This window comes from Streptomyces cinnamoneus (assembly GCF_014650495.1).
GTDB lineage: Bacteria > Actinomycetota > Actinomycetes > Streptomycetales > Streptomycetaceae > Streptomyces > Streptomyces cinnamoneus.
In genome coordinates, this window is record NZ_BMVB01000018.1 from 1 (window position 1) to 56,380 (window position 56,380).

54 protein-coding genes and 2 riboswitches (1 of these 56 cut by a window edge) are annotated in these 56,380 nt (G+C 72.7%); of the genes, 18 read left to right on the plus strand and 36 right to left on the minus strand.

Features of this window, described 5'->3' with window-relative positions:
• The first annotated feature begins 439 nt into the window (after nt 1-439).
• Complete coding sequence (locus IE182_RS22625) at nt 440-1,948, plus strand: phytoene desaturase family protein (protein WP_190111728.1); 1,509 nt, start codon at nt 440-442, stop codon at nt 1,946-1,948.
• 49 nt (nt 1,949-1,997) lie between these two features.
• On the opposite strand, the gene IE182_RS22630 is transcribed toward IE182_RS22625, so the two are convergent.
• The 5 genes from IE182_RS22630 to IE182_RS22650 all read right to left on the minus strand — a co-directional run bounded on the left by IE182_RS22630 (nt 1,998) and on the right by IE182_RS22650 (nt 6,528).
• A complete protein-coding gene (locus IE182_RS22630; protein ID WP_190111729.1) occupies nt 1,998-2,981 on the minus strand; it encodes a hypothetical protein in 984 nt (327 codons plus the stop codon).
• 39 nt (nt 2,982-3,020) lie between these two features.
• Entirely contained in the window at nt 3,021-3,938 is a 918-nt protein-coding gene (metF, locus tag IE182_RS22635) for a methylenetetrahydrofolate reductase [NAD(P)H] (RefSeq protein WP_190111730.1), read from the minus strand.
• Between the two features lie 142 nt (nt 3,939-4,080).
• Nucleotides 4,081-4,743, minus strand: coding sequence for a thiamine phosphate synthase (gene thiE / locus IE182_RS22640; RefSeq protein WP_190111731.1), 663 nt, complete (start codon nt 4,741-4,743; stop codon nt 4,081-4,083).
• Between the two features lie 90 nt (nt 4,744-4,833).
• Entirely contained in the window at nt 4,834-5,199 is a 366-nt protein-coding gene (locus tag IE182_RS22645) for an Rv2175c family DNA-binding protein (protein ID WP_190111732.1), read from the minus strand.
• Between the two features lie 102 nt (nt 5,200-5,301).
• Complete coding sequence (locus tag IE182_RS22650; RefSeq protein WP_190111733.1) at nt 5,302-6,528, minus strand: NAD(P)/FAD-dependent oxidoreductase; 1,227 nt, start codon at nt 6,526-6,528, stop codon at nt 5,302-5,304.
• Nucleotides 6,529-6,702: 174 nt separating this feature from the next.
• A riboswitch (TPP riboswitch) is annotated at nt 6,703-6,815 on the plus strand.
• On the opposite strand from IE182_RS22650, the gene thiO reads away from it, so the two are divergent.
• From thiO to IE182_RS22675, 5 genes are all read left to right on the plus strand, one after another.
• Complete coding sequence (gene thiO / locus IE182_RS22655) at nt 6,813-7,991, plus strand: glycine oxidase ThiO (protein ID WP_190111734.1); 1,179 nt, start codon at nt 6,813-6,815, stop codon at nt 7,989-7,991. (Overlaps the previous riboswitch by 3 nt.)
• Nucleotides 7,988-8,212: a sulfur carrier protein ThiS gene (thiS, locus tag IE182_RS22660; protein WP_190111735.1), complete on the plus strand. Its 225-nt coding sequence runs from the start codon at nt 7,988-7,990 to the stop codon at nt 8,210-8,212. The genes thiO and thiS overlap by 4 nt, the downstream gene beginning before the upstream one ends.
• Nucleotides 8,213-8,218: 6 nt before the next feature.
• Nucleotides 8,219-9,013 carry a thiazole synthase gene (locus IE182_RS22665; RefSeq protein WP_190111736.1) on the plus strand — a complete coding sequence of 265 codons (795 nt, stop codon included), beginning with the start codon at nt 8,219-8,221 and terminating at the stop codon, nt 9,011-9,013.
• Nucleotides 9,014-9,134: 121 nt separating this feature from the next.
• The gene (pknB, locus tag IE182_RS22670; protein ID WP_190111737.1) at nt 9,135-11,099 is read left to right on the plus strand and encodes a Stk1 family PASTA domain-containing Ser/Thr kinase; all 1,965 of its coding nucleotides are present in this window, start codon (nt 9,135-9,137) and stop codon (nt 11,097-11,099) included.
• Between the two features lie 5 nt (nt 11,100-11,104).
• On the plus strand, nt 11,105-11,989 hold the full coding sequence (locus IE182_RS22675) for a deoxyribonuclease IV (RefSeq protein WP_190111738.1): 885 nt from the start codon (nt 11,105-11,107) through the stop codon (nt 11,987-11,989).
• A 28-nt stretch (nt 11,990-12,017) separates the two neighbouring features.
• Here the strand turns inward: IE182_RS22675 and IE182_RS22680 are convergent, their stop codons facing one another.
• Complete coding sequence (locus tag IE182_RS22680; protein WP_190111739.1) at nt 12,018-12,650, minus strand: sulfite oxidase-like oxidoreductase; 633 nt, start codon at nt 12,648-12,650, stop codon at nt 12,018-12,020.
• A gap of 180 nt (nt 12,651-12,830) precedes the next feature.
• Between IE182_RS22680 and bfr the strand changes: the two genes are divergently transcribed.
• Entirely contained in the window at nt 12,831-13,319 is a 489-nt protein-coding gene (gene bfr / locus IE182_RS22685) for a bacterioferritin (protein WP_190111740.1), read from the plus strand.
• 19 nt (nt 13,320-13,338) lie between these two features.
• On the opposite strand, the gene IE182_RS22690 is transcribed toward bfr, so the two are convergent.
• Complete coding sequence (locus IE182_RS22690) at nt 13,339-13,596, minus strand: (2Fe-2S)-binding protein (protein ID WP_190111741.1); 258 nt, start codon at nt 13,594-13,596, stop codon at nt 13,339-13,341.
• Between the two features lie 138 nt (nt 13,597-13,734).
• Nucleotides 13,735-15,084 carry a class II 3-deoxy-7-phosphoheptulonate synthase gene (locus IE182_RS22695; RefSeq protein WP_190111742.1) on the minus strand — a complete coding sequence of 450 codons (1,350 nt, stop codon included), beginning with the start codon at nt 15,082-15,084 and terminating at the stop codon, nt 13,735-13,737.
• 295 nt (nt 15,085-15,379) lie between these two features.
• On the opposite strand from IE182_RS22695, the gene IE182_RS22700 reads away from it, so the two are divergent.
• Nucleotides 15,380-17,272 carry an anthranilate synthase family protein gene (locus IE182_RS22700; protein WP_190111743.1) on the plus strand — a complete coding sequence of 631 codons (1,893 nt, stop codon included), beginning with the start codon at nt 15,380-15,382 and terminating at the stop codon, nt 17,270-17,272.
• 68 nt (nt 17,273-17,340) lie between these two features.
• On the opposite strand, the gene IE182_RS22705 is transcribed toward IE182_RS22700, so the two are convergent.
• From IE182_RS22705 to IE182_RS22720, 4 genes are read right to left on the minus strand one after another with little or no spacing between them, the layout of a single operon-like run.
• The gene (locus IE182_RS22705) at nt 17,341-18,372 is read right to left on the minus strand and encodes a 6-phosphofructokinase (protein ID WP_190111744.1); all 1,032 of its coding nucleotides are present in this window, start codon (nt 18,370-18,372) and stop codon (nt 17,341-17,343) included.
• A gap of 44 nt (nt 18,373-18,416) precedes the next feature.
• Entirely contained in the window at nt 18,417-19,085 is a 669-nt protein-coding gene (locus IE182_RS22710; RefSeq protein ID WP_190111745.1) for a response regulator, read from the minus strand.
• A gap of 3 nt (nt 19,086-19,088) precedes the next feature.
• Entirely contained in the window at nt 19,089-20,312 is a 1,224-nt protein-coding gene (macS, locus tag IE182_RS22715; RefSeq protein ID WP_229845030.1) for a MacS family sensor histidine kinase, read from the minus strand.
• Between the two features lie 28 nt (nt 20,313-20,340).
• Nucleotides 20,341-21,141, minus strand: coding sequence for a lysophospholipid acyltransferase family protein (locus IE182_RS22720; protein ID WP_190111746.1), 801 nt, complete (start codon nt 21,139-21,141; stop codon nt 20,341-20,343).
• Between the two features lie 122 nt (nt 21,142-21,263).
• Between IE182_RS22720 and IE182_RS22725 the strand changes: the two genes are divergently transcribed.
• Both IE182_RS22725 and IE182_RS22730 read left to right on the plus strand, forming a co-directional pair.
• Nucleotides 21,264-22,037, plus strand: coding sequence for an alpha/beta hydrolase (locus tag IE182_RS22725; protein WP_190111747.1), 774 nt, complete (start codon nt 21,264-21,266; stop codon nt 22,035-22,037).
• Nucleotides 22,030-22,623, plus strand: coding sequence for a hypothetical protein (locus IE182_RS22730; protein ID WP_190111748.1), 594 nt, complete (start codon nt 22,030-22,032; stop codon nt 22,621-22,623). Before IE182_RS22725 ends, IE182_RS22730 begins: the two co-directional genes overlap by 8 nt.
• Nucleotides 22,624-22,701: 78 nt before the next feature.
• Here the strand turns inward: IE182_RS22730 and IE182_RS22735 are convergent, their stop codons facing one another.
• From IE182_RS22735 to IE182_RS22760, 6 genes are all read right to left on the minus strand, one after another.
• Nucleotides 22,702-23,454, minus strand: a complete 753-nt coding sequence (locus IE182_RS22735; protein ID WP_190111749.1) for an endonuclease/exonuclease/phosphatase family protein — start codon at nt 23,452-23,454, stop codon at nt 22,702-22,704.
• A 68-nt stretch (nt 23,455-23,522) separates the two neighbouring features.
• On the minus strand, nt 23,523-24,464 hold the full coding sequence (locus IE182_RS22740; protein ID WP_190111750.1) for an ROK family glucokinase: 942 nt from the start codon (nt 24,462-24,464) through the stop codon (nt 23,523-23,525).
• 89 nt (nt 24,465-24,553) lie between these two features.
• Entirely contained in the window at nt 24,554-25,045 is a 492-nt protein-coding gene (locus tag IE182_RS22745; RefSeq protein WP_190111751.1) for a DUF5304 domain-containing protein, read from the minus strand.
• Nucleotides 25,046-25,102: 57 nt separating this feature from the next.
• Nucleotides 25,103-26,326 carry an ArsA family ATPase gene (locus tag IE182_RS22750; RefSeq protein WP_190111752.1) on the minus strand — a complete coding sequence of 408 codons (1,224 nt, stop codon included), beginning with the start codon at nt 26,324-26,326 and terminating at the stop codon, nt 25,103-25,105.
• Between the two features lie 34 nt (nt 26,327-26,360).
• Nucleotides 26,361-26,810 (minus strand): SRPBCC family protein, encoded by a 450-nt coding sequence (locus tag IE182_RS22755; RefSeq protein WP_190111753.1) that lies wholly within the window; start codon nt 26,808-26,810, stop codon nt 26,361-26,363.
• A 72-nt stretch (nt 26,811-26,882) separates the two neighbouring features.
• Nucleotides 26,883-27,644, minus strand: a complete 762-nt coding sequence (locus IE182_RS22760; protein WP_190111754.1) for a metallophosphoesterase family protein — start codon at nt 27,642-27,644, stop codon at nt 26,883-26,885.
• A 266-nt stretch (nt 27,645-27,910) separates the two neighbouring features.
• On the opposite strand from IE182_RS22760, the gene IE182_RS22765 reads away from it, so the two are divergent.
• Nucleotides 27,911-29,707 (plus strand): AMP-dependent synthetase/ligase, encoded by a 1,797-nt coding sequence (locus tag IE182_RS22765; protein WP_190111755.1) that lies wholly within the window; start codon nt 27,911-27,913, stop codon nt 29,705-29,707.
• 68 nt (nt 29,708-29,775) lie between these two features.
• Here IE182_RS22765 and IE182_RS22770 read toward each other — a convergent pair whose 3' ends face one another.
• The gene (locus IE182_RS22770; protein ID WP_190111756.1) at nt 29,776-30,918 is read right to left on the minus strand and encodes a glycosyltransferase family 4 protein; all 1,143 of its coding nucleotides are present in this window, start codon (nt 30,916-30,918) and stop codon (nt 29,776-29,778) included.
• A 185-nt stretch (nt 30,919-31,103) separates the two neighbouring features.
• On the opposite strand from IE182_RS22770, the gene IE182_RS22775 reads away from it, so the two are divergent.
• Nucleotides 31,104-32,345, plus strand: a complete 1,242-nt coding sequence (locus tag IE182_RS22775) for a glycosyltransferase 87 family protein (RefSeq protein WP_190111757.1) — start codon at nt 31,104-31,106, stop codon at nt 32,343-32,345.
• On the opposite strand, the gene IE182_RS22780 is transcribed toward IE182_RS22775, so the two are convergent.
• The 5 genes from IE182_RS22780 to IE182_RS22800 form a co-directional block, all read right to left on the minus strand.
• Nucleotides 32,335-33,639, minus strand: coding sequence for a gluzincin family metallopeptidase (locus tag IE182_RS22780; RefSeq protein ID WP_373303599.1), 1,305 nt, complete (start codon nt 33,637-33,639; stop codon nt 32,335-32,337). The genes IE182_RS22775 and IE182_RS22780 overlap by 11 nt on opposite strands.
• A 48-nt stretch (nt 33,640-33,687) precedes the next feature.
• Nucleotides 33,688-34,746: a C40 family peptidase gene (locus IE182_RS22785; protein WP_190111758.1), complete on the minus strand. Its 1,059-nt coding sequence runs from the start codon at nt 34,744-34,746 to the stop codon at nt 33,688-33,690.
• A 298-nt stretch (nt 34,747-35,044) separates the two neighbouring features.
• On the minus strand, nt 35,045-36,115 hold the full coding sequence (locus IE182_RS22790) for a C40 family peptidase (RefSeq protein WP_190111759.1): 1,071 nt from the start codon (nt 36,113-36,115) through the stop codon (nt 35,045-35,047).
• A 172-nt stretch (nt 36,116-36,287) separates the two neighbouring features.
• Nucleotides 36,288-37,661: an NYN domain-containing protein gene (locus tag IE182_RS22795; protein WP_373303600.1), complete on the minus strand. Its 1,374-nt coding sequence runs from the start codon at nt 37,659-37,661 to the stop codon at nt 36,288-36,290.
• Between the two features lie 19 nt (nt 37,662-37,680).
• A complete protein-coding gene (locus IE182_RS22800) occupies nt 37,681-37,920 on the minus strand; it encodes a hypothetical protein (protein ID WP_190111760.1) in 240 nt (79 codons plus the stop codon).
• A gap of 182 nt (nt 37,921-38,102) precedes the next feature.
• On the opposite strand from IE182_RS22800, the gene IE182_RS22805 reads away from it, so the two are divergent.
• Entirely contained in the window at nt 38,103-38,822 is a 720-nt protein-coding gene (locus IE182_RS22805; protein WP_190111761.1) for a rhomboid family intramembrane serine protease, read from the plus strand.
• Complete coding sequence (locus IE182_RS22810; RefSeq protein WP_190111762.1) at nt 38,819-39,100, plus strand: Lrp/AsnC ligand binding domain-containing protein; 282 nt, start codon at nt 38,819-38,821, stop codon at nt 39,098-39,100. Before IE182_RS22805 ends, IE182_RS22810 begins: the two co-directional genes overlap by 4 nt.
• 4 nt (nt 39,101-39,104) lie before the next feature.
• On the opposite strand, the gene IE182_RS22815 is transcribed toward IE182_RS22810, so the two are convergent.
• The 6 genes from IE182_RS22815 to ctaE all read right to left on the minus strand — a co-directional run bounded on the left by IE182_RS22815 (nt 39,105) and on the right by ctaE (nt 46,221).
• Nucleotides 39,105-40,472, minus strand: coding sequence for an aminotransferase class V-fold PLP-dependent enzyme (locus IE182_RS22815; RefSeq protein ID WP_190111763.1), 1,368 nt, complete (start codon nt 40,470-40,472; stop codon nt 39,105-39,107).
• A 161-nt stretch (nt 40,473-40,633) separates the two neighbouring features.
• Nucleotides 40,634-40,750, minus strand: a riboswitch (SAM riboswitch).
• Nucleotides 40,751-40,827: 77 nt separating this feature from the next.
• On the minus strand, nt 40,828-41,892 hold the full coding sequence (trpD, locus tag IE182_RS22820; RefSeq protein WP_190111764.1) for an anthranilate phosphoribosyltransferase: 1,065 nt from the start codon (nt 41,890-41,892) through the stop codon (nt 40,828-40,830).
• 159 nt (nt 41,893-42,051) lie between these two features.
• Nucleotides 42,052-43,674, minus strand: a complete 1,623-nt coding sequence (gene qcrB / locus IE182_RS22825; protein WP_190111765.1) for a cytochrome bc1 complex cytochrome b subunit — start codon at nt 43,672-43,674, stop codon at nt 42,052-42,054.
• Nucleotides 43,671-44,726 (minus strand): cytochrome bc1 complex Rieske iron-sulfur subunit, encoded by a 1,056-nt coding sequence (qcrA, locus tag IE182_RS22830; protein WP_190111766.1) that lies wholly within the window; start codon nt 44,724-44,726, stop codon nt 43,671-43,673. Before qcrA ends, qcrB begins: the two co-directional genes overlap by 4 nt.
• Nucleotides 44,723-45,532 carry a cytochrome bc1 complex diheme cytochrome c subunit gene (gene qcrC, locus IE182_RS22835; protein WP_190111767.1) on the minus strand — a complete coding sequence of 270 codons (810 nt, stop codon included), beginning with the start codon at nt 45,530-45,532 and terminating at the stop codon, nt 44,723-44,725. The genes qcrA and qcrC overlap by 4 nt, the downstream gene beginning before the upstream one ends.
• A gap of 68 nt (nt 45,533-45,600) precedes the next feature.
• Nucleotides 45,601-46,221, minus strand: coding sequence for an aa3-type cytochrome oxidase subunit III (ctaE, locus tag IE182_RS22840; protein ID WP_071963529.1), 621 nt, complete (start codon nt 46,219-46,221; stop codon nt 45,601-45,603).
• 238 nt (nt 46,222-46,459) lie between these two features.
• On the opposite strand from ctaE, the gene IE182_RS22845 reads away from it, so the two are divergent.
• A complete protein-coding gene (locus IE182_RS22845; protein WP_190111768.1) occupies nt 46,460-46,861 on the plus strand; it encodes a hypothetical protein in 402 nt (133 codons plus the stop codon).
• 3 nt (nt 46,862-46,864) lie between these two features.
• Here IE182_RS22845 and IE182_RS22850 read toward each other — a convergent pair whose 3' ends face one another.
• From IE182_RS22850 to ctaC, 4 genes are all read right to left on the minus strand, one after another.
• Nucleotides 46,865-48,112, minus strand: a complete 1,248-nt coding sequence (locus tag IE182_RS22850) for a L,D-transpeptidase (RefSeq protein WP_190111769.1) — start codon at nt 48,110-48,112, stop codon at nt 46,865-46,867.
• Between the two features lie 120 nt (nt 48,113-48,232).
• Nucleotides 48,233-48,631, minus strand: coding sequence for a cytochrome c oxidase subunit 4 (locus tag IE182_RS22855; RefSeq protein ID WP_190111770.1), 399 nt, complete (start codon nt 48,629-48,631; stop codon nt 48,233-48,235).
• Entirely contained in the window at nt 48,628-50,355 is a 1,728-nt protein-coding gene (ctaD, locus tag IE182_RS22860; RefSeq protein ID WP_190111771.1) for an aa3-type cytochrome oxidase subunit I, read from the minus strand. The genes IE182_RS22855 and ctaD overlap by 4 nt, the downstream gene beginning before the upstream one ends.
• Nucleotides 50,352-51,323, minus strand: a complete 972-nt coding sequence (gene ctaC, locus IE182_RS22865; protein WP_190111772.1) for an aa3-type cytochrome oxidase subunit II — start codon at nt 51,321-51,323, stop codon at nt 50,352-50,354. The genes ctaD and ctaC overlap by 4 nt, the downstream gene beginning before the upstream one ends.
• A 359-nt stretch (nt 51,324-51,682) precedes the next feature.
• Here ctaC and IE182_RS22870 point away from each other — a divergent pair, with 359 nt between their 5' ends.
• A complete protein-coding gene (locus IE182_RS22870) occupies nt 51,683-53,074 on the plus strand; it encodes a cysteine desulfurase/sulfurtransferase TusA family protein (RefSeq protein WP_190111773.1) in 1,392 nt (463 codons plus the stop codon).
• A gap of 42 nt (nt 53,075-53,116) precedes the next feature.
• Here the strand turns inward: IE182_RS22870 and IE182_RS22875 are convergent, their stop codons facing one another.
• Complete coding sequence (locus IE182_RS22875; protein ID WP_190111774.1) at nt 53,117-54,091, minus strand: carbohydrate kinase family protein; 975 nt, start codon at nt 54,089-54,091, stop codon at nt 53,117-53,119.
• Nucleotides 54,092-54,260: 169 nt separating this feature from the next.
• On the opposite strand from IE182_RS22875, the gene IE182_RS22880 reads away from it, so the two are divergent.
• Nucleotides 54,261-54,473: a hypothetical protein gene (locus IE182_RS22880; RefSeq protein WP_190111775.1), complete on the plus strand. Its 213-nt coding sequence runs from the start codon at nt 54,261-54,263 to the stop codon at nt 54,471-54,473.
• A 123-nt stretch (nt 54,474-54,596) separates the two neighbouring features.
• Entirely contained in the window at nt 54,597-56,135 is a 1,539-nt protein-coding gene (locus IE182_RS22885) for a hypothetical protein (protein WP_190111776.1), read from the plus strand.
• A gap of 89 nt (nt 56,136-56,224) precedes the next feature.
• Here the strand turns inward: IE182_RS22885 and erpA are convergent, their stop codons facing one another.
• A protein-coding gene (gene erpA / locus IE182_RS22890; protein WP_004946545.1) for an iron-sulfur cluster insertion protein ErpA crosses the window boundary here: on the minus strand, nt 56,225-56,380 show its final stretch. Its footprint extends 201 nt past the window's final position; only the last 156 of its 357 coding nucleotides appear in the window; the start codon falls outside the window, past its right edge; it ends in the stop codon at nt 56,225-56,227.

The window sequence follows — 56,380 nt, forward strand, 5'->3', positions numbered from 1 at the left end:
CAACCACCACCGATGCCACACCGCGCTCAGGGGCGAGCCACCCATCACCCGCGTCAACAACCCTGCGGGTCAATACAGCTAGCCGCTGCACGTGCGGCGCCGTTCCGGTGCGGACCGATCCCCCTCGGTCCGCACCGGAACGGCGCTCCCCCGTGTTCCCCCGTATCTCCCCCGGGCCCCGCGGGGCCCCCGTACCCCCCGGTCGCGTCAGGGCCGCCGTGCCGTTCCGCCGCCCCGTGTCGGCGGTGCCGGCGCCGGCGTCCCTTCCGCGACCACCACTCTCCCTTCCTGACCGGTGCCGCCCCATCCGCGCGCGTACTCATCTCGCCTCCTGAGTACGCGTACTCAGCCGTGGGCCCGCGTACCCGGAGGGCCGGCGCCGGTCGCGGCCGGGGCGCTGGTCGAGGGGTTGTCGGCGGGGCCGGATAAAGTCGGGCGCATGGCACGGATTGCGGTGATCGGCGCCGGGATGGGCGCGATGGCAGCCGCTGCACGGCTGGCCGTCGCGGGCCACCGGGTGGCGGTGTACGAGCGCGCGGAGACGTACGGCGGCGGCGTCGGCCGGCTCGCGCGGGACGGCTTCGTCTTCGACACGGGGCCGGGGCTGCTGCATCTGCCCGCCGTCTACCGCGACCTGTTCGTCAAGACGGGCAAGGAGTCGCTGGAGCAGAGCCTCACGCTCTCCCAGGTCGAGCCGGCGAGCCGGCATCTGTTCGCCGACGGAACGGACTTCTCCCTGCCCAACGCCTCGCGCGCCGGCGTCGTCGCGGCGCTGGACGACGCCCTCGGCGCAGGCGCGGGCGAGACGTGGAGCGAGCTGGTCAACCGGGCGCGCGAGGTGTGGGACGCCACGCGCCGCCCGCTGCTGGAGGAGCCGCTGCGGGCCGAGCGCACCGAGGCCCTGGGTAGCGATCCGTATCCGGCGGTGCGCAGGCGCGGACTGTTCCGGCGGAACGCGCCGGTGACGCTGGCATCGGTCGCCGAACGGGAGTTGCGCGACCCCCGCCTGATGGCCCTGCTGGAGAGCCACGCCCTGGCCTACGGCCTCGACCCGCGCAGCGCCCCCGCGAGCGCGACGGTCCTGCCGTACATGGAGCAGACCTTCGGCAGCTGGTACGTCGGCGGGGGCCTGCGGGGCCTCGCGGACGCGCTGTACGAGCGGTGCGTGGCGCGCCGCGTGGAGTTCTCCTTCGGTGCCGGGGTCGTCGGCGTGGTGGAGAAGGACGGGCGCGCGGCCGGGGTGCGGCTGGCCGACGGCAGCGTGGCCGAGGCGGACATGGTGGTCGCCGGGGTCTCCCCCGGCCGGCTGGCGGCGCTCGCCCCGGGCGCGGCCGGGCCGTCGGCTGCCGGGGCGGCGCCCGTGCCGCCGGGCAGGTTCAGCGTCTTCCTGGCGCTCGGCGGGGCGCGGCCGGAGGGCACCGTGCACCGCACGGTGGTCCACGCGGGCGACCGCGCCGCCGAGTTGGCCGCGGTCTTCGGCACGGGGCCGGCCGGTGGCTACGGGCCGACGGTGACGGTGCTGCGGCCGGACGACGCCGCCACGCGCCCGGACGACGGGCACGAGGCCGTGACGCTCACGGCCACCGTGGCGCGGCAGGGCCGGGTCGACTGGGGCGAGGAGCGCACGGCCGGTGCGTTCGCGGACCGGCTGGTGCAGGCGGCCGAGGCGGCGGTACCGGGTCTGCGGGAGCGGCTGCTGTGGCGGGAGGTGCGTACTCCGGCCGATGTGGAGGCGGCGACCGGCGCCGAGGGGGGCGGGGTGCCCGCGCCCGTACTGGCCGGCGGTGCGGGGGCGTTCCTGCGTCCCGGCAACCTCACGGATCTGCCGGGCCTCTACCGCGTGGGCGGCTTCGCCCATCCCGGCGGGGGGCTGGCCCACGCCGGGATGTCGGGAGCGCTGGTGGCCGGCCTGATCGTGGACGGCGCGGACTGGCGCGGCTCCCAGTGAGCCCCGGCGCCGCCCCGTCGCCGGTGGCGGGGCGGCCGCTGCCGCGGGCTCAGTAGCGGTAGCGCTGTTCGTCGTAGCCGTTGCCGGGCAGCTGCTGCGGCGGGTAGGGCTGCTGCTCGGCCGGGTTCACGGGGTGGGCGGGGTCGACGGGGTTGTTGGCGTCCCGCTGCTGCGGCACCCACACGCCGCCCGGCGGGGTGTCCATGTCGTACCCCTGCGACGCGTAGGTCCCCGCGGTGTAGCCCCCGCCCCCGTACTGCTGCTGGGGGTAGGGCTGCTGCTGGCCGTAGGCGTCGTACTGCTCGTAGGCCGGGGAGCGGTTGCCGATGTACGGGTCGGAGTAGGACGCGTACTGCTGCTGGTCCTGTCCGTAGTCGAACTGGCCGGCGTAGCCGCCCTGGGCGGGTGCCCCCGCCGTTCCGGCCGTCTGCTCGCCGCCGCCGTACGCGCCGTACGCGCCCGCCGGGTAGCCGGCGGTGTCGTAGCCGGTGGCCGGCGGGTGCTCGTCGGTCGGCTGCTGGGGCACGTTGGGCATGAGGTCGGCCACGCCGGCGTCCGCGGCGGGGACGGCCGGGATCGCGTCGGGCCCGGAGGCCGGGAGCGTCACGTCGGCCGCGGCGGCCGGTGCGGGGGCCGCGGGGCGGTCGCCACCCCTGCGGCGCCGCCCGGCCCGTGACGTGGCGTCGCCCCGGCCGGTGGCGCCGCTTCCCTTCGCGGCCGCGGCGCCCCTGCCCTTCGGGGCGTCCGTCTTCGCGGCGTCCGCGCGCTCGTCCTCCTCGGTGCGGCGCAGGGCCCAGCCGCGGGAGAAGCCCCGGCGGAAGGAGAGCGTGACGAAGGTCTGGCCCACCGCGAAGGCGATCGCGCCCACGACGATGACGGCCACGGACGGGATGACCACGCCCGCGACCACCCCGAGGAAGCCGACGAACGCGAGGAGCCGCCAGCGCAACCGCGCCTTGTACTGCAGCAGCACCTCGCCGAGCAGCCAGAGCGCGACGACCCCGAACGCGATGTAGAGGACCGTCCAGCCCATTAGCGCCCCTCTCGTACGGCCGCCGTCGCCGGCCGGCCGTCAGGACCGCTGGTGCAGTCCCAGATTCTCGTAGATCTCCAACGTGGCCGTGGAGTGGTTCAGGGTAATGAAGTGCAACCCGGGAATCTCCTCGGCCATCAACCGGGCACACAGATCCGTCGCGTACTCGATTCCGATCGAGCGTACAGCGGCCGTGTCATCTTTCACCGCGAGGATCCTCTCCGCCAGGTCCGGGGGGAACGCCGCGTTGCTGAGCTGTGCGAATCGTTCAATTTGTCGCACATTGGTGACCGGCATGATTTCCGGAATGATCGGAGTGTCACACCCTGCTGCCGCTACGCGATCGCGGAGCCGGAGGTAGTCCTCGGGGTAGAAGAACATCTGGGTGATCGCGAAGTCCGCACCGGCCCGGCATTTGTCGACGAAGTACCCGATGTCCGTCTCCCAGTCGGCGGACCGGGGGTGCATCTCGGGGAACGCGGCGACGCCCACGCAGAAATCACCCGACTCCTTGATGAGCCGGACCAGGTCCGCGGCGTACCGCACACCGTCCGGGTGACTCACCCACTCGCCCATCGGGTCGCCGGGCGGGTCGCCCCGCAGCGCGAGCATGTTGCGGATGCCGACGTCGGCGTACTGGCCGATGACGTTGCGCAGTTCGGCCACGGAGTGGTTCACCGCGGTCAGGTGGGCGACGGGGGTGAGGGTGGTGTCGGTCGCGATCCGCTCCGTCGCCCGGACGGTGCCCTCACGGGAGGAGCCGCCGGCGCCGTAGGTCACGGAGACGAAGGTGGGCCCGACCGCCTCGATGCGCCGGATGGCGTTCCACAGCGTCCGCTCGCCCTTCTCCGTCCGCGGGGCGGCGAACTCGAAGGAGTACGAGCGCTCGCCGGAAGCCAGCAGGTCACGCACGGTGCGAGCGTGGTCCGTCCTGGTGGAGGCAGTACCAAGGGCCATACCGGCAAGTTAACCAGCGGGGCAGGCACCCCCCAAGCGACTTCGGCGATATGCCCTTTTCGCCCACCCGCTGTTCACATACCGTCTCACCCCTCGGACGACGGGCCTGTCCTGCAACAATGCACGGACCCCGGCGTCGGGCCTAGCTGCCGGTCCCGGCGTACGCGCGGACCCGCCGGGCGAGCTGTGCCGCGGCCTCGCCCGGGTCGTCGGCCTCGGTGACGGCACGGACCACCACGACGCGGCGCGCGCCGGCCTCCAGCACCTCGTCCAGATTGCCGGCGTCGATCCCGCCGATGGCGAACCACGGCCGTACCGGCTCCAGCGACGCCGCGTAGCGCACCAGGGACAGTCCGGGGGCGTACCGGCCGGGCTTGGTGGGGGTCGGCCAGCAGGGGCCGGTGCAGAAGTAGTCCACGCCGGGCTCGGCGACGGCGGCGTCGACCTCCGCCTCGGCGTGCGTCGAGCGGCCGATCAGCACGTCCTCGCCGAGGAGGGCGCGGGCGGCGGGCACCGGCAGGTCGCCCTGGCCCAGGTGCAGCACGTGGGAGCCGGCGGCGTGCGCGACGTCCGCGCGGTCGTTGACGGCCAGGAGCCTGCCGTGGCGGCGGGCGGCCTCGGCGAAGACGGCGAGGTGCTCCAGTTCCTCCCCCGCCTCCATGCCCTTGTCGCGCAGCTGGACGACGTCCACGCCGGCGGCGAGGACGGCGTCGAGGAACTCCGGCAGGTCGCCCTGGCGCTTGCGCGCGTCGGTGCACAGGTACAGCCGGGCGTCGGCGAGCCGCTCGCGCGCGGTGACGGACATCGGGTGTCTCCCCCAAAGTCGGCGGCGTACGGGCCGGGGCGGCCTTCCGGCCGCCCCGGCCCGTACGCCGGACGGTTCACTTGCTCTCGGTCAGACGGCGAGCGCCTGGGCGCGGCGCTTCACCTCCGTGCCGCGATTCTCGCGCAGCGCCTGCGCGGGGGTGCCGGGCAGGGTGGGGTCGGGGGTGAAGAGCCACTCCAGCATTTCCTCGTCGCTGAAGCCGTCGTCCCGCAGCAGCGTCAAGGTCCCGGCCAGGCCCTTGACGACCTTGTCCTCGCCGATGAAGTCGGCGGGCACCATGAGCACTCGGTTCTCGCCACGGCGCACGGCGATCAGCTGGCCTTCCTTGATCAGCTGCCGGACGCGCGTCACCTCCACGTCGAGCTTTTCGGCGATGTCGGGGAGGTTGAGCCAGGCGGGGACGAGCGCATCGATCTTTGCGTCAATCTCGGTCACGGGACAAGCCTGCCATCCGGGACTGACGGCCGGTAGCCGGGTTGACCCGAGCCGGGCCCAGAACCCCGCCCGACGTCACCCCACCGGCCGCGCGGAGCCGGGTCAGAGCGCCGCGGACTTCAGCGGAACGGAGGCGTCCGCGGCCCTGGCCCGGTCGATGGCGGCGCCCTTCTCGATGAGCTTGCGCCCCTGCGCCAGATCGCGGGGGCGCCCCACGGCGAGCAGGGCCACCAGGACGCCCGAACGCAGCCAGCACACCGTCCAGGCCGCTCCGGTGGGGTCGCCGCGCCACAGGAGCTCGTCGGCGGCCGCGTGGTGGCCCGCGTACTGCACGAAGCGCCCGAACTGCTCGGACCAGAAGTACGGCACCGGGTCGTAGACGGGCCCCTCGGCCGGGCCGTGGACGATGTTCCCGGCGACGGTCCGCGGCCCCTGCAGGGCATTGTCCCAGTGGTGCACCAGCAGCCGCTCCCCGTAGCGGGCCGAGGGGAAGGAGGAGCAGTCGCCGACCGCGTAGACGTCGGGCAGGGAGGTGCGCAGCCGGTCGTCGGTGGCGACGGAGCGGTCCGGCGCGAGCTCGATGCCCGAGCCGGCCAGCCAGCCGGTGGCCGGGCGGGCGCCGATGCCGACGACCACCGCGTCCGCGGGCAGGCGCGTGCCGTCGGCCAGGAGCACCGCGCCGGGCTCCACGGCGGCCACCTGCGCGCCGGTGAGCAGCTGCGCCCCGCTGTGGGCGTACCACTGCGCCATGTGGGTGGCGACCTCGGCCGGCATGGCGCCCGCCAGCGGCCGGTCGGCGGCCTCGACGACGGTCACGCGGCAGCCGGCCTCCCGGGCGGCGGTCGCGAACTCCGCGCCGATCCAGCCGGCGCCGACGGCGACGATGTCGCGCTGCTCGGCCAGCAGCGGCCGCAGCCGCTCGGCGTCGTCCACGGTGCGCAGCACGTGGACGCCGGGCAGGCCCTCGCTGCCGGGCAGGACGACGGGCTCGGCGCCGGTGGCGATGACCAGCAGGTCGTACGGTACGGGGCCCTGCCGCGTGTCGAGGACGTGCTCGGCGGCGCGCAGCCCGGTGGCCTCCACGCCGAGCCGCAGGTCGATGCCGAGCGAGTCGAAGTCCACCTCGAAGGCGGATCCCTCCGCCCGTCCGAGGAGCACGGCCTTGGACAGGGGCGGCCGGTCGTAGGGCTGGTGGGGCTCGGCGCCCAGCAGGGAGATCGCGCCGTCCCAGCCCTGCTCGCGCAGGGCGACGGCGGTCTGCACCCCGGCCATGCCGGCACCGACGATGACGACGCGCCGGCCACTGGAGGTGTTCGTCTGCTCGCTCACCCGGTCAACTCTAGGACGGCGGGCCTCGTCCGCCGGAGCACCGCGTGCCGAGACCTCTGACACAGCGTCACTGCATTGGCGGGCGTCACGCCCGCCGCACGGGTGTCGCCCCGGCCGCCCGCCCGGTGCGGACGCCCTTCCGGCCGGTCCGCGGCGCGTACTAGGGTGGCCGTTGCACGCACTCGCGGGAGCCCGGACGCACCGGGCTGAGAGGGAGGCTGGACGGCCTCCGACCGTACGAACCTGATCCGGGTCATGCCGGCGAAGGGAGGGGCTGGAAGCCCATGCACGCGCATCGCACTCCTGCGCAGCACACTTGCGACGTCCTCGTCATCGGCGGGGGCGTCATCGGCCTGGTCGTGGCCTGGCGGGCCGCCCAGCGCGGCCTGCGCACGGCCGTCGCCGACCCGGCGCCCGGCGGCGGGGCCGCCAAGGTGGCGGCCGGGATGCTCGCCGCCGTGACCGAGCTGCATTACGGCGAGCAGACGCTGCTGGCCCTCAATCTGGCCTCGGCGCGGCGCTACCCGGCGTTCACGGCGGAGCTGGAGGAGGCCAGCGGCCAGGACACCGGCTACCGCGCCTGCGGCACGCTGGCCGTCGCCCTCGACGCCGACGACCGGGCGCACCTGCGGGAGCTGCACGCCCTGCAGCAGCGCTCCGGTCTGGACGCGCAGTGGCTGACCGGGCGCGAGTGCCGCCGCCTGGAGCCGATGCTGGCGCCGGGCGTGCGCGGCGGGCTGCGGGTGGACGGCGACCACCAGACCGACCCCCGGCGGCTGGCCCGGGCCCTGCTGACGGCCTGTGAGCGCGCCGGGGTGGTCTTCCACCGCTCGGAGGCGGCGCGGGCCGTGCTCGCCCGGGGCCGGGCCGCGGGGGCGGAGCTCGCGGACGGCACCCGCGTCGTCGCCGGGCAGACCGTGCTGGCGGCGGGCAGCCTCAGCGGCCGCCTCGCGGGCCTGCCCGAGGAAGTGCTGCCGCCGGTCCGCCCGGTCAAGGGCCAGATCCTGCGGCTGCGCGTGCCGCGCTCGCACCGGCCGTTCCTGTCGCGGACCGTGCGCGCGGTCGTGCGCGGCGGACCGGTGTACCTGGTGCCGCGGGAGAACGGCGAGCTGGTGGTCGGCGCGACGACCGAGGAGCTCGGCTGGGACACCACGGTGACGGCGGGCGGGGTCTACGAGCTGCTGCGCGACGCCCACGAGCTGGTGCCCGGCATCACCGAGCTGCCGCTGGTGGAGACCCTCGCCGGGCTGCGCCCCGGCTCGCCCGACAACGCCCCGCTGCTGGGCCCGACCGAGGTGCCGGGCCTGCTGGCGGCCACCGGGCACCACCGCAACGGCGTGCTGCTCACCCCCGTCACCGGAGACGTGATGGCCGAGGTGCTCGCCACCGGCCGGCTGCCCGACGAGGCCCGCCCCTTCTCCCCCCTCCGCTTCACCCCCGTACTCCAGGAGCAGTCCGCATGACCGGCAGCGAAGTCGCCCTCCACACCATCAGCGTCAACGGGGAGCACCGCGCCGTCCCCGCGGGGACGACCCTCGACGGGCTCGTCGCCACGCTCACCCGTGCGCACAGCGGCGTCGCCGCGGCCGTCAACGAGGCGGTCGTGCCGCGCGGCCAGTGGCAGGTCACCACGCTCGGGGACGGCGACCGGGTCGAGGTCCTCACCGCGGTGCAGGGAGGCTGACCGGTCATGGCGGACGATCTGCTCACCATCGCCGACACGCCCTTCACCTCCCGGCTGATCATGGGCACGGGCGGCGCCCCCAGCCTCGACGTCCTCGAACGGGCCCTGCTGGCCTCGGGCACGGAGCTGACCACGGTCGCCATGCGCCGCCTCGACGCCACCGTGCGGGGCTCGGTGCTCTCCGTCCTGGACCGGCACGGCATCCGGGTGCTGCCGAACACGGCCGGCTGCTTCACGGCGGGCGAGGCCGTGCTCACCGCCCGGCTGGCCCGCGAGGCGCTCGGCACGGACTGGGTCAAGCTGGAGGTGATCGCCGACGAGCGCACCCTGCTGCCCGACCCCATCGAGCTGCTGGACGCGGCCGAGATCCTGGTGGACGACGGCTTCACGGTGCTGCCGTACACCAACGACGACCCGGTCCTGGCCCGCAAGCTGGAGGACGTCGGCTGTGCGGCGATCATGCCGCTGGGCGCTCCGATCGGCTCCGGTCTCGGCATCCGCAACCCGCACAACTTCCAGCTGATCACCGAGCGCGCGGGCGTCCCGGTGATCCTGGACGCGGGCGCGGGCACCGCCTCGGACGCCGCGCTGGCCATGGAGCTGGGCTGCGCGGCGGTGATGCTGGCGTCGGCGGTCACGCGCGCCCAGGAGCCGGTGATGATGGCGGAGGCCATGCGGCACGCGGTGGAGGCGGGCCGGCTGGCCCACCGGGCGGGACGGATCCCCCGCCGGCACTTCGCCGAGGCGTCCTCGCCGGTGGAGGGCAGGGCGGTGCTGGACCCGGAACGTCCGGCTTTCTGACGGGTCCGGCCGGCCCGGCCGCCGCCCGGGCCGGCCGTTCCTGTCACTGTTCGGCTGCAGAAAGGGTGAGCGAGGCGCACCGCGTACGGGCCGCCGGTCATGGCTCGTAAACTCCTATGCCGTGGATACGACCCTGCCGGACCCCCTCGTCGATCACCTGCTCGACGGCCGCTACCGCGTCGAGGCGCGGGTGGCCGTGGGCGGCATGGCCACGGTCTACCGCGCCATGGACACCCGGCTCGACCGGGTGCTGGCCCTGAAGGTGATGCACCCCTCGCTCGCCGCCGACGGCGCGTTCGTGGACCGTTTCATCCGCGAGGCCAAGTCCGTGGCCCGGCTCGACCATCCCAACGTGGTGAGCGTCTTCGACCAGGGCACCGACGGCCAGTACGTCTACCTGGCGATGGAGTACGTCGCCGGGTGCACGCTGCGCGACGTCCTGCGCGAGCGCGGGGCGCTGCGGCCGCGGGCGGCGCTCGACGTCGTCGAGCCGGTCCTGGCCGCGCTGGGCGCCGCGCACCTGGCGGGGCTGGTCCACCGCGACATGAAGCCGGAGAACGTCCTGATCGGCGACGACGGCCGGGTCAAGGTCGCCGACTTCGGGCTGGTGCGGGCGGTGGACACCCACACCACGACCAGCACCGGTTCCGTCCTGGGCACCGTCTCCTACCTGGCCCCCGAGCAGATCGAGCACGGCACGGCCGATCCGCGCGCCGACGTCTACGCCTGCGGCGTCGTCCTCTACGAGATGCTCACCGGCGCCAAGCCGCACACCGGCGGCACCCCCGCGCAGATCCTCTACCAGCACCTCCACGAGGACGTGCCGGCGCCGTCGGCGTCCGTTCCGGGTCTCGCGCCCGGGCTGGACGCCCTGGTGGCCGCCGCCACCGCCCGCGATCCGCGGCTGCGCCCGGCCGACGCCGTCGCCCTGCTGGGCGAGGTGCGGGACGTGCGCGCGGCCCTGTCGGCCGAGCAGCTGGACGCGGTGCCGCCCCAGGCGGCGCCCACGGCCCCGGCCGGCGGGGCCGGCTCCGAGGACCGTACGAGCGTGATCCCGCGCCCGGTCCCCGCGCAGCCCCTGCCCCCGGCGGAGGACGAGCTGCTCCACCGCACCACGCGCCTGGAGCAGCCGCCCGCACCGCCGGTGCCGCCGCCGGGCGGCCACCCCCCGGTGCACCCGCGGCGCCGCGGCTGGCCGCTGCCGCGCCGCTGGGTCCTCGCAGCGGCCGGCGCCCTGCTGGCCGTACTGGCGGGCACGGGCGTCTGGTACATCAATTCCGGCCAGTTCACCTCGGTGCCGGCCGTCCTGGACATGACCGAGGCCAAGGCGAGCGGCGAGCTGGACAAGGCCGGCCTCGGGGTGCGGACCCGGCAGGCGTTCAGCGACACCGTCGAGCGCGGCCACGTCATCTCGACCGACCCCAAGCCGGGCGAGCGCATCCGCAACACCGGCAAGGTGACGATCACGATCTCGCGCGGCCCCCAGCGGTCCGAGGTGCCCAACGTCGCGGGGATGCCCTTCGACGACGCCAAGCGCAAGATCGAGGAACAGGGCCTGGCCGTCGGTGACGTCGGCCGCCAGTTCAGCGGCGAGACCGCGAAGGACTCGGTGCTCTCCACCGAGCCCGGGCCGGGCACGCAGCTGCGCCCCGGCTCGACGGTGGCGCTCGTCGTCAGCAAGGGCAAGCCGCTGAACGTGCCGGACGTCACGGGCCTGTCCGTCGCGGACGCCACCAACGCGCTGCGCGGGGCCGGACTGCAGGTCAAGGTCGCGGACACCGAGGTCTTCTCGCCCCGGGACAAGGGCACGGTCGCCGAGCAGTCGCCCGCCAGGGGCGCCCGGGCGGCCGAGGGCGACACCGTCACCGTGACCGTCTCCAAGGGCAAGGAGATGGTGATCGTCCCGGACGTCACCAACAGGAGCGAGGCCGACGCCAAGCGGACCCTGGCCGCCGCCGGCTTCCAGGTGAAGGTCGACCGGCCGTTCCTCTTCGCCAAGGACTCCGTGGAGAGCCAGTCCGTGCGCGGCGGCGAGCAGGCCGCCAAGGGCGAGACCATCGTCATCCGGCTCAAGAGCGGACTGTGACCACCATGAGCACGCACGATCCCCTGACCGGCCGGGCCCGCAATCCCGTCGGCGGCCACATCCCCGTGGCGGGCGGGCTCGCCCGGGTCGGCCTGCCCTACGCCCGGCGGATGGGCGCCGAGACGGTCCAGGTCTTCGTCGCCAACCCGCGCGGCTGGGCGACCCCGGCCGGTACCGCACGGCAGGACGAGGAGTTCCGCGCCGCCTGTGCGCAGGAGGCGCTCCCCGTCTTCGTGCACGCCCCCTATCTGATCAACTTCGGGTCGCACACCGGGGCCACCGTCGAGCGGTCGGTGGAGTCGCTGCGGCACTCGCTGCGCCGGGGGCGGGAGATCGGTGCCCGCGGCGTCGTCGTGCACACCGGTTCGGCGACCGGCGGCCGGCCGCGCCACGAGGCGCTGGCCCAGGTGCACGAGCGGCTGCTTCCGCTGCTGGAGGAGCTCACCCACGACGACGACCCGCGGCTGCTGCTGGAGCCGACGGCCGGTCAGGGGGCCTCGCTGTGCTCGCTGGCGGAGGACCTGGGGCCGTACTTCGACGCGCTGGAGCACCACCCGAAGCTCGGCGTCTGCCTGGACACCTGCCACCTGTTCGCGGCCGGGCACGACCTGGCCGGGCCCGGCGGAATGAAGCAGACGCTCGACGAGCTGGTGTGCACGGTGGGCGAGGGGCGGCTGGGCCTGCTGCACGCCAACGACTCCAAGGACGTCGTCGGCGCCCACAAGGACCGGCACGAGAACATCGGTTCCGGCCACATCGGCGCGGCGCCCTTCGCGGAGCTGTTCCGGCACCCGGCGACGGAGGGCGTGCCGCTGACCATCGAGACGCCCGGCGGCCCGGAGGGGCACGCCGCGGACGTGGCCCTGCTGAAGGCGCTGCGGGACGGCTGACCGCGGCCCGGGCCGGGCCGCGCGGAGGCTACAGCTCCGGGCCCTCGCCCGGCTTCTCCTGGTAGGAGTAGCGCTGCTCGCTCCAGGGGTCGCCGATGTTGTGGTAGCCGCGCTCTTCCCAGAAGCCCCGCCGGTCGGCGGTCATGTACTCCACGCCGCGGACCCATTTGGGGCCCTTCCAGGCGTACAGGTGCGGCACGACGAGCCGGACCGGGAAGCCGTGCTCGGCCGTGAGGAGCTCGCCGTCCTTGTGGGTGGCGAACATGGTCTTCTCGGCCGTGAAGTCGGCCAGCCGCAGGTTGGAGCTGAAGCCGTACTCCGCCCACACCATCACGTGCGTGACCTCGGGGGAGGGCGGGGCGAGTTCGAGGATCGTACGGGCCGAAACCCCACCCCACTCCGCGCCGAGCATGCTGTACTTCGTCACGCAGTGCAGGTCCGCCACCACCGTCGTGTACGGCAGTGCGGAGAATTCGTCATGCGTCCAGCAGTGCTTGTCCCCTCCGGCGGTCGCGCCGAAGACACGGAACTCCCACCGGTCCGGCTTGAACTTGGGGACCGGGCCGTAGTGCGTCACCGGCCATCCGCGCTGGAGCCGCTGCCCCGGGGGCAGCTGAAGATGCCCTTCTTTGCGGCTTTCGGTGTTCTTCGAGGGCCCCATGACTCCATGGTGTCAGACGGTGGGGGGTGCTGATGACCACGGTTTGCCCATATCAGGGCAAGTACCACTAAGTGTGCACTTACTGGACGACCCCCTGGGGTGGTGCAAGGATGCGCGCAACCTGCAAGTCATCCGCCCCCAGCCTCCGCTGGGAAGTGCCCCCAGGAAGGAGCCCTCGCGATGCAGGGCGACCCCGAGGTCATCGAGTTCCTCAACGAGCAGCTGACGGCCGAGCTGACGGCCATCAACCAGTACTTCCTGCACGCGAAGCTGCAGGAGCACCACGGCTGGACGAAGATCGCCTCGCATACGCGGGCGGAGTCGTTCGACGAGATGAAGCACGCGGAGATCCTGACCGACCGGATCATCTTCCTGGAGGGGCTGCCGAACTACCAGCGCCTCTTCCACGTGCGCGTCGGGCAGACGATCACCGAGATGTTCATGGCCGACCGGCAGGTGGAGGTCGAGGCCATCGACCGCCTCAAGCGGGGCGTGGAGGTCATGCGCACCAAGGGCGACATCACCTCGGCGAACATCTTCGAGGCGATCCTCGCGGAGGAGGAGGACCACATCGACTATCTCGACACGCAGCTGGAACTGATCGAGAAACTCGGCGAGCCGCTCTACATCGCCCAGTTCATCGAGCAGGAGAACGGGCAGGGCAGCTAGCCGGGCGGGCCGGAAGCGGCTAGGCGGCGCGGGCGCGCGGCGCAGCGGCGGGCACGAGCGTCACATCGGCGCCCAGCACGTCGCCCTCTTGCTGGTCGGCCAGCTCGCGGCGCGGGCAGGCACCCCGGCCCAGCAGGGCCTGGATGCGACGCACGCAGCTGCCGCAGTCGGTGCCGGCCTTGCAGGCGGAGGCGATCTGCCGGGGCGTGCACGCCCCCTTGTCCGCGTGCTCGCGCACCTGCTGCTCCGTGATGCCGAAGCACGAGCAGACGTACACGCGGTCACCGCCTTGCGTTGGCCGATAGGCCGAGTCGATCAATAAGGTAACCCTTACCTTACCCGTCTCGGTGGCCGGATCACAACGCTGTGGGGCGCGGATCACAGATCCGCGCCCCACAGTCATTACCCGCGGTTATTACTGGTCGCGGTACATCTCGGCGACCAGGAAGGCCAGGTCCAGGGACTGGCTGCGGTTGAGGCGGGGGTCGCACGCCGTCTCGTAGCGCTGGTGCAGGTCGTCGACGAAGATCTCGTCGCCGCCGCCCACGCACTCCGTGACGTCGTCGCCGGTGAGCTCCACGTGGATGCCGCCCGGGTGGGTGCCGAGGCTCTTGTGGACCTCGAAGAAGCCCTTGACCTCGTCCAGCACGTCGTCGAAGCGACGGGTCTTGTGACCCGAGGCCGCCTCGAAGGTGTTGCCGTGCATCGGGTCGCAGACCCACACCACCTGCGCGCCGGACGCCGTGACCTTCTCCACCAGGGTGGGGAGCTTCTCACGGACCTTGTCGGCGCCCATCCGGGTGATGAACGTCAGACGGCCGGGCTCGCGCTCGGGGTCGAGCCGCTCGATCAGCGTGAGGGCCTCCTCGGGCGTCGTGGTCGGCCCGAGCTTCACCCCGATCGGGTTGCGGATCTTGGAGGCGAACTCGATGTGCGCCCCGTCCAGCTGCCGGGTGCGCTCACCGATCCACACCATGTGGCCCGAGACGTCGTACAGACGGCCGGTGCGCGAGTCGACGCGGGTCAGCGCCGACTCGTAGTCGAGGACGAGCGCCTCGTGCGAGGCGAAGAACTCGACGGTCTTGAACTCCTCCGGGTCCACCCCGCAGGCGTTCATGAAGTTCATCGCCCGGTCGATCTCGCGCGCGAGCTGCTCGTAGCGCTGACCGGACGGCGAGGACTTCACGAAGTCCTGGTTCCAGGCGTGCACCTGGCGCAGGTCGGCGTAGCCACCGGTGGTGAAGGCACGCACCAGGTTCAGCGTCGAGGCCGACGCCTGGTACATCCGCTTCAGCCGCTGCGGGTCCGGCGTACGGGCCTCGGGCGTGAAGGCGAAGCCGTTGACGGAGTCGCCGCGGTAGGTCGGCAGGGTCACGCCGTCGCGGGTCTCGGTCGGCTTCGAGCGCGGCTTGCTGTACTGGCCGGCGATGCGGCCGACCTTCACGACGGGCACGGAACCCGCGTAGGTCAGCACCGCGCCCATCTGGAGCAGGGTCTTGAGCTTGTTGCGGATCTGGTCGGCACCGACGGCGTCGAAGGCCTCGGCGCAGTCGCCGCCCTGGAGCAGGAACGCCTCACCGCGGGCGACGGCTCCCAGGCGCTGGCGCAGCTGGTCGCACTCGCCGGCGAAGACGAGGGGCGGATAGGACTCGAGCTCGGCGATCACATCGCGCAGAGCCTCTTGGTCCGGCCAGTCAGGCTGCTGCGCCGCGGGCAGGGAGCGCCAGGTGTGGCCACCGGCGTGGGTTTCAGCGTTCACGGTCACGCCCTCAACAGTACGGGGTCTTGACAGCCTTCTAGCGGGAGGACCGGCATCTGAGACATCGGCTGAGACGCGTTCGGTGGAAACCGAGGACAGGGCCCGGGCGCGTCGGGTACTGTCCCCGGCATGTACGCGCTTGAGTCCTGCAATCGAAAGTGGTGGTGGACCGCTCCTCCGGCGGCCCACTGATCGCGCGTACTGACGACTCCGCGAAGGCCGCCCCGAGGGGCGGCCTTCGGCGTCCTCCCGGCCGCCGGAACCGAGGCCGTTCCTCCCCTCCAGGAAGGAACCACCTCAGATGACCTTCGACACCGCCGCCCTGCTCGCCCGGCTGACCGCCGCCGGCCACCCGCCGTTCGCCCTGCTCCACCGCCGCGCCCCCGGCCTGGACCAGGACACCGTCGAGCTGCTCCTGGGCCCCGTCACCGAGGCCGCCCGCCTGGGCGACATCCCGCTGCCCGTCGGCCCGCCCGCCCACGGCGGCCCCGCCCACGACGCACTGGCCGTCGTCCCCTTCCGGCAGATCCGCGAGCGCGGCTTCGACGCCCGCGACGACGGCACGCCCCTGCTCGTCCTGCGCCCCGAGGAGTGCCACGAGCTCCCGCTCGCCGAGGTCCGCGCCGCGCTGCCGGCACACGAGGTCCGGGTGGAGGGCGGCACGTTCGACGTGGGCGACGAGGAGTACGCCCGGATCGTCGAGCGCGTCATCGAGGACGAGATCGGCACCGGCGAGGGCGCCAACTTCGTCATCCGGCGCACCTTCGAGGGCGAGATCCACGGCTTCGCCGCCGCCGACGCCCTCGCCCTGTTCCGGCGGCTGCTGGGCGGCGAGCGCGGCGCCTACTGGACGTACGTGCTGCACACCGGGGAGCGCACCCTCGTGGGCGCCAGCCCGGAGGTGCACGTGCGGATGTCCGGCGGAACGGTCGTGATGAACCCCATCAGCGGCACCTACCGCTACCCGGCCGGCGGCCCGGCCGCCGACGACCTGCTCGCCTTCCTCCACGACCGCAAGGAGGTGGAGGAGCTGTCCATGGTCGTCGACGAGGAGCTGAAGATGATGTGCACCGTCGGCGACCGGGGCGGCGTGGTCGTCGGCCCCCGCCTGAAGGAGATGTCCCACCTCGCCCACACCGAGTACGAGCTGCGCGGCCGCTCCTCGCTGGACGTCCGGGAGGTGCTCCGCGAGACGATGTTCGCCGCCACGGTCACCGGCTCGCCCGTCCAGAACGCCTGCCGGGTCATCGGGCGGTACGAGCCCGGCGGCCGCGGCTACTACGCGGGGGCGCTCGCCCTCATCGGCCGCGACGCGGGCGGTGCACAGACCCTGGACTCGCCGATCCTCATCCGTACCGCGGACATCGACCGGCGCGGCCGGCTGCGGGTGGGCGTCGGCGCCACCCTCGTGCGCCACTCCGACCCGCACGCCGAGGTCGCCGAGACGCACGCCAAGGCGGCGGGTGTCCTCGCGGCCCTCGGCGTCCGGCCGGAACCGGTACGCCCGGCGGCGGCCCCGCCCGTACGGCTCGCCGACGACCCCCGGGTACGGGCCGCGCTGGACGCCCGGCGCGCGGACCTGGCCCCCTTTTGGCTGCGGATGCAGACCGAGCCCCCGGCGGCCGTGCCGAGCGGACACGCGCTCGTCGTCGACGGCGAGGACACCTTCACCGCGATGCTCGCCCACCTGCTGCGCACGATGGGACTGACGGTGACGGTGCGGCGCTTCGACGAGCCGGGGCTGCGGGAGGCGGCGCCGGCCCATGAAGGCCCCGTGGTGCTCGGCCCCGGCCCGGGGAACCCCTCGGACGCCGCGGACCCGAAGATGCGGATGCTGCGCGGCCTGACGGCGGACCTGCTGCGCGGGCACCGCCATGGCCTGTTGGGCGTGTGCCTGGGCCACGAGCTGATCGCGGCGGAACTGGGCCTGGAGATCGTCCGCAAGGACGTGCCCTTCCAGGGGGCGCAGGAGCGGATCGACTTCTTCGGGCGGGCGGAGACGGTGGGCTTCTACAACACGTTCACGGCGCGGGGTGGCGCCGAGGGCGTCGAGGTGTGCCGGGATCCCGGTACGGGGGATGTGCATGCGCTGCGCGGGCCGGGCTTTGCGGGGGTGCAGTTCCACCCGGAGTCCGTCCTGACGCTGAACGGGTCGGCGATCGTGGCGGAGCTGCTCTCCGCGGTGCGCGTCTGAGCCCGCCCGCCCGATCACCCGGAAACGTCATGACGTTTCCGGGTGATCGGGCGGGGTGGGACGGCGGGTCAGCCGAAGAAGACCTGCGCTTCCTCGTACAGGGGCAGGGGCACGGTCTTCAGCCGGGCGGTGGCCTCCGCCAGAGGCACGCGCACCACCTCGGTGCCGCGGAGGGCGACCATCTTCCCGAAGTCACCGTCCCGCACGGCGTCCATGGCGTGCAGCCCGAACCGCGTCGCCAGCCACCGGTCGAACGCACTGGGCGTCCCGCCCCGCTGCACGTGCCCCAGCACCGTCGTCCGCGCCTCCTTCCCCGTCCGGGCCTCGATCTCCTTCGCCAGCCACTCCCCCACCCCCGAGAGCCGGACGTGGCCGAAGGAGTCGAGCGCGGTCGAGTCCTTGAGCACCAGGTCGCCGTCCTGCGGCATCGCGCCCTCCGCGACGACCACGATCGGCGCGTAGCTGGCGCGGAAGCGCGAGGTCACCCAGCCGCAGACGGCGTCGAGGTCGAAGCGCCGCTCGGGGATCAGAATGACGTTGGCGCCGCCGGCCAGGCCGGAGTGCAGCGCGATCCAGCCGGCGTGCCGGCCCATGACCTCGACGACGAGGACGCGCATGTGCGACTCGGCCGTGGTGTGCAGCCGGTCGATGGCCTCGGTGGCGATGTTGACGGCCGTGTCGAAGCCGAACGTGTAGTCCGTCGCCGAGAGGTCGTTGTCGATGGTCTTGGGCACGCCGACGCAGCGGATGCCGTACTCGTCGCCGAGGCGGGCGGCGACGCCCAGGGTGTCCTCGCCGCCGATCGCGATCAGGGCGTCGACCTCGTACGCGGCGAGGTTCTCCTCGATCCGCCGGACGCCGTCGGGCTCCTTGAACGGGTTGGTGCGCGACGAGCCGAGGATCGTGCCGCCGCGCGGCAGGATGCCCCGGACCGCCGGGATGCCGAGCGGGACGACGCTGCCGCGCAGCGGTCCGCGCCAGCCGTCCCTGAAGCCGATGAAGTCGTGGCCGTGGTCCTGGACGCCCTTGCGGACGACCGCGCGGATGACCGCGTTGAGCCCCGGGCAGTCGCCGCCGCCGGTCAGCACTCCGATCCGCATGACAGACACCTTTCCCTTCGCCGGGAACGCCCGGCCGCGAAGGGTCAGGCGTCGTCGAGACCTCGCTCTATCGCGTAGCGGACGAGCTCCACGCGGTTGTGCAGCTGGAGCTTGCCCAAGGTGTTCTGAACATGGTTCTGCACCGTGCGGTGGGAAATAACCAGCCGTTCGGCGATCTGCTTGTAGGACAGTCCCTTGGCCACGAGCCGCAGCACCTCCGTCTCGCGGTCGGTGAGCCGCGGGGCCTTGGGCTCGTCGGGGGCGGCGGGGGCGGGGTCGGCGGCCAGGCGGCGGTACTCGCCGAGGACGAGGCCGGCCAGTCCGGGGGTGAAGACGGGCTCGCCCGCCGCCGTGCGGCGCACGGCGTCCAGGAGCTCCTCCGTGCTGGCCGATTTCAGCAGGTAGCCCGTGGCGCCGGACTTCACGGCCTCCAGGACGTCCGCGTGCTCACCGCTGGCGGAGAGCACCAGGACGCGCAGCTGCGGCCGGTCCGCGACCAGCTCCTTGCAGACGGCCACGCCGGGCAGCCCGGGCAGGTTGAGGTCGAGGACCAGGACGTCGGGGCGGACCGCCGTGGCCCGGCGCACCGCCTGGGGGCCGTCACCGGCGGTGGCCACCACGTCGTACCCGGCGGCCGCCAGGTCGCGGGCGACCGCGTCCCGCCACATGGGGTGGTCGTCGACCACCATGACCCGTATCGCCTCTGTGCTCATCGCCTAATCCTCGCTCCCCCGTGGAACTCGCAGTTCGACCTCGGTGCCCTGCCCGGGCACCGATACCAGCTCGGCGCTGCCGCCGAGGTCCCGCAGCCGGCCGCGGATGGACAGGGCGACGCCCATGCGTCCCTCGCGCTCGGCGTCGGCCAGCCGCCCCTCGGGGATGCCCGGGCCGTCGTCCCGCACGGTGACGATCACCTCGTCCGGCTCGTCCTCCAGCAGGATCCAGGCCCGCGCGGCCTCGCCGGCGTGCTTCGCGACGTTGTCCAGGGCCGCGCCGACGGCGGCCGCCAGCTCCGCGGCCGCGGCCGCCTCCAGCAGCACGGGCGTGCCGGGCGCCGAGACGGTGACGGTGGCCCCGGCGTGCGGGGCGATCAGGGCCCGTACGTCGCAGGGGCCGGACGGCGGTGCCGGGGCGGCGGGAGCCACCGTCCGGACGAGCTCGGCGTCCTCGGCCAGCTGGGCGGCGGAGCGCTGCGGGGGCAGCAGCCCGCCGGCGACCAGGCTGCGCAGGGCGATCTCCTGCTCGCCGGCCATGCGGCCCAGCTCGGCGGCCTCGCCGCCGATCGCCGCGCCACGGCGCTGGACCATGGCCAGCACCTGCAGGACGCCGTCGTGGATGTCCCGGGCCAGCCGCTCGCGCTCGCGGGTGGCGGCCTCGATCTGCAGCGCACGGGCGAGGGTGCGCTCACTGGCGCGGGCGACCTCGACGATGTAGCCGATGGCGATGCTGGAGACCCACACCAGGACGACGTTGTGGACGGTGTCGCGGGCGGGGCTGCCGCGCTCGACGAGGTTGGTGACCGCCACGATCGTCGAGCCGACCGCCGCCCAGCGCCAGCCGCCCTTGATGGCCAGGCCCAGCACGGCGCCGCCGGTCCAGATGGACGGGAGGGTGGCGGCGCCTCCGTCGATGCGCGCGGCGGTGTCGACGAAGGAGGTGAGGAGGATTCCCGCCAGCGCGATCGCCAGGTCGGCGATCAGGAACGGCTTGGTGCACCGCTCGGCGGACGTGGTCCGGTTCCAGGTCAGCAGCATCCACAGGGTGAGTACGCCCATGTAGAGCGCGGCACCGAGCGGGTGGGCGTACGCGTGGTAACTCAGGAAGAAGAGCGTGAGCGCGTAGCCGAGCGTCAGGACGCGGTAGCCGGTCAGCGCCTGCCACAGCGGCAGCTCCACCGACATCCGCACGGCGCGCGGACGCCCACCGGTGCGCTGTGCCATGTCTGCCCCAACCCCCCAGCCGGGCGACCTACGCCTCGGGCTTCCGCTCCGCCTTCTTGCCGGTCTTGTCCGCGTTGCCGGCCTCATCGGCCTTGTCGAGTCCGGCGGCCTTCGCCGCCTTCTCCTCCTCGGCCTTCTGCTTCGCCTCCTCCGCGATCTGCCGCTTGGCGGCGGTCGCGTAGATGTCGACGTACTCCTGGCCGGAGAGCTTCATGATCTCGTACATGACCTCGTCGGTCACCGAGCGGAGGATGAAGCGGTCGCCGTCCATGCCGTGGTAGCGGCTGAAGTCCAGCGGCTTGCCGATCCGGATGCCCGGCCGCATCAGCTTGGGGACGACCTTGCCGGGCGGCTGGATCTTCTCCGTGTCGATCATCGCGACGGGGATCACCGGGGCTCCGGTGGCCAGGGCGACGCGGGCGAGCCCGCCGGGCTTGCCGCGGTAGAGGCGGCCGTCCGGGGAACGGGTGCCCTCGGGGTAGATGCCGAAGAGCTCACCGCGCTCCAGCACCTCGATGCCGCTCTTGATGGCGGCCTCACCGGCCCCACGCGCCCCCGAGCGGTCGACGGGGAGCTGGCCGACGCCCTTGAAGAAGGCGGCCGTCAGCTTCCCCTTGACGCCGGGGGAGGTGAAGTACTCCTGCTTGGCGATGAACGTGATCTTGCGATCGAGCACCGCGGGGAGGAAGAAGGAGTCCGAGAAGGACAGGTGGTTGCTCGCCAGGATCGCGGGCCCCTCGGCCGGGATGTTCTCCAGACCCTCCACCCACGGCCGGAAGGCAAGCTTCAGCGACCCGCCGATGGACAGCTTCATTGCGCCGTAGAACAACCGAGAACCTCCTGTAGTGACGAGGAGACCTTAACCTGCCTACCCGCCGTGCGGCGCTCCGCGTAGGCTGAGGGCCAGACTCTCTCTTTCCTGTTGTCCCGCTCCCTTGAACGGAGATTCCGGTGCCGCTCCTCCCCGGAGCCGAGCCGTTCCGCCATGACGGCGGAGAGGTCGGCGTCCTCGTGTGTCACGGCTTCACCGGTTCCCCGCAGTCGGTCAGGCCCTGGGCCGATTATCTCGCGGAACGGGGCCTGAGCGTCTCGCTGCCGCTGCTGCCGGGGCACGGCACCCACTGGCAGGACATGGCGATCACCGGCTGGCAGGACTGGTACGCCGAGGTCGACCGCGAGCTGTGGTCGCTGCGGGAGCGGTGTTCCCGGGTCTTCGTCTGCGGCCTGTCGATGGGCGGTGCCCTCGCGCTGCGCCTGGCGGCCCGGCACGGCGACGCCGTCTCCGGCGTCGTCCTGGTCAACCCGGCCAACAAGGTGCACGGCCTGGCCGCCCGGGCGCTGCCCGTGGTGCGCCACCTGGTCCGCACGACCAAGGGCATCACCAGCGACATCGCCAAGCCCGGCATGGAGGAGACCGGCTACGACCGGGTGCCGCTGCACGCCGCGCACTCCTTCCGCCGCTTCCTGCAGATGCTGGACTCGGAACTGCCTCAGGTGACCCAGCCGTTGCTGCTGATGCACAGCCCCGAGGACCACGTCGTCCCGCCGGCCGACTCGGCGCGCATCCTGGCGCGGGTGTCCTCCCGGGACGTCACCGAGCGGCTGCTGGAGCACAGCTACCACGTGGCGACGCTGGACCACGACGCCCGGTGGATCTTCGAGGAGACGTACGCGTTCATCGGCCGGCTCTCCGCGGAGAAGCAGGAGGCTGCCTCCCGTGGCTGAGCGCGACGCGGACCGCGACCGTGACGAGAGCCGCGACCCGCTGGACGAGGACCGCGCGTGGGCCGAGCTCGTGGCGGCCTACGGGGAGCAGCCGGACCCCGAGAAGGGGCGCTGGCCTGCGACGGGTGGCGACGTGAGCGACGACCGGGAGCCGAGGAAGCCGGAGCCGGAGGCGGCCGCCGGGCCCTCCCCCGCGGCCGATCCCGGCCCCGCCCCCGAGCCTGCCGGACGTCCGGGCGGCTTCATCGTCTACGCCCCGGGCGTCGGCCCGCGCGACGCGCCCGTCCCGGAGCCGGCGGACGCCGAGGGCACTGCCGGCGCTGCCGACGTCGACGAGGGCCACTTCGTGCCCCCGGAGCCGCCGCCGCTGCCCACGGGCGACGTGACGTCGCGCTTCGCGTGGATCGCGGTGCTGGGCGGGCCGCTGCTGCTTCTGGTCATGGTCCTGCTGCAGCAGGAGCTGACGTGGTGGATCACCACCCTGGGCGTGGGCGGTTTCCTGGGCGGCTTCGCGACGCTGGTGCTGCGCATGAAGGACGGCGACGACGAGGACGACGACGACCCGGGCCGCGGCGCAGTGGTCTGAGGCGCCCGTACGCGGGGAGGGGCCGGATGCGTCCGGCCCCTTTCGCATGTCTCACGCGCCCGGGACGCCGCGGGTGCGTCAGGCGGCCGGCACGCGCACCGCGCACAGCACGGGCAGGTGGTCGGTCGCCGCCCTCAGGTCCGCCTCCTCCACCCCCGCCAGCCCCATCGGCACCCCGCACCCCAGCACCTCCACGTCCTTCGTGGCGAAGACCGCGTCGATGCGCTGCAGTGGATCCCCGAGCCGCGTCGTGTGCTCGCGCCCCCACGGGCGCGTCGCCCAGCCGTCCTGCAGTTCCTGGGCGAGCAGGGCGAACGTACGGCCGTCGGGCCGGTCGTTGAGGTCGCCGGCCAGCACCGCGTGCGGCACGCCGAGGGCCGCCAGGTGCTCCAGGACCAGCCGTCCCTGCCGTCGGCGCTCGGCGTCGCGGATGCTCAGGTGACAGCTGACGACGCCCAGCCGGGCGGTCCGCCCGAAGCGCACCACGGCCGTCGCGAGGCCCCGCTGGTGCAGGCCCGGGGTGCGGGGCAGCAGGATGTCCTCCGTGCGCTCCACGTGGGCGCGGAGCGAGGCGAGGAGCATCGGGCCGGAGGCGGTCGCGCCGCCGGTGACGTAGGTCAGGTCCGTCTCGCGGGCGAGCCGGGCCGCGGCCTTGCGCCAGCGGAAGAAGCGCGGCGCCTCCTGGATGCAGACGACGTCGGGCGCGCAGGCCCGGATGACCCGGGACAGCGCGCCCACGTCGTCACGCAGGGAGCGGATGTTGTAGCTCAGCACGCGGACGACGGCCGAGCCGTCGGACTCGGTGCGGGAAGCGGGAAGGTCGGGCAGCACGCTGCTTCCTTTTCCGCGCCGGGGCCGCACGAAACGGCGACCGGCCCCCGCCGTGGCGCTCCGGCCGGCTAGCCCTGGCGGGCCAGGTCGGCCGCGCCGACCAGGCCGGCCTTGCCGCCCAGCTGGGCGGCGAGCACCTGCGCGTGCGGGCGCCACTGGCCGCCCACCAGCCAGCGGCGGAAGGACTTGCGGATGGGGTCGAGGACGAGGTCGCCCTCGTCGGAGACGCCGCCGCCGACGATGAACGCCGAGGGGTCGAAGAGCGAGGCCAGGTCGGCCAGGCCCGCGCCGGCCCAGCGGGCCAGCTCGCGGAAGGAGTCGATGGCGACGGGGTCGCCCTGGCGGGCGGCGTCGCTGATGTGCTTGCCCTCGATGCCCTCGGGGGTGCCGTCGCCCAGGCTCAGCAGGATCTCGGCGTTCTCCGGGGTGGCCTGCGCGCGCTGCCTGGCGTAGCGGACGAGGGCGCGGCCGGAGGCGTACTGCTCCCAGCAGCCCTGGCTGCCGCAGCCGCAGAGCAGGCCGTCGGGGACGACGCGGATGTGGCCGAACTCGGCGGCCACGCCGAAGCGGCCGCGGCGCAGCTTGTTGCCGATGATGATGCCGCCGCCGAGGCCGGTGCCGAGCGTGATGCAGATGACGTCGTCGTGGCCCTGGCCGGCGCCGAAGCGGTACTCGCCCCAGGCGGCGGCGTTGGCGTCGTTCTCGACGACGACGGGGAGGCCGACGCGCTGCTCGACCTTGTCCTTGAGCGCCTCGTGCCGCCAGTTGATGTTCGGGGCGAAGAGGACGGTGGCGCGCTTGTCGTCCACGTAGCCGGCGGCGCCGATGCCGACGGCCTCGACCTCGAAGCCCTCGCTGACCGTGCGCACCGCGTCCGCGATCGCGTCGATGACGCCCTCGGGGGTGTCCGGGGTCGGCACCTTGCACGTCGCGAGGATCGAGCCCTCTTCGTCGACCACGCCGGCCGCGATCTTCGTGCCGCCGATGTCGACGCCGATGGTGAGTCCCATGTGTCCCTCAGTTTTTCGCTCGAACCCCGCCGCGCCCCACCGTACCGGAGACGGGGGTACCCCCATGCCGTTCGGGCCAGGTCAGGGATTCAGTCGAGGTCGATGCGTTCGGTTCCGCCGTTGCCGCCGTCGTCGTCGCCGTCGTTCCCGCCGTCCCCGGCCTCCTTGCGTCGCTCGCGCGACGGTTCGTCGCGCGTCCAGCGGCCCTCGTGGCCCTGGACGGCGGCGCGGTAGGCGGCCATGAGCTCGGAGCCGGCGGAGGCGAGGTGGTCGAAGACCTCGGGGTTGCGCTCGATGACGGGCTCGACGGCGGCTCTGGCCTGGGCGACGAGCTGCTGGACGGCGCTCTGGGCGGCGGCGCCGGCGGCGCCGGCGCCCAGGGGCAGCTGGATGGCGGCGACCTTGTCGGTGACGGCGTCGACGAGCTTGCGCAGCTCCTCGGCGGCGCTGCCCGGCTCGTGCGCCCGGCCGGAGCTGGCACGACGGGCGTTCTCGGCGGCGAGGTCCTCGGCGCAGGCGCGCTCCCAGGCGTCGGGGTCGGGCGTCCGGCCGGAGCCGGGGCGCTCGGTGGCATCGGTCATGACGGACTCCTGCGAGCTGGAATTTCCTTCGACGTTACCCGACCGGCCCGGTGGCGTTCAGCTGCTCCGCGGCCACAGCCCGGGGTCGGGCCGGAAGCGCACGCTGAGCGCCCCGTCGCGCAGACCGGCGCCGGAGACCGTGCACCGGCGCAGCGCGGAGGGCAGGGGAAGGACGCGGCGGAACGGTCCGGTGGCGACGATGAGTTCGTCGCCCCGGCGGACGAGGCCGAGGCCCTCGCGGTCGGCGCCGGGCAGCGGCAGCCGCCAGACGAGCATGCCGTCGGTGGCGAGGCGGTCCTCGACGGTCCACGGGTCGGCCGCCTCGCGGACCTCCTCGGGCAGGGTGGCGCGGTCGGCCAGCGCCTGGAGGTCGGTGAGGCCGCGGGGGGAGCGCCCGAGGTGCGGCAGGTCGCGGACGGTGATGCCGTCGGCGAGGAACTCCTCGCACAGCGCCTTGTGGGCGGTGCGCTGCTCGTCGGCCAGGCCCGCGAGCCAGGGGTCGGCGGGGGCGGTGGGCAGCAGGCGGTTCGCCACGAGCGCGTCGATGCGGCAGCCGTGCAGGGCGAGCCCGGCGCGGGCGGTGCGCAGCGCCTCGGTGGCGACCGGGCCGGGTTCGGCGACCAGGCGCACGGTCGTGCCGGCCGACTCCAGGACGTCCTGGACGGCGGCGAGCTCCTCCTGCCAGCGCTCGACGGTCTCGTAGAGCAGCTGGGCGGGCATGGGGACGCGGGCCAGCTGGGCCAGCACGGGGCGCAGCGCGCGGGCGGCCTGGCGCTCGGGGGGCAGCAGGCGGCGCAGGTAGCGGCTCAGCTGCTCGGGCAGGGCCAGCAGGCGCACGCTCTCGTGGACGGGCGGCATGTCGACGACGAGCAGGTCCCAGCGGGCGCCGGTGCGGGCGGCGCGGAGGGCGGCGAGGACCGCCAGCGGTTCGGCGCCGGGCAGCTCGGTGAGCTCCTCGGGGTCGAGGGGGGCGGCGCCGAGCAGGTCGAGGAGGGAGCTGCCGCGTTCCTGCAGGTCGCGGGCGAGGGCGCCGAAGTGCTCGCCCGTGGCGACGCGGGCGGCCCACAGCCCGGGGGCCGCCTCGACGGGCGGCGTCCAGGGGGCGCCGTCGTCGGTGCCCCGGGCCGGCAGCGCCGTGCCGAGCACCGCGTCCGGTGCCCGCCCGCGGTCGCAGGTGAGCAGCAGCACGCGGCGCCCGGTGCGGGCGGCGGCCAGCGCCGTGGCCGCCGCCACGGTGGTGCGGCCCGCGCCGCCGGGACCGGTGACGAGGACCGTACGCAAGGTGGAGCCTCCGGCAGTGGTTCTGAAGCGGACGTCAGGAAGCGGTGCCCGACTCGACGCGCTTCTTGAGCCCGTCGAGGGCCCGGTCGATGATGACCTTCTCCGCCTTGCGCTTGATCATCCCGAGCATCGGGATCTTCACGTCGACGGTGAGCTGGTAGGTGACCTTGGTGTGCTTGCCGCCCTCGGCGGGCTCCAGGCTGTAGGAGCCGTCGAGCTGGCGCAGCATCTGGGACTTGTCCAGGGACCACTGGACGACGTGGGCCCGGGGCCAGCTGTAGTTGAGGGTGTGGTCGTCCTTGATGGCGCCGGCGTCGAGGACCAGGCGCACCTTGCTGGCGCGGCCCTGCTCGTCCTTCTCCAGGACTTCGGCCTGCTTGACCTCTCCCGTCCACTCGCTGTAGCGGTCGAAGTCGGCGATCACGGCCATCACCTCGGCGGGGGTCGCCTCGATCGTGATGCTTGAGCTGGTGTGTTCCGCCATCTGCGGGGCTCCTCCGGTACCGGTCCGCGGCCTCTTCATGGTCTGCCGGTGAAGGCTACCTCCCGCTGCGCGTCACCACTCCAGCACCCAGGGTGTGGCCGTGGAGGCGAAGTGGCCGACGTTGACGCATTCGGTGGCCCCGATGCGCATCCGGCGGGCCAGCGGCTGGTGGACGTGGCCGAAGAGGGCGTACTTGGGCCGGACGGCGCGGATGGTCTCCAGCAGGGCGGAGCTGCCGCGCTCGAAGCGGCGGGCGACGGTGTCGTAGCAGAGCTCGGGCACGTCGGGCGGGATGTGCGAGCAGAGGACGTCGACGTCGCCGAGGGCGGCGAGCTTGGCGGCGTAGGTCTCGTCGTCGATCTCGTAGGGGGTGCGCATGGGTGAGCGCAGGCCGCCGCCGACGAACCCGAAGACGAGGCCGCCGATCTCCACGCGCTCGCCGTCGAGGACGGTGGTGCCGGGGCGGGCGTACTCCGGCCACAGGGGCGGGATGTCCACGTTGCCGTAGGTGGCGTAGGTGGGGGTGGGGAAGGCGGCGAACAGCTCGGCGTACTGCTTGCGGACGGCGGCCTCGACGGCGCTCTTGCGGTCGATGCCGTCCCACAGGGCGCGGGAGAGCTCGCGGGCCTCCTCGAAGCGGCGGGCGGTGCGCAGCTCGACGATGCGGTCGGCGGCCTCGGTCCCGAAGAGCTCCGGGAAGATGCCGCGCGAGTGGTCGGCGTAGTCGAGGAAGAGCACGAGGTCGCCCAGGCACACCAGGGCGTCGGCGCCCTCGCCCGCCCGCGCCAGACCCTCGGCGTTGCCGTGTACGTCGCTGACCACGTGGACTCGCATACGGATCACCCTAGGTGCTGCGGCGGGGCGTCCGGAAGGGCCCCGACCTGCGGTTACTTCCGAGTCACCTAGCCGGGGGGCTAGGGTGCGGGGAGCAGTCCCGTGGCATGTGACGCATAGAACATCTGGGCGCGACCCTCTATTCGAAAGTGGTACTGGTGGGTAACGTCCGGGCAGTCCAATCCCCCTGCCTGATCATGGACCGCAGCCGACGCAGCGCCCCTCGACGACGCGGCGGCGCCGGCGCCCGACGAGGAGCAGCAGTCTTGCGCGAGTTCAGCCTTCCGGCCCTGTACGAGGTCCCCGCCGACGGAAACCTGACGGATCTCATCCGCCGGAACGCCGCACTCCACCCGGAGGTGGCCGTCATCGGCCGCAAGGTCGACGACCGCTGGGAGGACGTCACCGCCGCCGGGTTCCTCGCGGAGGTCCGTTCCGCCGCCAAGGGCCTGATGGCCGCGGGCATCAAGCCGGGCGACCGGATCGGGCTGCTGTCGCGCACCCGCTACGAGTGGGCGCTGCTGGACTTCGCCATCTGGAGCGCGGGCGGCGTCACCGTGCCGATCTACGAGACCAGCTCGCCCGAGCAGATCCAGTGGATCCTCGGCGACTCCGGGGCCGTGGCCTGCCTGGTGGAGACCCCGGCGCACGAGGCCGCCGTGGAGTCCGTGCGGGACCGGCTGCCGGAGCTGGCGAACATCTGGCAGATAGAGCGCGGGGCCCTGGAGCGGCTGCGCGCGGCCGGCGAGACGCTGACCGACGAGTCGGTCGACGAGCGCAGCGCGCTCGCCCGCGCCGACTCCCCCGCCACCATCGTCTACACCTCGGGCACCACCGGGCGCCCCAAGGGCTGCGTGCTCACCCACCGCGCCTTCTTCGCGGAGTGCGGCAACGCCGTGGAGCGGCTCAAGCCGCTGTTCAACACGGGCGACTCGTCCGTCCTGCTCTTCCTGCCCGCCGCCCACGTCTTCGGCCGGCTGGTCGAGGTCGCCGCGGTGCTGGCGCCCATCCGCCTCGGCCTGGTCAGCGACATCCGCAACCTCACCGACGACCTCCAGGGCTTCAGGCCCACCCTGGTCCTCGGCGTGCCCCGCGTCTTCGAGAAGGTCTACAACGGCGCCCGCGCCAAGGCCCAGGCCGACGGCAAGGGCAAGATCTTCGACAAGGCGGCGGACACCGCCATCGCCTACAGCCGCGCCCTGGACACCGCGGCGGGCCCGTCCTTCGGCCTGCGGATCAAGCACAAGATCTTCGACAAGCTGGTCTACAGCAAGCTGCGCGCGGTCCTCGGCGGCCGGGCCACGCACGCGATCTCCGGCGGTGCCCCGCTGGGCGAGCGCCTGGGCCACTTCTACCGGGGCATCGGCTTCACGGTCCTGGAGGGCTACGGCCTGACGGAGTCGTGCGCGGCGACCGCGTTCAACCCCTGGGACAAGCCGCGGATCGGCACGGTCGGCCAGCCGCTGCCGGGCTCGGTGGTGCGCATCGCCGACGACGGCGAGGTGCTGCTGCACGGCGAGCACCTGTTCACCGGCTACTGGAACAACGAGGCGGCGACGGCGGAGGCCCTGTCGGACGGCTGGTTCCACACCGGCGACCTGGGCACGCTGGACGAGGACGGCTTCCTGAGCATCACCGGCCGCAAGAAGGAGATCATCGTCACGGCCGGCGGCAAGAACGTCGCCCCCGCCGTGATCGAGGACCGGGTCCGCGCCCACGCGCTGGTCGCCGAGTGCATGGTCGTCGGCGACGGCCGGCCGTTCATCGGCGCGCTGATCACCCTGGACGAGGACTTCCTGCCGCGCTGGCTGGAGCAGAACGGCAAGAGCGCGGGCCTGACGGCCGCCGAGCTCGCCGAGGACGCCGACCTGCTGGCGGCCGTGCAGAAGGCGGTCGACGACGGCAACGCGGCGGTCTCGAAGGCGGAGTCGGTGCGCAAGTTCCGCATCCTGCCGGCGCAGTTCACGGAGGCGTCGGGGCATGTGACGCCGTCGCTGAAGCTCAAGCGGAACGTCGTCGCGAAGGACTTCGCCGACGAGATCGAGGCGATCTACCACGGCTGACGCCGGAACGACCGGACGGGCTGGGCACTCCGGCCCGTCCGGCGTGTGAAGGCACCGCGCGGAGGGCGCTAGAGCAACGCCTTGAGCCGATCCGCCAGCAGGTCCCATCTCCAGCGCTCCTCGACCCACTCGCGGCCGCGTTCGCCCATGCGCCCGCGCAGCTGCGGGTCCTGCAGCAGCGTCACGATCCGGTCGGCCGCCTCCGCGGGCACCCCGCCGCGCACGACGTAGCCCGTCTCGCCTTCGAGGACCGCGTCGGGGGCGCCGCCGGAGTCGCCGGCGACGACGGGCAGGCCGGTGGCCGACGCCTCCAGGTAGACGATGCCGAGCCCTTCGACGTCCAGCCCGCCCCGGCGCGTGCGGCACGGCATGGCGAAGACGTCACCGGCGCCGTAGTGGGCGGGCAGCTCCTCCCAGGGCACCGGCCCGGTGAAGCGGACCGCGTGCGCGACGCCGGTGGCGTCGGCCAGCTTCCGCAGGTCGTCGGCGTACGGGCCGCCGCCGACGACGAGCAGGACGGCGTCCGGCACGGCCGCCAGGATCCGCGGCATGGCCTCGATCAGGGTGTCCTGGCCCTTGCGGGGGACGAGCCGCGAGACGCACACGACGACGGGGCGGTCGGCGAGGCCGAGCCGGGCCCTGATCTCGTCGCCCCCGGAGCCGGGGTGGAAGGTCTTCTCGTCCACGCCCGGCGGCAGTTGCACCATGCGCGCCGCCGCCTCGGGCGTCAACGCCGCGGCGATCCGCGACCGCGTGTACTCACCCAGATAGGTGATTGTGTCGGTGCCGTCGCCGATCCGTCGCAGCAGCTGCCGGGAAGCGGGCAGCTGGGCCCAGCCGGCCTCGTGCCCGTGCGAGGTGGCGACCAGCCGGCGGGCGCCCGCCCGGCGCAGCGCCGGAGCCATCAGCCCCAGGGGTGCGGCGGCCCCGAACCACACCGAGGTGCAGCCGTGCTCCCGCAGCAGGCCCGCCGCGCGCCGGGTGACCCGGGGCGTGGGCAGCAGCATGGTCGTACGGTCACGGACGACGGTGAAGGGCTGCTCGGCGTCGAACCGGGCCGTCGCCTCCACCCCCTCGCGGCTCCGCTTCCAGGTGGAGGCGTAGACCACGATGCTCGCCGGGTCCAGGCGCAGCGCCATGTTGTGCAGGAATGCCTGGATGCCCCCCGGGCGGGGCGGGAAGTCGTTGGTGACGATCAGGGTCTTGTGCATCGCCGTCCGACAGTACCGGGTGCTCCCCCGGGCCCCTCCGGGGGTGCCCCCAGGGCGGCAAACTCTGCGCCGCGTCCCGCCACGTCGTCGCGCAGGGGCCCCCTCGACCGGCATGATTCCTTGCAGTGACGGCATGCACACTGTGCGTGGTGACGCGGGGTGGATCCGAAAGGACGAGGTGAATGATGGTGGCGGGCACTGGTCTGCGGCTCTCGATCGTGGCGTGGGCCGTCACCCGGGCCGTTCTGATGATGTGCGTCTTCCGGGTGTGGGACATGCCGGGCTCGGACGTCTCCGTCGACATCGAGGTGATCTACCAGGGCTGGTACGGGGTGCTGCGCACCGGCATCTTCCCCTACGACGACGTCACCTGGCAGTACCCGCCGGCCGCCGCGCTGGCCGTCCTCGCTCCCGGGCTGCTGCCCTTCCTCGGCTACGCCCCCGCGTTCTTCGTGCTGTGCCTGCTGGCGGACGCGGCGGTCATGGGCATGCTGCTGTACTCCGTGCGGGACGCCCGGCGCAGCCCGCTGGGCGTGTGGGTGTGGGTGGTGGGGGTGCCGCTGCTCGGGCCCATCGTCTACGCCCGCTACGACGTCATGGTCACCGCGGTGGCCGTCGCGGCCCTGCTGACGGCCGGCCGCCGGACCCGCCTGTCGGGGGCCCTGACGGGCTTGGGGGCGCTGCTGAAGGTGTGGCCGGTGCTGCTGCTCATCGGCACGCCGCGCGGCCCGCGCACCCGTTCCACCTGGACCGCGGCCCTGGTGACGGCCGCGCTCCTGGCGGTGTTCTGCACGGCCGCGATGCCGGGGGCGCTGGCGTTCCTGACCTTCCAGCGCGACCGGGGCACGGAGGTGGAGTCGCTGGGCTCGCTGGTCTTCCACGTGGCGCGGCACTTCGGCTGGCACGGCAAGGCGCGGCTCAACTACGGCTCGGTGGAGTTCCTGGGCCGGCACGTGCACGCGGTGAGCGCCCTGGCGCTGGGGCTGAGCATGCTGGCGTTCGCGTGGCTGCTGGTGTGGCGGCTGCGGGCCCGCAGGTTCACGCCGACGACGCCCTACGACGCGGCGTTCGCCGCGGTGCTGCTGTTCACCACCACCAGCCGGGTCATCAGCCCGCAGTACATGGTGTGGCTGATCGGCCTGGCGGCGGTGTGCGTGACGATGCGCACGCCCCGGCAGATGCTGCCCGTGCTGCTCGTGGTGATCGCGGCACCGGTCACCCAGCTCGAATTCCCCATCTGGTTCTCGCACGTGGTGGCCAGCGACAAGCTGGGCGTGGCCACCCTGACGCTGCGCAACGGGCTGCTGGTGGCGGCGACGGTCATCTCCTGCACCCGGCTGTGGCGGGAGACGGTGTCGCAGGCGCCGCCGGCCGGCGAGCCGGACCCGCCGACCGAGCCCCGGGAGTCCGCGCTGGTCAGCCGGTAGGCCGGCCCAGCGCGGCGGCGACGTAGGAGCGCCAGCGTCCGGTGAAGTCGTCCCGGCCGGTGCCCAGCACCTCGCGCAGCGCCGCGTCCAGGGCCCCCGCCCGGCTACGGTGCGAGCCCACCGCGCGGTAGAAGGCGACGAGCTTCTCCTCGCCCCACTCCTCGGCGATCATGCGGCAGGCCAGCCAGCCCTCCTCGTACGCGCGGGCCAGCCGGCCGGCCTCGCCCGCGAAGCCGAAGTCGGCGTCCTCGGGCAGCTGCTGCGGTGCCCGGCCCGCCGCGACGGCCTCGGCGAGCTCGGGGGCGGCCTGCCGGGGCGTGCGGCCGCTGGTGCGGTAGGCCGCCCAGTCCGCGAAGCCCTCGGAGAGCCACAGCGGGGTGGCGGCCGAGGTGCGGGAGCGGGTGGCGACGTGCGCGGTCTCGTGGGTGAGCACGATGCGCCGCCCGAAGTCGCCGAGCGCGCCGTACGCCTCGGGGTTGACGATGATCCGGTCGGCGGGGGCGGTGCCCTCCCCGGTGGCCCCGGAGGCGGGGGAGGCGCCCCCGGTGCCGACCACGCCGGTGGTCACGGCGGCGATGCCGCGGTAGTGGGAGGCGGGGGCGCCCAGGAGGGCCGCCATCCGCTCCAGCGAGGCGGGCATCTCGACCACGACGCGCTCCGCCCAGCCGCCCCGCCACGCCGCGTCCACCGCGGGCACCGCCCGGTCGGCGAGGTCCGCCAGCGCCCGCAGCCGTGCCGGGTCCTGGTCCACGCCGAGGACGAGGCTGCGCTCGCCGCGCACGGCCGTGACCGCGCCCTGTTCCCACAGCTGGCCGCCGCCGGAGGCGGGCTCCTGCCCGGCCACGTACCAGCGGTCGCCGCGCCGCACCAGCGTCAGCCGCAGCGAGGTGGTGACCGGTGCCGTGTCGTAGCCGTCCAGGCGGTAGCGCAGCTCGGCCTCGGCGGCGACGCGGTGGCCGTCGCCGGGGAGGGGGCCGAAGCCGCCGGTGCGCACCAGGCGGTACTCCCAGGAGGCGAGCGGCACCTGTTCGAGGCCCGCGAAGACCCGGCGCCGCTCGGCCCGGTAGCCGTCGGCGGCCGGGTCCACGGCCGCCAGGTAGGCGGCCTCGTCCCGCTGGCGGACGGCGGCCGCCCACCGGTCCAGGAGCCGCTGGGCGGCGGTGTCGGTTCCCTCGGTGCGGGTGCCGGGGCCACCGGGGCCGCAGCCGGCCAGCGCGGCGAGCAGGGCGAGGACGAGCAGCGCCGCCGTCGGGCAGCGCCGCGCCCGCCGTGCGTTCCGCCCGCTGCCCGTCACGCCCGCATCGTACGAGCCGGGTGGCCCCCGGCCCGGGTCAGGGCACGCTCATGGCCGGGTGACGGAGGAAATCGGCATCATGTTGGCCGGGTCGTAGCGGACCCGCGCGCCGGGGTAGGGGGCGTGCACGACCTGGCCGTTGCCCACGTACATGCCCACGTGGCTGGCGTCGTCGCGGTAGATGACCAGATCGCCGGGCCGGGCGTCGGCCAGGGAGACGTGGCGGCCGGCGTTGCGCTGGGCCTGGGAGGTGCGCGGCAGGCCCACTCCGGCGCGGCCGTAGGCCCACTGCATCAGCCCGGAGCAGTCGAAGGCGCCGGGCCCGGTGGCCCCCCAGGCGTACGGGGAGCCCACCGCCGACCGGGCCGCCATGGCGGCGGCGGCGCCGCGGCCGGAGATGGCCGCGAGGTCGGGCAGCAGGCCGTGCAGGGGCCCGGCGGCGCGTTCGGCCGAGCGGGAGGAACGGGCGTAGTCCGCGCGGGCCGGCTCCGGGAGGGAGTTCAGCAGCCTGCGGGCCTCGGCGAGCTTGCCCTCGACCTCCTCCTTGTGGCGCTCGACGGCCGCCCGGCTCGCCTCCAGCTCGGCGAGCGTGCGGGCGGCCTCCTGCCGCTCCTGGCGCAGCGTGCGCTGCGCGGCGAGCAGGGACCGCAGCTGTCCGGCCTGGCGGCCGGTGACGCGGTCGAGGGTGGCGGCCCGGTCGAGGTAGCCGTCGGGGTCGGAGGACAGGAGCAGCTCGATGGCGGGGTCCACGGCGCCGTTGCGGTACTGGGCGGTGGCGATCATGCCGAGGGCGGTGCGCAGGCGGTTGACCTGTTCCTGGCCGCGCGCGACGCGGTCGGCGGCCTGCTCGACGCGCTCGCGCAGGGCGTCGGCGCGTTCGCCGGCCGCGTTGTACTTCTCGGTGGCCCGCTCGGCCTGCTCGTAGAGCCGGTCGAGTTGCGCTCTCACCGTCCCGGTCGCCTTCGAGTCGTCGGCGGTGTCGCCGGGCCGGGCGGTCGCCGGGGCCGCCGAGAGGGCGGCCGCCGCGGTGGCCACCGCGGCGGACAGGACGGTGACCCGCATGCTCTGGCCGAGGCCGGACTGCGAGGGACGGCGATGGGACGCCACGGGGGGCCGCACTTCCTTCCACTGTGTGCGGACCCTTGCCGCCCGGTCGACGGGCGGACGACAGCGGGGGGACCGCGCGCCAGACAGTAGCGGCGCGCTCACCCCCTGTTCAAAGACCTGGCGGGGTCGGACGACTGACGCCCCGCCGGAGACGCAGGTCACCGGCGGGGCGCGGAGTCAGTTGCCGTAGCCGGGATTCGCCCGAACGGGCGGCGTGGCGCGGCGTGAGGTGTGAGCCGTGGGGGTACCCCCGTGCCGTCCGGGCCGGGAGGGACCAGGAGGGACCGGGACGGAAGGGTCAGCCGACACGGACCCCGAACTGGAAGGGCATGTTGCCCATCGCTTCGTAGCGGACGACCGTGCCGGTCCGCGGCGCGTGCAGCACCTGGCCGTTGCCCGCGTAGAGGCCGACGTGGTGCTGGTCGCCGTAGAAGATCACCAGGTCGCCGGGCTGGAGCTGGCTCTGGCTGTAGATGCGGGTGCCGGCGTTGGCCTGGTCCTGGGAGATGCGCGGCAGGGAGACGCCGGCCTGGCCGTAGGCCCACTGGGTCAGCCCGGAGCAGTCCCACGAGGCCATGCCGGTCGCGCCGTAGTGGTACGGCTTGCCGAGCTGGCTCTGGGCCGCGCCCAGTGCGGCGCCGCCGCGGCCGGAGCCGGCGGGTACGTTCGGGTGGCTCGACGAACCGCCGGTGCCGGCGGAGTCGCCGCCGCTCTTGCCGCCGGTGCCCTTGGCGCCGTCGGCGCCCTTGTCCGAACCGGTGATCTCGGCGCGTTCCTTCTCGGAGAAGGCGTTGAGCACCTTCTGGGCCTCGGCGAGCTTGCCCTGGATCTCCCGCTGGCGCTCGCCCAGCGCCTTGCGGGTGGACTCCAGGTCCGCCAGCTTCGTCGTGGCCTCCTTGCGCTGCTGCGCCAGGGCGCGCTGCTTGGCGGCGATCAGCCGCAGGGTGTCCGCCTGCTTGGCGCTGAGCTGGTTGAGGGTGGAAGCCTTCTCCAGGTACGTGTCCGGGTCGGAGGACAGCAGCAGCTGCAGGGTGGGGTCGATGGAGCCGCTGCGGTACTGGGCGGTGGCCAGCGAACCGAGGCCGTCACGGAGCTTGTTGAGCTCCTCCTGGCCGCGGGCGACCCGGTCCTGGAGCTCGTCCACCTGCTTCTGGAGCTTGTCGTGCTGCTCCTTGGCCCCGTTGAACTTCTCGGTGGCCTGCTCCGCCTCTTCGTAGAGCTTGTCGACCTCGGCCTTGGCCTCCGCCTTGGAGGGCCGCGGATCGGCGTGCGCGGACTGCGCGGAGAGCGCGACGGCCGCGGCGGCGGTCGCGGTCAGGACGGTCACCCGAGTGCGACTCGGCGGCTTGGGACGACGGTGGGAGGCCACGGGGCGAGACCCTCCTCTTCCTCGAACTCAGAATCATGGAGCAAAGGTTCGAGGCCCGACCCTAGTGAGCGGAATGAGATCCTTTCAAATTCTCGTGCGAAAAATCTGCCCCAGGAGTCCAAGCTTTACCAACGGGGCCCACAAGGAACACCGACTTAACGGGCGCTATCCCTCAGGTCCGGGCAAGTCGCCGCAGCAGCAGGGCCGATGCGACCGGCCGCGCGCCCGCCTTCGCCACGCCGTCGGCCACCTCGCGGTCGGTGGAGACCACCACGACCGGACGGCCCGGCGGCTCGGCCCGCACCAGCTGGCGGATGAGCTCGTCCGCCGTCACGCCGGGCTTGCTGAACAGCACCCGCACCCCGCGCGGCGGCGCCAGCAGCACCGGAGCGGCGAGCTCCGCACCGTCGAAGACGCACGTCACCTCGGCGCCGGTCTGCGCGGCCAGCATCGCCAGCCCGCCCAGCAGCCGCAGCCGTTGCTTGTCCAGCGGCATCGTCGGGTAGCCGGACTTGGTGACGTTGTAGCCGTCGACCACCAGATGCGCCTGCGGCAGGGCCAGCAGCTGGTCGAGCAGCGCCGGGTCGGTCTCCGACAGGGCCCGGGTGGCGATGTCCTTGGGCGTCATCGTGCCCGGCTGCACCGCGTCCACGGTGTCCGCCGGGTGCACGGAGGCGGGCGGCAGCGCCAGCTCGCGCCGCAGCCCCTGGGCCGCGTCCAGCACCGTGTCCAGCAGCAGCCGCAGCCGCATGTCCTCCACGCTGCGCCCCTCGCGGGCCGCCCGGCGGGTCGCCTCCAGGCCCGCCTCGGCCTCCGCCAGCCGGGACTTGATGCGCCGCGTCTCGGCCAGGGCCGCCGCCTTCTCGGCCGCGGCCTCCGACCGCAGCGACTCCAGCTCCGCCTGCGCCTTGCGCAGCGCCGCCTCGCCGCGCCGCACGTCGCTGACGGCACTGCGCAGCTTGCGCTGGTACGACTCGGACTCCCGGCGCGCCGCCTCCAGCTCGGCGCGGACGCGCTCGGTCTCCGCACGGGCCTCGGCCCGGGCCGAGGCCAGCTCCTCGCGCAGCTGCCGCAGCTCGCGCTGGGCCTCCTCGCCGGCCCGCTCGGCGCTGGCCCGCTGGGCCTCCTCGCCGGCCGCCGTGACGAGCTTGACCCAGCCGGGCGGGCGCAGCACGAAGGCCATGGCCGCCACGTCCTCGGGGTCCGCGGCCGCGGGCGGCGAGCCGGCGTCGAGCGCCTCGACCAGCTCCGAGCCCGTCTCGCGCAGCCGGGCGGAGATCCGCTGCCGGAAGACGGGGTCGCCCTCCACGGCCGCCGCCATGGCGTTGCCGGCGAACTTGGCCCGCCGGGTCGGGGTGAAGCGGGCGTACTGCCGCAGCTGGGCCGGGAGTTCGGCGACCGTCAGCCCGCCGAACGCCTCCGCGACGAGCCCGATGACCCGCCGCCTGATCCCCTCGGGCAGCGGACGGTCGAGCACCTCCGTGACGCCGTCGTCGGCCCCGCCGGCGTCACCGGCGGCCTCCACGCCGTCAGTGTGCTCCACCACCGTTCATCGCTCCCGTTCTTCAGGCATGTGCAGCCGGCCGGTCCACCAGCTCGATCTGGTCGACCGTGTTGCACCAGCGGCACCGCACGGATTCGATCGTCTCACTGACGACCTCACGTTCCTCCACCTTCGGCTCGCCCGCCAGATCGAGGTGCACGTACTCCACGGCCCTGGTGGTGCGGGTCACGTCGAACCGCGTGAGGTTGCCGCACAGGGTGCAGCGCCACCGGGTCTCGGCCGTCGGCCGGGGAACGCCCATCGTCTCGTCCGTCCTCGTCGTACGGTTCGCGTGCGGTTTACATACGGTCTGCATACGGTCTGTGCAGTTCTCTTTCCGTAACCCTACGGCCTGGTGGTCGCCGAACGCGGTGGCACCGTCCCGAGCGGACGGACCGGCGAGGCACTCTGTGCCGGTTGTGCCCGGTACGCCATGATCTGGCCATGATCGGAAAGGTAATGCGCGCGGGCCGGGACGGCGTTCCGTGGGTGACGTGGACGCTCCTGGGCTGCTGCTGCGCGGCCTTCCTCGTCGGGCCGGCCTCCGGCCTGAACGCCGCCTACGGCACCGGGCCCGGCCTGCTGTCGGCCCAGACCGACTACTTCGCGCGCTGGGGCGTCGTGCCGCAGGAGCTCTGGCACGGCCCCCTGCGGGGTCTGTGCACCCCGTTCACGGCGCTGTTCGTCCACGGCAACTGGCTGCATCTCCTGGGCAACATGCTCTTCCTCTACGTCTTCGGCGCCATGACCGAGGCCCGCATGGGCCGCGCCGCCTTCGCCTGCTCCTACCTCCTCACCGGCTACCTCGCGCTGCTGGGCTACGCCCTCGTGCACGCCCACTCCGACCGCACGCTGGTGGGGGCGTCCGGCGCCATCTCCGGCGTGCTGGGGGCGTTCCTCTATCTCTTCCCCAGGGCGCGGGTCACCAGCCTCTTCCCGTTCCTCTTCTTCCTGCCGCTGCGCTTCCCCGCCTGGGCCGTACTGCTGTTCTGGTTCGTGCTGCAGTGGCTGGCGACCGGCACGGAGGCCGGTCAGCCGGGGGTCGCCTATCTGGCCCATGTGCTGGGCTTCTGCCTCGGCTTCGCCTGCACCTGGGTCCACCGCACGGCTGCGGCTAGAGTGAAGGGCGCAACCCGGTCCACCGAAGGAGACAAGCCGACGTGATCACTTCGATCGTGCTCATCAAGACCGACGTGGACCGGATCCCGGAGATCGCGGAGAAGATCGCCACGCTGGAGGGCGTGAGCGAGGTGTACTCGGTCACCGGTGCCTACGACCTGATCGCACTGGTGCGGGTGGCCCGGCACGAGGACCTCGCCGAGGTCATCCCGGGCCGGATCAGCAAGGTGCAGGGCGTGGCCTCGACCGAGACGCACATCGCCTTCCGCACCTACTCCCAGCACGACCTCGAAGCGGCCTTCGCCATCGGCCTCGACAGCTGAGGGATCAGGCCGAGGTGTCGGGGACGCAGCGGCCGCCCTCGGTGCGGTAGAGCCAGCGCGCCCCGTTCCGCACCAGCTCCCCGACGGCCCGCACGAACCGCTCGACGTGCTCGTCGGGGGTACCGGCGCCGAAGCTGACCCGGATCGCGTTGAGCGAGGACCCCTCGTCGGGCGCCCCGCACGCGCCGGGCTCCGCCCGGCCCTCGCCGCCGAGCAGCGTGCGCACCAGCGGATGGGCGCAGAAGAGGCCGTCGCGCACGCCGATGCCGTACTCGGCGGAGAGCGCGGCGGCGAAGTGCGAGCTGTTCCAGCCGTCCACCACGAAGGACAGGACGCCCACCCGCGGGGCGTCGTCGCCGAAGAGCGAGAGCACCCGCACCCCGGGCACCGCGGCCAGCCCCGCCCGCACCTGCTCCACCAGCTGCTGTTCCCGCTCGACGAGCCGGTCGAAGCCGGCCTCGGTGAGCGCCTTGCAGGCCGAGGCGATCGCGTAGACGCCGATGACGTTGGGCGAGCCGGCCTCGTGGCGGGCCGCGCTCTCGTGCCACTGGACGTCGACGCCGCCGTCGGTGCGCCGGGCGACGCTGCGGCTCGCCCCGCCGCCCGCCAGGTACGGCTCGGCGTTCCGCAGCCAGTCGGCACGGCCGGCCAGGACGCCGGAGCCGAACGGCGCGTAGAGCTTGTGGCCGGAGAAGGCGACCCAGTCGACGTCCAACTCGGCGACGTCGACGGGGTGGTGGGGGGCCAGCTGGGCGGCGTCCAGCACGATGCGGGCCCCGTGCGCGTGCGCGGCCGCCGCCAGCTCCCGCACGGGCCACAGCTCCCCCGTCACGTTGGAGGCACCCGTCACGACGACCAGCGCCGGGCCGTAGGGGTCACGGTCGGCCAGGGCCCGCTCCAGCGTCTCGACGGCCTGGGCGGGGGTGCGCGGCGCGTCGAGGCAGGTGACCTCGGCGTCGCCCCTCCCCCAGGGCAGCAGCGCGGCGTGGTGCTCGGTCTCGAAGACGAACACCCGGCAGCCGGCGGGCAGGACGGACGCCAGGAGGTTGAGCGAGTCGGTGGTGGAGCGGGTGAAGACCACCTGGTCGCCCTCGCGGCAGCCGAGGAATCCGGCCACCGCCGCCCGGCTGTTCTCGAAGAGGTCGGTGGACAGCTGCGAGAGGTAGCCGGCGCCGCGGTGCACGCTGCCGTAGTACGGCGCGTAGGCGGCGACGTCGTCCCACACGCGCTGCAGGGCCGGGGCGCTGGCGGCGTAGTCGAGTGCCGCGTAGGTCACTTCGCCCCCGGTGACCAGCGGCACCCGCACGTCCCGGCCGAGGACGGGCAGCGGGGCGCAGACGGACTGGTCGGCGGCGAGGGTGGCGACAGGCATGACGAACTCCCGTATGAGGCAGGCGAATTCCACCGCGCGGCCGACGACGGGCCCGGCGCGGGAAGGGGAAGGAGGGTACGCGGAGAAGGGGCTCTCGGAGCCCTAGCGCATTCGCTGAATCACGGAAGAATCTCCCTCGACAACCAGGATCCCTGGCGAGGGATCCGCGCTTGCCACAGACGTCGCTGCCTGCGGCCTGGTCATCACCCGGGGCACCCCGCCACGGAAGGAGGGTTGCCGGACAGCAAGCCGGGGCCTGATCGCTGTCACTCGTGACCTTGCCGAGGAGTATGGCACACCTTCGGGGCCGGCGGCCCGGTGAGCGGGCTTCGTCCCACCCACCGGACCGCCCCCGTCAGGCGTTGCTGGCCGAAACCCAGCGCTCCAGCGTCCGCCGGGCCGCGCCGGAGTCGATCGACTCCGCGGCCCGGGCGATGCCGGCGGAGATCTGCTCCGTCAGCGGGGCGTCCGTCGGCGCCAACGCCACCAGCGCCGCCGCCGAGTTGAGCAGCACCGCGTCGCGCACCGGCCCGGTCTCCCCCGCCAGCAGGCGGCGGGCGACGTCGGCGTTGTACGAGGCGTCGGCGCCCCGCAGCGCCTCCACCGGCACCAGGTCGATGCCCACGTCGCGGGGGTCGAAGGGCTCCTCCCGCACCGCACCGTCGCGGACGGTCCACACCCGGGACGTCGCCGTCGTGGTCAGCTCGTCCAGCCCGTCGTCGCCGCGGAAGACCAGCGCCGAGGAGCCCCGCTCGGCCAGCACGCCGGCCAGGATGGGCGCCATCCGGGGGTCCGCCACGCCCGTCGCCTGGGCGCGCACGCGCGCGGGGTTGGTCAGCGGGCCCAGCACGTTGAACGTGGTGCGGATGCCCAGCTCGCGGCGGGCCGCGGCGACGTGCCGCAGCGCGGGGTGGAACTTCACGGCGAAGCAGAAGGTGATGCCCGCCTCCTCGGCGACCTCCACCACCCGCCGCGGCGTCAGGTCGAGGTTGACCCCGAGCTTCTCCAGGACGTCGGAGGCACCGCTGGCGGACGAGGCGGCGCGGTTGCCGTGCTTGACCACCTTCGCGCCGGTGCCGGCCACGACGATCGAGGACATGGTGGAGATGTTGACGGTCTTGGCGCCGTCGCCGCCGGTGCCCACGATGTCCACGCTCGGGCCGGGCACCTCGATGAGGTTGGCGTGCTCGTACATCGTCCGGACCAGGCCGGAGATCTCGGCGACGGTCTCGCCCTTGGCCCGCAGGGCCACCACGAAGCCGGCGATCTGTGCGCTCGTCGCCTCGCCGCGCATGATGCTGTCCATGGCCCAGGCGGTGTCGTCGGCGCTGAGGTCCACACGGTCGAGCAGGGCGTCGAGTACGCCGGGCCAGGAGTGGGCCACCGAGCGCTCGCCGCCTGCCGGGGTCGCAACGTTCATGGTCCACGCTCCTGGTGGTCGGTCGTCTCCACGGGGGCTCCTAGTAGCCCCCCGGGTCCCAGCCTATCGACGTCCGGGGACAGCGAAGAGCCCCGTCCAGCGCATGGACGGGGCTCTTGCTGTGGCGATCAGTTCACTGTGATCAGCAGGTGGGAGTCATCAGTGGTGGCCGTGGCCGCTGGTGATCTCCTGGTACTCCTCCGCGGTGGCCTTGGGGATGTGCGTCCCCTCGCCGTAGAAGCCCTTCGAGAGCTTGACGCGGAGCTTCTGCGTGGCGCTGATCTTGCGAGCGACGCCGTTCTCGTCGACCTCGGGCTCCAGCTCCAGCGGCAGGGGCTGCTCGTGGGCCGTGAGGGTGTGCAGCTGCTGCTGCGAGAGCGGCTCGTGGACCTCGACGAACTCACCGTGCGGCAGGCGCTTGATGATGCCCGACTCGCGGCCGTGCAGCACCTTCTCCTTGTCGCGGCGCTGGAGACCCATGCAGATCCGGCGGGTGGCGACGAAGGCGATGACCGGGCCGACGAAGAACGCGATCCGGACGAACCAGGTGATGGCGTTGATCGACAGGTGGAAGTGGGTGGCCCACAGGTCGTTTCCACCACCGACCAGCAGCACCAGGTACCAGGTCAGCCAGGCCACACCGAACGCGGTGCGGGTCGGGGCGTTGCGCGGGCGGTCCAGCAGGTGGTGCTCACGCTTGTCGCCGGTGACCCAGGACTCGATGAACGGGTAGACCGCGATGGCGGCCAGCACCAGCGGGAAGATCATCAGCGGGATGAACACGCCCAGGACGAGCGTGTGACCCGCGAAGTTGATCTCCCAGCCCGGCATCACGCGGATGAGGCCCTCGGAGAAGCCCATGTACCAGTCGGGCTGCGCACCGGTGGACACCTGGTCCGGGCGGTACGGGCCCATGGCCCAGATCGGGTTGATCGTCGCGATGGCCGCGATGGCCGCGATGACACCGAAGACCAGGAAGAAGAAGCCTCCGGCCTTGGCCATGTAGACCGGCAGCAGCGGCATGCCGACCACGTTCTTGTTCGTCCGGCCGGGGCCGGGGAACTGCGTGTGCTTGTGGTAGAAGACCAGGATCAGGTGCGCCACCAGCAGGCCGAGCATGACGCCCGGCAGCAGCAGGACGTGGATCGAGAAGAACCGCGGCACGAAGTCCGAGCCGGGGAACTCGCCACCGAACAGGAACATCGAGATGTAGGTGCCGATGATCGGGATGGAGAGGATCGCACCCTCCATGAACCGGACACCGGTGCCCGAGAGCAGGTCGTCCGGCAGCGAGTAACCGGTGAAACCGGTGAACATGCCGAGGACCAGCAGCAGGAAGCCGAACAGCCAGTTGACCTCACGCGGCTTGCGGAACGCGCCGGTGAAGAACACGCGCATCATGTGCACGAGCATGGCCGCGACGAAGATCAGCGCAGCCCAGTGGTGGATCTGCCGGATGAGCAGACCACCGCGGACGTCGAAGCTGATGTCGACCGTCGACTTGAACGCCTCGGACATCCGCATGCCCTGCATGGGGACGTACGAGCCGTGGTAGACGACCTCGTTCATGCTGGGGTGGAAGAACAGCGTCAGATACACACCCGTGAGGATGATGATCACGAAGCTGTAGAGGCAGACCTCACCCAGCATGAAGGACCAGTGGTCCGGGAAGATCTTCCGCATGTTGGTCTTGGCCAGGCTGTAGATGCCCAGCCGGCCGTCGGCCCAGTCGGCTACCCGCTCACCGGCGGGCGCCTTGCGGCGGTTGTCGTTGTTGCTCATCCGCGCTCCCAGTAGGCAGGACCGACGGGCTCGGCGAAGTCGCCCATGGCCTCAAGGTAGCCCTTGTCGTTGACCTTGATCCGCAGCTGCGGAAGGGCGTGACCGGCCGGGCCGAAGATCACCCGGCCGCCGTCGGCGAGGTCGAAGGTGGACTGGTGGCACGGGCACAGCACGTGGTGCGTCTGCTGCTCGTAGAGGCTGATCGGGCAGCCGACGTGCGTGCAGATCTTGGAGAACGCGACGATGCCGTCGACCGACCAGTCGAGCTCCTGCTTGTCCTTGATGTTCTCCGGCTGGAGCCGGACGATCATCAGGGCCGCCTTGGCGATCTCCTGCTGGAAGTCGTGGTCCTCCTCCTTCATGCCCTCGGGCATGGCGAAGGTGAGGGAGCCGACCGCGATGTCCTCGGGACGCAGGGGCTGCAGCGTGTTCTGGTTGATGAGCATCTTGCCCTCGGACCAGGCGGTCTTGCGGAGCTTGGTGCCCGGCAGCGGACCGAGGTCGCGCAGCAGCATCACGCCGGAGAGCGGCACCAGGGCCAGCGCGCCGAACATGGTGTTGCGGATCAGCTTGCGACGGCCGAACCCGGACTCCTCGGCACCCAGCTTGAAGTCGGCCAGAACCTTGGCCTTGACCTCGGGGGCCGCCTCGATCGGGTGCCGGTCGTCGGCGACCTCGACGTCGGACATCAGGGTGCGGGCCCAGTGGACCGCGCCCGCGCCGATGCAGAACAGCGCCACGCCGAGGGTGAGCCCCAGCGAGAAGTTCAGCGCGCTGATGTGACCGATCGGGAACACGTAGATGTTCTTGTCGACCGGCAGGGTCACGTAGGCGGCGATGAAGCCGACCGTGGCCAGCATCGACAGCATGAACAGGAACGCGACCACGCGCTCGGAGCGCTTGGCGGCCCGCTCGTCGATGTCCTGCATGCGCGGCTCGTGGGGCGGCAGCCCCGGGTCCGCGAACGGGTCGCCGGCGGTGGCTACGGCACCTTCGTGCGCGTGGCCCTGCGTGCTCGGCAGGGTCTCTTCTGGAATGTCTTGGCTACTCATGACTTCTTGGCCTTAGCGGTGTGGGCCGCGACCCAGATGGCGACTGCGATCAGCGCACCCAGACCGAAGATCCACGCGAACAGACCCTCACTGACCGGGCCGAGGCCGCCCAGTTCGAGGCCGCCCGGGCTCTTGGTCTTGTCGCTGTTGACCGTGTCGAGGTACGCGATGATGTCCTTCTTGTTCTTCTCCGACATCGTGGTGTCGGGGAAGGAAGGCATGTTCTGCGGGCCGGTCTGCATGGCCTCGTAGATGTGCTTCGGGTCGACGCCCTCAAGGCTCGGGGCGTACTTGCCGTTCGAGAGTGCGCCGCCCTTGCCGGTGAAGTTGTGGCACTGGGCGCAGTTCGTACGGAACAGCTCGCCACCCTTGGCGATGTCGGCACCGTCGGGGCTGTACTGGTTCTTCGTCGGGACCGAGGGGCCCGCGCCGAGGGAGGCGATGTACGCGGCGAGCTGGTCGATCTCGGCCTGCGTGTAGATGGCCTTCTTGCGGGGCGCCTGGGCACCCTGCTGCTGGAGCGGCATGCGGCCGGTGGCGACCTGGAAGTCGACGGCGGCGGCGCCCACGCCGACCAGGCTCGGCCCGTCGGAGGTGCCCTGACCGCCGGTTCCGTGGCAGCTTGCGCAGCCCACGGAGTACAGCTTCTTGCCCTCCTCGATGGCGAGGGACTGGGCGGTGTCATCGGCCTTGGCCGTGTCCGCCGGCGCGAACGCGGCGTACAGCCCCCCAGTTACCGCCAGCGCGAAGAGTAGGACGACGACCGCCGCCAGCGGATGGCGTCGTCGTGCGGAGAGCTTTTTCACGGATTACCCCGGTGTCAGGATCTTCTGCGTCGATGCTGGACTGATGGTCCGGTGCGGAACGGGACCGATTACTTGATCAAGTAGATCGTGGCGAAGAGGCCGATCCAGACCACGTCGACGAAGTGCCAGTAGTAGGACACGACGATGGCGGCGGTCGCCTGGTGGTGAGTGAACCTCTTGGCCGCGTACGTCCTGCCCAGGACCAGCAGGAAGGCGATGAGACCGCCCGTCACGTGCAGGCCGTGGAAGCCGGTCGTCAGGTAGAACACCGAGCCGTACGGGTCGGAGGACAGGGAGAGCCCCTCCTCCTTGACCAGGTCGGTGTATTCGAAGACCTGGCCGCCGATGAAGATGGCACCCATCACGAACGTGACCACGAACCACATGCGCAGCTTCTTCACGTCGCCGCGCTCGGCGGCGAAGACGCCGAGCTGGCAGGTGAGGGAGGAGAGCACGAGGATCGTGGTGTTGGTGGCCGAGAACGGAAGGTTCAGCGCGGACGCCATTTCCTTCCAGTGCTCGGCTCCGGTCACCGATCGCAGGGTGAAGTACATCGCGAAGAGGGCCGCGAAGAACATCAGCTCGGAACTCAGCCAGATGATGGTTCCGACGCTGGTGAGGTTCGGTCGATTGACCGACGGGTGCGCGTGCCCGGTATCTGTTGCTGTTGCTGTCGCCACGACCGACATTATGTCGGTCGCTTATCTCGCGCTCACTCCGGGGGGTGCCGTTCGGTGTGTCAAGACCGTATGCCCTGCTCGTACGGCCCATGGCGAGCGTCCCCCAAAGGGGGGAAGGACCGCTTCCGGGGCCTTGCGGGCCTTGCCGAACCCTCCTCCCGGAGGGCCTTCGCGGAGTAGCATCCGCGCACAACGGCCCGACCCACACGCTGTGCTGTCCATGAGTGTCCACAAGCCTGGAGGAACGATGCAGCCGACCGCCACGGTGCTGGTCTACAGCGACAACGCGCACACGCGCGAGCAGGTGCGGCTGGCTTCCGGGAGGCGTCCGGCGGCGGACGTCCCACCGGTGGAGTACCTGGAGTGCGCGACCCTCCCCGCGGTGCTGCGGACCCTGGCGGAGCACCGGGTGGACGTGTGCGTGCTGGACGGCGAGACGGCGCCCGCGGGCGGCATGGGCGTGTGCCGGCAGCTGAAGGACGAGGTGTTCCGCTGCCCGCCGGTGCTGTTGCTCATCGGCCGGCCGCAGGACGCCTGGCTGGCCACCTGGAGCCGCGCGGACGCGGCCGTCACCCATCCGCTGGACCCGGTCGCGTTCGCGGACGCCCTGGCGGGGCTGTTGCGGCAGAAGCAGGGCGTCGACGCCTGACCCCTAGAGCTCGGGCCGCAGCCGGGCCACGTCGGCCGGGCCGGTGCCCTCCCGCTTGCCGGCCACCAGGGCGCTGCCCTCGCGCCACTGCTTCCAGGGCATGTTCCAGTCGCCGAAGCCGTTGTCGAAGGGCGTCATGGTGGCGCCGGCGCTGCCGACGACCTTGACGACGTCGCCGACGCGGACGTTGTCGAAGAACCACTTGGCGTTGGCGGTGCTCATGCCGGTGCAGCCGTGGCTGACGTTGTCCATGCCCTGCGAGCCCTCGGACCAGGGGGCGGCGTGGACGTACTCGCCGCTCCAGGTGACCCGGGTGGCCCAGTAGACCGGCAGGTCGTAGGCGTCCTCGCTGCCCTCCGCGATGCCGATGCTGGTGCCGCGCATCCGTACGAAGGATTCCCGGCCCAGGATCACCTTGACCCCGTTGCGGGTGGCGTAGCCGGGCTTGCCGGTGGTGACGGGGATGGTGCGCAGGGTCTCGCCGTTCTTCATGACCGTCATGTAGTGCCCGGCGGCATCGGTGACGGCCTCGACGCGGTCGCCCGTGGTCAGCCTGACGGGCTTGGAGGGGCCGCCGTAGAGGCCGCCGCCGACCTTGATGCCGTCGAGGGTGGCGCGCACGTCGATCGTGGCGTGGGCGGGCCAGTACTCGGCCGGGCGGTAGTGCAGGGTCCGGTTGTCCACCCAGTGCCAGGCGCCCTGGACCGCGGGCTGGGACTCCACGTGCAGGGTGCGTTCGACGACGGCGCGGGCGACCGGGTCCTGGACGGGCTCGCTGAGCTCGGCGGTGATGGGCTGTCCGACGCCGTAGGTGCCGCTCTGCGGGCCGAACGCCACCCTCAGCAGCCTGTCGGCCGGATTGGTGTCGAAGCCGATCGTCCGGCGCCCCTGGGCCCCGTCCTCGTCCTCGGTGCTGACGCGCACGGTGTAGTGGGCGCCGGCCGCCAGCGCTCCGGTGCTGTGCCAGCGGGAGCCGTCGGGGGCGAGCTCGCCCTTGACGTACCGTCCGGCCGCGTCGGTGGCGGTCACGTCGGTGATCCGGTCGCCGCCGGAGGCCGTGACCTCCAGGGGCTTGCTCGGGTCCGCCTTCCGGCCGGAGTCGGCCCCGGCCAGCCTGACCTGGTCCGTGGCGTCGTAGGGCTTGTCGGCCAGCGGGTTCGACGAGCCGCCGCAGGCGGCGAACACCGGTGCCAGGGAGACCAGCAGCAGGGCGCAGAGCGGCACCGCTTGGCTTCGAGGTGTGTGACCCATGGTCACACCGTAGGAACGATCCGGGCGGACGGCTCCCGGGGCGCCTGCAAACGGGTGGAGAACGCACCGGGCCCCGCACACCGTGCGGTGTGCGGGGCCCGGGAAGCGGCGGGGCGGAACCTACTGGTTCTGGTTCTCGCCGCGGTAGAACTCGAACACCCAGCCGAAGAGGCCGACCAGGATGATCGGGGCGGAGAAGTACATGAGCCACCAGCCGAAGCAGATGCTCATGAAGGCGAGGGCGCCACCCACCGCCAGGGACAGCGGCTGCCAGCTGTGCGGGGCGAAGAAGCCCAGCTCACCGGCGTCGTCGGCGACGTCCGCGTTCTTGTCGTCCTGGGCGCCGGCGTCCACCCGGCGCGCGGTGAACGCCAGGTAGTAGCCGACCATGATGCACAGGCCGAAGGCCATGAAGAGCGCGGTCGTACCGGCCGCTTCCTTCGCCCACACGCCATAGACGACCGCCATGGCGAGGATGAAGACGGAGAGCCAGATGAACATCCGGCCTTGGATCTTCACTTGCCGGCCTCCTTGCCACCCGCGAGGGCCTTGTCAGCGGCGAGGTTCTCCTCGATCTCCAGCGCCGCGATCTCCGGGTGGTGCAGGTCGAACGCCGGGGATTCGGAGCGGATGCGCGGCAGCGTGAGGAAGTTGTGCCGCGGCGGCGGGCAGGAGGTCGCCCACTCCAGCGAACGGCCGTAGCCCCACGGGTCGTCGACCTCGACCTTCTTGCCGTACTTGGCGGTCTTCCAGACGTTGTAGAAGAACGGCAGGATCGACAGGCCCAGCAGGAAGGAGCTGATGGTCGAGATGGTGTTCAGCGTGGTGAAGCCGTCGGCGGCGAGGTAGTCCGCGTAACGACGCGGCATGCCCTCGGCGCCCAGCCAGTGCTGGACCAGGAACGTGCCGTGGAAGCCCACGAACAGCGTCCAGAAGGTGATCTTGCCCAGGCGCTCGTCCAGCATCTTGCCCGTGAACTTCGGCCACCAGAAGTGGAAGCCGGAGAACATCGCGAACACCACGGTGCCGAAGATGACGTAGTGGAAGTGCGCGACCACGAAGTACGAGTCGGAGACGTGGAAGTCCATCGGCGGCGAGGCCAGGATGACGCCGGTCAGACCACCGAAGGTGAAGGTGATCAGGAAGCCGACGGCCCACAGCATCGGGGTCTCGAAGGACAGCGAGCCCTTCCACATGGTGCCGATCCAGTTGAAGAACTTCACACCGGTCGGGACCGCGATTAGGAAGGTCATGAAGGAGAAGAACGGCAGCAGCACACCGCCGGTGACATACATGTGGTGCGCCCACACGGTGACCGAGAGACCCGCGATGGAAATCGTCGCGGCAATCAGGCCCCAGTAACCGAACATCGGCTTCCGGGAGAACACCGGAATGACCTCGGAAATGATGCCGAAGAACGGCAGGGCGATGATGTAGACCTCGGGGTGACCGAAGAACCAGAAGAGGTGCTGCCACAGCAGCGCGCCGCCGTTGGACGCGTCGAATACGTGGGCACCGAATTTACGGTCCGCCTCCAGGGCGAACAGCGCGGCGGCCAGCACCGGGAAGGCCAGCAGGACCAGGACACCGGTCAGCAGGACGTTCCAGGTGAAGATCGGCATGCGGAACATCGTCATGCCCGGAGCGCGCATGCAGATGATCGTGGTGATGAAGTTGACCGAACCGAGGATCGTGCCGAAGCCGGAGAAGGCCAGACCCATGATCCACATGTCGGCGCCGACGCCCGGCGAGCGGACCGCGTCCGACAGCGGGGAGTAGGCGAACCAGCCGAAGTCGGCCGCACCCTGCGGGGTGAGGAAGCCCGCCACCGCGATGAGCGAGCCGAAGAGGTAGAGCCAGTAGGCGAACATGTTCAGCCGCGGGAACGCCACGTCGGGCGCGCCGATCTGCAGCGGCATGATCCAGTTCGCGAATCCGGCGAACAGCGGCGTCGCGAACATCAGCAGCATGATCGTGCCGTGCATCGTGAACGCCTGGTTGAACTGCTCGTTCGACATGATCTGCGTGCCGGGACGGGCCAGCTCGGCGCGCATGAGGAGCGCCATCAGGCCGCCGATGCAGAAGAACGCGAACGACGTGACCAGGTACAGCGTGCCGATCGTCTTGTGGTCAGTGGTGGTGAGCCACTTGATCACCTGATTACCGGGCTGCTTCTGGCGGACGGGTGGTGCTGCCGTGGCTGTTGCGGCGGCGGCACCCTGGGGTTCGTTGAGGATGCTCACTTGTTCTTGGTCTCCGCGTTCTTCGCGTGATCCGTCATCGCGATACCCGCCGGCTGGTAACCGGTCTGGCCCTTGGCCGCCAGCTCCTTCAGGTGCGCCCGGTACCGCTCAGGAGAGACGATCTTGACGTTGAAGAGCATCCGCGAGTGGTCCTGACCGCAGAGCTCGGCGCACTTGCCCAGGTACGTGCCCTCCTTCGAGGGGGTCACCGTGAAGCTGTTGGTGTGGCCCGGGATGACGTCCTGCTTCATCAGGAACGGCACCACCCAGAAGGAGTGGATGACGTCCCGGGAGGTGAGGACGAACTGCACCGTCTCGCCCTTGGGCAGCCACAGCGTCGGGCCGGGGTTGTTGGTCTGCGGGTTCCGGTCACCCGGGACGCCGACCTCGTAGACACCCTCCGCGCCCTGCGGTGCCTTCTTCAGGAACCGGTCCGGGATCGCGTCGAGCTCCTTGTTCTCACGGAGCGGCTTCGCCGGCGTCGCGGCGTTGCCGTCGACGTTCTCCATGTAGTTGAACGCCCAGCTCCACTGGAAGCCCACCACGTTGATGACGTGCTGCGGCTTGTCCGGGTTGGTCAGGAGCTTGTTCTCATCGCGCGCGGTGAAATAGAAGAGCACCGAGACGATGATGATCGGGACCACGGTGTACAGCGCCTCGATGGGCATGTTGTACCGGGTCTGGGTGGGAACCTCCACCTTGGACCTGCTGCGCCGGTGGAAGACGACGCTCCACAGGATCAGGCCCCACACCAGTACGCCCGTGGCGAGCGCAGCCGCCCACGAGCCCTGCCACAAGGAGAGGATCCGCGGCGCCTCTTCCGTGACGGGCGTTGGCATGCCGAGGCGGGGGAAGTCCTTCGATGTGCAACCGGTGGCGGTCGCCAGGACAGCGCCCGCGGCCAGCGCCTGCAGCAGCTTCCGCCGCACCGGGCGCCGCGACGAGCGGTCGGAGCCGTTGGGACTCACGTAGCGCCTTCCCGAGAGTCTCGCCCGTGCGGCCGGCTGCGGCCGTCTCGCTGGTCGGTCGCCGGCCCGCTGCGGGCAGGGGTTTGGATGTTTATGCGGACCAAACCCTACTGGACGCTATTTGGGGTCGCGCGGGGAGGGTGCCCAACGCGCCGGTCCGGTCCCCGAAGGGGTGGAATCTCGGGATCCGGAGGCCGTCTGGGGGACCGTCAGCGGCACGTGCGAGCAGGTCGCGGGGGGTACGCCCGGCCATCCGGAGGAACCCTGCCGGCCGGCTGCGCACCACGGCGGCGGACGGGGTGGCGGGCGGGTGACGGCGGCCCGTCCACTCCCGCGCGCGGGGGAGTTAGCGTTCCTGTGTGCCCTACTTCGACGCGGCCTCCGCCGCCCCCCTGCACCCGGTCGCCCGCCAGGCGCTGCTGGCCGCCCTCGACGAGGGGTGGGCCGACCCCGCCCGGCTCTACCGCGAGGGCCGCCGGGCCCGGCTGCTGCTGGACGCCGCCCGCGAGGCCACGGCGGAGGAGGTCGGCTGCCGGCCCGACGAACTCGTCTTCACCCCTTCGGGGACACGCGCCCTGCACGACGGCATCGCCGGCGCGCTGGCCGGCCGCCGCCGGGTGGGCCGCCACCTGGTGGTCTCCGCGGTGGAGCACTCCGCCGTCCTGCACTCCGCCGCCGCACTGGAGACGGCGGGCGGCAGCGTCACCGAAGTGCCCGTGGACCGCACCGGCCGGGTCGGGCCGGGCGCGTTCGCCGCGGCCCTGCGGCCCGACACCGCCCTGGCGGCGCTGCAGACCGCCAACCACGAGGTGGGCACGGAGCAGCCGGTCGCCGAGGTGGCCGAGGCGTGCCGGACGGCGGGCGTCCCCCTGCTGGTGGATGCCGCGCAGTCGCTCGGCTGGGGCCCGGTGCCCGGTGGCTGGTCGCTGCTGACCGCGAGCGCGCACAAGTGGGGCGGTCCGGCCGGGGTGGGCCTGCTGGCCGTGCGCAAGGGCGTGCGGTTCGCGGCCCGGGGGCCGGCGGACGAGCGCGAGTTCGGCCGGGCGCCGGGCTTCCCCGACCTGCCCGCGATCGTCGCGGCCGCGGCGTCCCTGCGGGCGGTGCGCGCGGAGGCGGCGGCCGAGGGCGCGCGGCTGCGCACCCTGGTGGAGCGCCTGCGCGAGCGGCTGCCCGGGCTCGTCCCGGACATCGAGGTGGTCGGCGACCCGGTGCGCCGGCTGCCGCACCTGCTGACGTTCTCGTGTCTGTACGTGGACGGGGAGACGCTGCTGCACGCGCTGGACCGCGAGGGCTTCTCGGTCTCCTCCGGCTCCTCGTGCACCTCCAGCACGCTGAGGCCCAGTCATGTGCTGCAGGCGATGGGGGTGCTCTCGGAGGGGAACGTACGGGTCTCCCTGCCGCTGGGGACGACGGCGGAGGAGGTCGAGGGCTTCCTGGAGGTGCTGCCCCGGGTGGTGGCGTCGGTGCGCGAGCACCTGGGCGCCCCGGCGCCGGCGCCGGCGGGCGCGCCGTCCGCTGCCGGCGAGGAGGAGCTGGTCGTCGACTCGCTGGGCAAGCGCTGCCCGATCCCGGTGATCGAGCTGGCGAAGGTGATCGGGGACGTCCCCGTGGGCGGGCTGGTGACCGTGCTGTCCGACGACGAGGCGGCACGGCTCGACGTTCCCGCGTGGTGCCAGATGCGCGACCAGGAGTACGTCGGGGAACGCCCGGCGGAGCGCGGAGTGGCGTACACGGTGCGCCGCCGGAGCTGACCGCCAAAGGGGCCGGGCCGAACGGGCCCGGCCCCCGGTGGCTCAGGCCAGGTGCGCCTGGACCTCGGCGGCGGCCTCGTGGCCGTACGCCTTGGTGAAGCGCTCCATGAAGTGGCCGCGGCGCAGCTCGTACTCCTGCGTGCCCAGCGTCTCGATGACCAGCGTCGCCAGCATGCAGCCCACCTGCGCGGCCCGCTCCAGCGGCAGCCCCCACGTCACGCCCGCGAGGAAGCCCGCGCGGAAGGCGTCGCCGACGCCGGTCGGGTCGACCTTGGCCTCCTCCTGCGCGCAGCCCACCTCGATCACCGGCTCGCCGGCGCGCTCGATGCGCACGCCCGCCGCGCCCAGCGTGGTGATGCGGGTGCCGACCTTGGCCAGGATCTCCTCGCCCGTCCAGCCCGTCTTGGACTCGATGAGCGCCTTCTCGTACTCGTTGGTGAAGAGGTAGGCCGCCCCGTCGATCAGGACCCGGATGTCGTCGCCGTCCAGGCGGGCGAGCTGCTGGGAGGGGTCGGCCGCGAAGGGGATGGCGCGGGAGCGGCACTCCTCGGTGTGGCGCAGCATCGCCTCGGGGTCGTCCGCGCCGATCAGCACCAGGTCCAGGCCGCCGACCCGGTCGGCGACGGGCTGCAGCTCGATCTGGCGGGCCTCGCTCATCGCGCCGGTGTAGAAGGACGCGATCTGGTTGTGGTCGGTGTCCGTGGTGCAGACGAAGCGGGCGGTGTGCAGGACCTCGGAGATGTGCACGGAGGCGGTGTCGACGCCGTGCCGGTCGAGCCAGGCCCGGTAGTCGGCGAAGTCCGCGCCGGCGGCACCCACCAGGATCGGCTTCAGGCCGAGCAGGCCCATGCCGAAGCAGATGTTGGGGCCCACACCGCCGCGGCGGACGTCCAGCTCGTCGACGAGGAAGGAGAGGGAGACCGTGTGCAGCTGGTCCGCCACGAGCTGATCGGCGAAACGGCCGGGGAAGGTCATCAGGTGGTCGGTGGCGATGGAGCCGGTGACAGCGATACGCACGGCGGGTCTGCTCCCTGCGGGGCGGTGGACGGGGTGGGGGGTAAGGAAGAGCCACACCACGTTACCGGGTCCGCCGGCGGCCCTCGGGCCCGGATCCCCATGATTGGTACACAAATCTACCTAATAGTAGGTCTTTCACGGCTCGCTCTCCGCTGCGTACGGTGCGGGTATGCCGAAGACTGTGAAGGACGTCACGCCCACCACGGACCCGGAATCACTGGACGAGCTGCGCAGGGACTGCGCCCGGATGGCACCGCACTGGACCCGCACCGCAGGTGAGCCCGGCCCCGCCGGGACCACGCCGCTCTCGCTCATCCACGGCATCACCGTCCCGGCGGGATCGGCACGGCTCCTGGACGGGATGTCGGAGTACGGCGACTGACGGTCCCGGAGGGCACCCCGCACGAGACAGTGGAACCGCTCGCTCCTGCGCTCCGTCCAAGCCGCGTCCCCCTCACGGGGGACACGGCAGTACACACATTGAGCGGAGCGAAGGAGCGATGCGGTGAGCACCGAGGGCAGCACTCCGGGCGGCAGCCCCGAGAAACGGCAGCGGAAGCACTCCCCGCTGGCGGTGGCATCGGTGGCGGCGGCTGTGCTGCTGGCCGGAGGAGGCGGCGCGTACTGGGCGTCCACGGCGTCGCACGACGGCGACGGCGGGGGCTCCGCGGACGCGAGCGCCGGCAGCGGCTCCCCGCCGCCGCTCGCGCTGGACGGGTACGGGCGCGCGGCCGGCCCCGGCGGACCGTCCCAGGGTCAGGGCATCGCCGTCGGCGAGCCCGACCCCCACGGCGTGCGGTACCGGGCCGAGGGGAAGCTGCCCGCCGGACCGCGGACCGCGGCCGTCCACCTGCCTGCCCGCGAGGTGACGCGCGAGGCGGTGGCCGCCCTCGCCAAGGCCCTCGACGTCCAGGGCGCCCCGCGGCTGGTCCAGGACACCTGGACGGTCGGCGGCGGCCCGGATGCCGCGGGACCCACGCTGCAGGTCGGCCGGCAGGGGCCGGGCAGCTGGTCGTACTCGCGCTACGGCGTGCCGGGCGGCTCCCCCTGCGTGACGCCGGAGCCCCAGGAGGGCTCGAAGGACGCGCCGGTGCCGAAGTGCCCCTCCTTCCGTGACGGCTCGCCGGCCCCGGACCCGGCCGCGGCGCGGCCCGTGCCGGAGGACAGGGCGAAGGAGGCCGCCGCGCCCGTGCTCAAGGCGCTGGGCCAGGAGGGCGCCCGGACCGACGCGAGCAAGGTCCACGGCGCCGTCCGGGCCGTCACCGCCGATCCCGTGGTGAACGCGCTGCCGACGTACGGCTGGCGGACGAGCCTGCAGATCGGTGCGGACGCGCAGGTGGTCGGCGGCAGCGGCATGCTGGACGTGCCGAAGAAGGGCGCGGACTACCCCCTGATCACGGCGGAACGGGCGCTCGACGAGCTGAACAAGGGCGCCGGCACGGGCCGGGTGAGCGTCGGCGGCTGCGCGACGGCGGTCCCGTTCAAGGACCAGGAGAAGGAGGGCGACGGCACGCCGTGCCCGGGCAAGCCGGGCGGACCGGAGCCGGTGACCGTGACCGGCGCGGCCTTCGGGCTGTCGGCGCAGTCGGTCTCCGGGCGGCAGGCGCTGGTGCCGTCGTGGCTGTTCACGGCGCGGATGCCGGGCGCCGGCAAGGGCGACACGGTGACGATCGCCCAGCCGGCCGTCGACCCGAAGTACATCGCGCGGCAGGACCGTCCCGAGAGCGGGCAGCCGAGCGGCAAGCCGACGGCGACCCCGCCGGTCTCCGGGCCGGTGCGCGTGGAGTCGTACACCGCGAGCGGTGACGGCCGCACGCTCGTCCTGCACTTCTGGGGCGGGGTGTGCAGCGACTACGCCGCCTCGGCCGAGCAGTCCTCGTCGGCGGTGACGGTGAAGGTCACGGGCACCGAGAAGCAGCCGGGCCGGTACTGCGTGCTGATGATCAAGAAGTTCGACACGACGGTTTCGCTGGACGAGCCGCTGGGCGACCGGAAGGTCGTGGACCTGGCGAGCGGCGACACCGTGCGGCAGCAGGGCAAGTAGCCGGAGGGCGGCACGGCACGCAAAAGGGCGGCCTCCCCGGAAGGGGTGCCGCCCTTTTCGCGTGTGCGTGCGCCGACGCGTCCGGCGGTTTAGCTGAACGAGTCGCCGCAGGCGCAGGAGCCCGTGGCGTTGGGGTTGTCGATCGTGAAGCCCTGCTTCTCGATGGTGTCGACGAAGTCGATGGAGGCGCCGCCCAGGTACGGGGCGCTCATGCGGTCGGTGACGACCTTCACACCGTCGAAGTC

Bases quoted from the DNA above. Each gene is read 5' to 3' on its own strand.
- IE182_RS22625 (WP_190111728.1), top strand. From the start codon at position 440: ATGGCACGGATTGCGGTGATCGGCGCCGGGATGGGCGCGATGGCAGCC.
- IE182_RS22630 (WP_190111729.1), bottom strand. From the start codon at position 2,981: ATGGGCTGGACGGTCCTCTACATCGCGTTCGGGGTCGTCGCGCTCTGG.
- metF (WP_190111730.1), bottom strand. From the start codon at position 3,938: ATGGCCCTTGGTACTGCCTCCACCAGGACGGACCACGCTCGCACCGTG.
- thiE (WP_190111731.1), bottom strand. From the start codon at position 4,743: ATGTCCGTCACCGCGCGCGAGCGGCTCGCCGACGCCCGGCTGTACCTG.
- thiO (WP_190111734.1), top strand. From the start codon at position 6,813: ATGCACGCGCATCGCACTCCTGCGCAGCACACTTGCGACGTCCTCGTC.
- thiS (WP_190111735.1), top strand. From the start codon at position 7,988: ATGACCGGCAGCGAAGTCGCCCTCCACACCATCAGCGTCAACGGGGAG.
- IE182_RS22665 (WP_190111736.1), top strand. From the start codon at position 8,219: ATGGCGGACGATCTGCTCACCATCGCCGACACGCCCTTCACCTCCCGG.
- IE182_RS22675 (WP_190111738.1), top strand. From the start codon at position 11,105: ATGAGCACGCACGATCCCCTGACCGGCCGGGCCCGCAATCCCGTCGGC.
- IE182_RS22680 (WP_190111739.1), bottom strand. From the start codon at position 12,650: ATGGGGCCCTCGAAGAACACCGAAAGCCGCAAAGAAGGGCATCTTCAG.
- bfr (WP_190111740.1), top strand. From the start codon at position 12,831: ATGCAGGGCGACCCCGAGGTCATCGAGTTCCTCAACGAGCAGCTGACG.
- IE182_RS22700 (WP_190111743.1), top strand. From the start codon at position 15,380: ATGACCTTCGACACCGCCGCCCTGCTCGCCCGGCTGACCGCCGCCGGC.
- IE182_RS22705 (WP_190111744.1), bottom strand. From the start codon at position 18,372: ATGCGGATCGGAGTGCTGACCGGCGGCGGCGACTGCCCGGGGCTCAAC.
- IE182_RS22710 (WP_190111745.1), bottom strand. From the start codon at position 19,085: ATGAGCACAGAGGCGATACGGGTCATGGTGGTCGACGACCACCCCATG.
- macS (WP_229845030.1), bottom strand. From the start codon at position 20,312: ATGGCACAGCGCACCGGTGGGCGTCCGCGCGCCGTGCGGATGTCGGTG.
- IE182_RS22740 (WP_190111750.1), bottom strand. From the start codon at position 24,464: ATGGGACTCACCATCGGCGTCGACATCGGCGGCACGAAGATCGCGGCC.
- IE182_RS22745 (WP_190111751.1), bottom strand. From the start codon at position 25,045: ATGACCGATGCCACCGAGCGCCCCGGCTCCGGCCGGACGCCCGACCCC.
- IE182_RS22755 (WP_190111753.1), bottom strand. From the start codon at position 26,810: ATGGCGGAACACACCAGCTCAAGCATCACGATCGAGGCGACCCCCGCC.
- IE182_RS22760 (WP_190111754.1), bottom strand. From the start codon at position 27,644: ATGCGAGTCCACGTGGTCAGCGACGTACACGGCAACGCCGAGGGTCTG.
- IE182_RS22770 (WP_190111756.1), bottom strand. From the start codon at position 30,918: ATGCACAAGACCCTGATCGTCACCAACGACTTCCCGCCCCGCCCGGGG.
- IE182_RS22775 (WP_190111757.1), top strand. From the start codon at position 31,104: ATGGTGGCGGGCACTGGTCTGCGGCTCTCGATCGTGGCGTGGGCCGTC.
- IE182_RS22800 (WP_190111760.1), bottom strand. From the start codon at position 37,920: ATGGGCGTTCCCCGGCCGACGGCCGAGACCCGGTGGCGCTGCACCCTG.
- IE182_RS22805 (WP_190111761.1), top strand. From the start codon at position 38,103: ATGATCGGAAAGGTAATGCGCGCGGGCCGGGACGGCGTTCCGTGGGTG.
- IE182_RS22815 (WP_190111763.1), bottom strand. From the start codon at position 40,472: ATGCCTGTCGCCACCCTCGCCGCCGACCAGTCCGTCTGCGCCCCGCTG.
- trpD (WP_190111764.1), bottom strand. From the start codon at position 41,892: ATGAACGTTGCGACCCCGGCAGGCGGCGAGCGCTCGGTGGCCCACTCC.
- qcrB (WP_190111765.1), bottom strand. From the start codon at position 43,674: ATGAGCAACAACGACAACCGCCGCAAGGCGCCCGCCGGTGAGCGGGTA.
- qcrA (WP_190111766.1), bottom strand. From the start codon at position 44,726: ATGAGTAGCCAAGACATTCCAGAAGAGACCCTGCCGAGCACGCAGGGC.
- ctaE (WP_071963529.1), bottom strand. From the start codon at position 46,221: ATGTCGGTCGTGGCGACAGCAACAGCAACAGATACCGGGCACGCGCAC.
- IE182_RS22845 (WP_190111768.1), top strand. From the start codon at position 46,460: ATGCAGCCGACCGCCACGGTGCTGGTCTACAGCGACAACGCGCACACG.
- IE182_RS22850 (WP_190111769.1), bottom strand. From the start codon at position 48,112: ATGGGTCACACACCTCGAAGCCAAGCGGTGCCGCTCTGCGCCCTGCTG.
- IE182_RS22880 (WP_190111775.1), top strand. From the start codon at position 54,261: ATGCCGAAGACTGTGAAGGACGTCACGCCCACCACGGACCCGGAATCA.